This window comes from Streptomyces sp. MAI_2237, assembly GCF_054189285.1.
The window spans coordinates 2,804,276-2,860,949 of sequence record NZ_JAJPGQ010000003.1 but is presented as its reverse complement, the minus strand read 5'-3'; the positions used below and the strand labels follow the sequence as shown (position 1 = coordinate 2,860,949).

Annotated in this window: 50 protein-coding genes, 2 pseudogenes and 1 riboswitch (2 of these 53 cut by a window edge); of the genes and pseudogenes, 15 read left to right on the top strand and 37 right to left on the bottom strand. The window is 71.9% G+C overall.

Features of this window, described 5'->3' with window-relative positions:
• The 6 genes from LN251_RS23580 to LN251_RS23555 form a co-directional block, all read right to left on the bottom strand.
• Nucleotides 1-377, bottom strand: the beginning of a protein-coding gene (locus LN251_RS23580) for a 3' terminal RNA ribose 2'-O-methyltransferase Hen1 (RefSeq protein WP_458246116.1). It extends 1,093 nt beyond the left edge of the window; 377 of the gene's 1,470 nt are visible here — the first part of the coding sequence; its start codon is at nt 375-377; its stop codon lies beyond the left edge, outside the window.
• A 144-nt stretch (nt 378-521) separates the two neighbouring features.
• Nucleotides 522-1,445: an LLM class F420-dependent oxidoreductase gene (locus LN251_RS23575; protein ID WP_458246115.1), complete on the bottom strand. Its 924-nt coding sequence runs from the start codon at nt 1,443-1,445 to the stop codon at nt 522-524.
• Nucleotides 1,446-1,975: 530 nt separating this feature from the next.
• Entirely contained in the window at nt 1,976-2,446 is a 471-nt protein-coding gene (locus tag LN251_RS23570; RefSeq protein ID WP_383673715.1) for a DUF6099 family protein, read from the bottom strand.
• Nucleotides 2,447-2,627: 181 nt separating this feature from the next.
• Complete coding sequence (locus LN251_RS23565; RefSeq protein WP_458246114.1) at nt 2,628-3,011, bottom strand: nucleotide pyrophosphohydrolase; 384 nt, start codon at nt 3,009-3,011, stop codon at nt 2,628-2,630.
• Nucleotides 2,963-4,141, bottom strand: a complete 1,179-nt coding sequence (locus LN251_RS23560; RefSeq protein WP_458246113.1) for an ATP-binding protein — start codon at nt 4,139-4,141, stop codon at nt 2,963-2,965. Before LN251_RS23560 ends, LN251_RS23565 begins: the two co-directional genes overlap by 49 nt.
• A gap of 207 nt (nt 4,142-4,348) precedes the next feature.
• Entirely contained in the window at nt 4,349-4,738 is a 390-nt protein-coding gene (locus LN251_RS23555) for a cell division protein SepF (RefSeq protein ID WP_058922476.1), read from the bottom strand.
• 245 nt (nt 4,739-4,983) lie between these two features.
• Here LN251_RS23555 and LN251_RS23550 point away from each other — a divergent pair.
• Nucleotides 4,984-6,715: pseudogene (locus LN251_RS23550) on the top strand (hypothetical protein).
• 38 nt (nt 6,716-6,753) lie between these two features.
• On the opposite strand, the gene LN251_RS23545 reads toward LN251_RS23550, so the two are convergent.
• Complete coding sequence (locus LN251_RS23545; protein ID WP_458246112.1) at nt 6,754-7,269, bottom strand: YceI family protein; 516 nt, start codon at nt 7,267-7,269, stop codon at nt 6,754-6,756.
• Between the two features lie 125 nt (nt 7,270-7,394).
• Here LN251_RS23545 and LN251_RS23540 point away from each other — a divergent pair, with 125 nt between their 5' ends.
• Nucleotides 7,395-7,898 carry a MarR family winged helix-turn-helix transcriptional regulator gene (locus LN251_RS23540; RefSeq protein WP_458246111.1) on the top strand — a complete coding sequence of 168 codons (504 nt, stop codon included), beginning with the start codon at nt 7,395-7,397 and terminating at the stop codon, nt 7,896-7,898.
• Between the two features lie 323 nt (nt 7,899-8,221).
• Entirely contained in the window at nt 8,222-11,344 is a 3,123-nt protein-coding gene (locus LN251_RS23535) for an FAD-binding and (Fe-S)-binding domain-containing protein (protein ID WP_458246110.1), read from the top strand.
• 17 nt (nt 11,345-11,361) lie between these two features.
• On the opposite strand, the gene LN251_RS23530 is transcribed toward LN251_RS23535, so the two are convergent.
• From LN251_RS23530 to LN251_RS23510, 5 genes are all read right to left on the bottom strand, one after another.
• On the bottom strand, nt 11,362-11,964 hold the full coding sequence (locus LN251_RS23530; protein WP_458246109.1) for a sigma-70 family RNA polymerase sigma factor: 603 nt from the start codon (nt 11,962-11,964) through the stop codon (nt 11,362-11,364).
• A 53-nt stretch (nt 11,965-12,017) separates the two neighbouring features.
• On the bottom strand, nt 12,018-12,686 hold the full coding sequence (locus tag LN251_RS23525; protein WP_458246108.1) for a hypothetical protein: 669 nt from the start codon (nt 12,684-12,686) through the stop codon (nt 12,018-12,020).
• Between the two features lie 115 nt (nt 12,687-12,801).
• The gene (locus LN251_RS23520) at nt 12,802-13,557 is read right to left on the bottom strand and encodes a YcnI family protein (protein WP_458246107.1); all 756 of its coding nucleotides are present in this window, start codon (nt 13,555-13,557) and stop codon (nt 12,802-12,804) included.
• A gap of 38 nt (nt 13,558-13,595) precedes the next feature.
• Entirely contained in the window at nt 13,596-14,189 is a 594-nt protein-coding gene (locus LN251_RS23515) for a hypothetical protein (RefSeq protein ID WP_458246106.1), read from the bottom strand.
• 290 nt (nt 14,190-14,479) lie between these two features.
• Nucleotides 14,480-15,433, bottom strand: coding sequence for an XdhC family protein (locus LN251_RS23510; RefSeq protein WP_458246105.1), 954 nt, complete (start codon nt 15,431-15,433; stop codon nt 14,480-14,482).
• A 307-nt stretch (nt 15,434-15,740) separates the two neighbouring features.
• Between LN251_RS23510 and LN251_RS23505 the strand changes: the two genes are divergently transcribed.
• From LN251_RS23505 to LN251_RS23495, 3 genes and pseudogenes are all read left to right on the top strand, one after another.
• Nucleotides 15,741-16,178 carry a Fur family transcriptional regulator gene (locus LN251_RS23505; RefSeq protein ID WP_458246104.1) on the top strand — a complete coding sequence of 146 codons (438 nt, stop codon included), beginning with the start codon at nt 15,741-15,743 and terminating at the stop codon, nt 16,176-16,178.
• 23 nt (nt 16,179-16,201) lie between these two features.
• Entirely contained in the window at nt 16,202-18,391 is a 2,190-nt protein-coding gene (gene katG / locus LN251_RS23500; protein WP_458246103.1) for a catalase/peroxidase HPI, read from the top strand.
• A 450-nt stretch (nt 18,392-18,841) separates the two neighbouring features.
• Nucleotides 18,842-20,279, top strand: a pseudogene (locus tag LN251_RS23495) (endo-1,4-beta-xylanase).
• 76 nt (nt 20,280-20,355) lie between these two features.
• On the opposite strand, the gene LN251_RS23490 reads toward LN251_RS23495, so the two are convergent.
• Nucleotides 20,356-21,684, bottom strand: coding sequence for a class I SAM-dependent RNA methyltransferase (locus LN251_RS23490; RefSeq protein ID WP_458246102.1), 1,329 nt, complete (start codon nt 21,682-21,684; stop codon nt 20,356-20,358).
• Between the two features lie 93 nt (nt 21,685-21,777).
• The gene (locus tag LN251_RS23485) at nt 21,778-23,841 is read right to left on the bottom strand and encodes an APC family permease (protein WP_458246101.1); all 2,064 of its coding nucleotides are present in this window, start codon (nt 23,839-23,841) and stop codon (nt 21,778-21,780) included.
• A 392-nt stretch (nt 23,842-24,233) separates the two neighbouring features.
• Here LN251_RS23485 and LN251_RS23480 point away from each other — a divergent pair, with 392 nt between their 5' ends.
• Together LN251_RS23480 and LN251_RS23475 are read left to right on the top strand one after the other, a co-directional pair.
• Nucleotides 24,234-24,905: a potassium channel family protein gene (locus LN251_RS23480; protein ID WP_058922490.1), complete on the top strand. Its 672-nt coding sequence runs from the start codon at nt 24,234-24,236 to the stop codon at nt 24,903-24,905.
• A complete protein-coding gene (locus tag LN251_RS23475) occupies nt 24,905-25,582 on the top strand; it encodes a potassium channel family protein (protein ID WP_058922491.1) in 678 nt (225 codons plus the stop codon). Before LN251_RS23480 ends, LN251_RS23475 begins: the two co-directional genes overlap by 1 nt.
• 178 nt (nt 25,583-25,760) lie before the next feature.
• Here the strand turns inward: LN251_RS23475 and LN251_RS23470 are convergent, their stop codons facing one another.
• The 9 genes from LN251_RS23470 to LN251_RS23430 all read right to left on the bottom strand — a co-directional run bounded on the left by LN251_RS23470 (nt 25,761) and on the right by LN251_RS23430 (nt 34,349).
• Nucleotides 25,761-26,501 (bottom strand): DUF3159 domain-containing protein, encoded by a 741-nt coding sequence (locus LN251_RS23470; protein ID WP_200699746.1) that lies wholly within the window; start codon nt 26,499-26,501, stop codon nt 25,761-25,763.
• Between the two features lie 3 nt (nt 26,502-26,504).
• Entirely contained in the window at nt 26,505-26,903 is a 399-nt protein-coding gene (locus tag LN251_RS23465) for an OB-fold nucleic acid binding domain-containing protein (protein ID WP_356188189.1), read from the bottom strand.
• A 93-nt stretch (nt 26,904-26,996) separates the two neighbouring features.
• Nucleotides 26,997-27,683 (bottom strand): response regulator, encoded by a 687-nt coding sequence (locus LN251_RS23460; RefSeq protein WP_458246100.1) that lies wholly within the window; start codon nt 27,681-27,683, stop codon nt 26,997-26,999.
• A complete protein-coding gene (locus LN251_RS23455) occupies nt 27,680-30,232 on the bottom strand; it encodes an ATP-binding protein (protein WP_458246099.1) in 2,553 nt (850 codons plus the stop codon). The genes LN251_RS23460 and LN251_RS23455 overlap by 4 nt, the downstream gene beginning before the upstream one ends.
• 122 nt (nt 30,233-30,354) lie before the next feature.
• The gene (locus LN251_RS23450; RefSeq protein WP_458246098.1) at nt 30,355-31,050 is read right to left on the bottom strand and encodes an ABC transporter ATP-binding protein; all 696 of its coding nucleotides are present in this window, start codon (nt 31,048-31,050) and stop codon (nt 30,355-30,357) included.
• A 60-nt stretch (nt 31,051-31,110) separates the two neighbouring features.
• A complete protein-coding gene (locus tag LN251_RS23445) occupies nt 31,111-32,289 on the bottom strand; it encodes an alginate lyase family protein (RefSeq protein ID WP_458246097.1) in 1,179 nt (392 codons plus the stop codon).
• 158 nt (nt 32,290-32,447) lie between these two features.
• Entirely contained in the window at nt 32,448-33,215 is a 768-nt protein-coding gene (locus tag LN251_RS23440) for a DUF3710 domain-containing protein (protein ID WP_058922498.1), read from the bottom strand.
• 1 nt (nt 33,216) lies between these two features.
• Nucleotides 33,217-33,768 carry a dUTP diphosphatase gene (gene dut / locus LN251_RS23435; RefSeq protein ID WP_458246096.1) on the bottom strand — a complete coding sequence of 184 codons (552 nt, stop codon included), beginning with the start codon at nt 33,766-33,768 and terminating at the stop codon, nt 33,217-33,219.
• Nucleotides 33,765-34,349, bottom strand: a complete 585-nt coding sequence (locus LN251_RS23430) for a PaaI family thioesterase (RefSeq protein WP_058922500.1) — start codon at nt 34,347-34,349, stop codon at nt 33,765-33,767. Before LN251_RS23430 ends, dut begins: the two co-directional genes overlap by 4 nt.
• 58 nt (nt 34,350-34,407) lie before the next feature.
• Here LN251_RS23430 and LN251_RS23425 point away from each other — a divergent pair, with 58 nt between their 5' ends.
• Nucleotides 34,408-34,881, top strand: coding sequence for a DUF3093 domain-containing protein (locus tag LN251_RS23425; protein WP_458246095.1), 474 nt, complete (start codon nt 34,408-34,410; stop codon nt 34,879-34,881).
• A 16-nt stretch (nt 34,882-34,897) separates the two neighbouring features.
• Here LN251_RS23425 and LN251_RS23420 read toward each other — a convergent pair whose 3' ends face one another.
• From LN251_RS23420 to LN251_RS23405, 4 genes are all read right to left on the bottom strand, one after another.
• The gene (locus LN251_RS23420; protein ID WP_458246094.1) at nt 34,898-35,857 is read right to left on the bottom strand and encodes a hypothetical protein; all 960 of its coding nucleotides are present in this window, start codon (nt 35,855-35,857) and stop codon (nt 34,898-34,900) included.
• Nucleotides 35,858-35,870: 13 nt separating this feature from the next.
• The gene (locus LN251_RS23415; RefSeq protein ID WP_005481602.1) at nt 35,871-36,167 is read right to left on the bottom strand and encodes a DUF4193 domain-containing protein; all 297 of its coding nucleotides are present in this window, start codon (nt 36,165-36,167) and stop codon (nt 35,871-35,873) included.
• A 405-nt stretch (nt 36,168-36,572) separates the two neighbouring features.
• The gene (locus LN251_RS23410) at nt 36,573-37,811 is read right to left on the bottom strand and encodes a sensor histidine kinase (protein WP_458246093.1); all 1,239 of its coding nucleotides are present in this window, start codon (nt 37,809-37,811) and stop codon (nt 36,573-36,575) included.
• Between the two features lie 6 nt (nt 37,812-37,817).
• Complete coding sequence (locus LN251_RS23405; protein ID WP_003993508.1) at nt 37,818-38,471, bottom strand: response regulator transcription factor; 654 nt, start codon at nt 38,469-38,471, stop codon at nt 37,818-37,820.
• A gap of 447 nt (nt 38,472-38,918) precedes the next feature.
• On the opposite strand from LN251_RS23405, the gene LN251_RS23400 reads away from it, so the two are divergent.
• A complete protein-coding gene (locus tag LN251_RS23400; RefSeq protein ID WP_174267099.1) occupies nt 38,919-39,083 on the top strand; it encodes a hypothetical protein in 165 nt (54 codons plus the stop codon).
• Between the two features lie 140 nt (nt 39,084-39,223).
• Here the strand turns inward: LN251_RS23400 and LN251_RS23395 are convergent, their stop codons facing one another.
• Nucleotides 39,224-40,039, bottom strand: coding sequence for an inositol monophosphatase family protein (locus LN251_RS23395; protein ID WP_458246092.1), 816 nt, complete (start codon nt 40,037-40,039; stop codon nt 39,224-39,226).
• Nucleotides 40,040-40,047: 8 nt separating this feature from the next.
• Nucleotides 40,048-41,178: a ferrochelatase gene (locus LN251_RS23390; RefSeq protein WP_458246091.1), complete on the bottom strand. Its 1,131-nt coding sequence runs from the start codon at nt 41,176-41,178 to the stop codon at nt 40,048-40,050.
• 181 nt (nt 41,179-41,359) lie between these two features.
• Between LN251_RS23390 and LN251_RS23385 the strand changes: the two genes are divergently transcribed.
• The 3 genes from LN251_RS23385 to sepH all read left to right on the top strand — a co-directional run bounded on the left by LN251_RS23385 (nt 41,360) and on the right by sepH (nt 45,329).
• Nucleotides 41,360-42,598 carry an MFS transporter gene (locus LN251_RS23385; RefSeq protein WP_458246090.1) on the top strand — a complete coding sequence of 413 codons (1,239 nt, stop codon included), beginning with the start codon at nt 41,360-41,362 and terminating at the stop codon, nt 42,596-42,598.
• Entirely contained in the window at nt 42,558-43,877 is a 1,320-nt protein-coding gene (locus LN251_RS23380; protein WP_458246089.1) for a D-arabinono-1,4-lactone oxidase, read from the top strand. Before LN251_RS23385 ends, LN251_RS23380 begins: the two co-directional genes overlap by 41 nt.
• 411 nt (nt 43,878-44,288) lie before the next feature.
• Complete coding sequence (gene sepH, locus LN251_RS23375) at nt 44,289-45,329, top strand: septation protein SepH (RefSeq protein ID WP_458246088.1); 1,041 nt, start codon at nt 44,289-44,291, stop codon at nt 45,327-45,329.
• A gap of 243 nt (nt 45,330-45,572) precedes the next feature.
• On the opposite strand, the gene LN251_RS23370 is transcribed toward sepH, so the two are convergent.
• Entirely contained in the window at nt 45,573-46,412 is an 840-nt protein-coding gene (locus LN251_RS23370; RefSeq protein WP_458246087.1) for a sulfurtransferase, read from the bottom strand.
• 297 nt (nt 46,413-46,709) lie between these two features.
• Between LN251_RS23370 and LN251_RS23365 the strand changes: the two genes are divergently transcribed.
• Nucleotides 46,710-47,513: a VOC family protein gene (locus LN251_RS23365; protein ID WP_458246086.1), complete on the top strand. Its 804-nt coding sequence runs from the start codon at nt 46,710-46,712 to the stop codon at nt 47,511-47,513.
• Nucleotides 47,514-47,541: 28 nt separating this feature from the next.
• Here the strand turns inward: LN251_RS23365 and LN251_RS23360 are convergent, their stop codons facing one another.
• The 4 genes from LN251_RS23360 to LN251_RS23345 form a co-directional block, all read right to left on the bottom strand.
• Complete coding sequence (locus LN251_RS23360) at nt 47,542-48,189, bottom strand: thymidine kinase (RefSeq protein ID WP_458246085.1); 648 nt, start codon at nt 48,187-48,189, stop codon at nt 47,542-47,544.
• A 53-nt stretch (nt 48,190-48,242) separates the two neighbouring features.
• On the bottom strand, nt 48,243-49,487 hold the full coding sequence (locus LN251_RS23355; protein WP_458246084.1) for an alkaline phosphatase family protein: 1,245 nt from the start codon (nt 49,485-49,487) through the stop codon (nt 48,243-48,245).
• Entirely contained in the window at nt 49,487-50,074 is a 588-nt protein-coding gene (locus tag LN251_RS23350) for a DUF5998 family protein (protein WP_458246083.1), read from the bottom strand. Before LN251_RS23350 ends, LN251_RS23355 begins: the two co-directional genes overlap by 1 nt.
• A gap of 63 nt (nt 50,075-50,137) precedes the next feature.
• Nucleotides 50,138-52,966 (bottom strand): bifunctional acetate--CoA ligase family protein/GNAT family N-acetyltransferase, encoded by a 2,829-nt coding sequence (locus LN251_RS23345; RefSeq protein ID WP_458246082.1) that lies wholly within the window; start codon nt 52,964-52,966, stop codon nt 50,138-50,140.
• Nucleotides 52,967-53,156: 190 nt separating this feature from the next.
• On the opposite strand from LN251_RS23345, the gene LN251_RS23340 reads away from it, so the two are divergent.
• Complete coding sequence (locus LN251_RS23340; protein WP_016432192.1) at nt 53,157-53,438, top strand: HPr family phosphocarrier protein; 282 nt, start codon at nt 53,157-53,159, stop codon at nt 53,436-53,438.
• Between the two features lie 138 nt (nt 53,439-53,576).
• Here the strand turns inward: LN251_RS23340 and LN251_RS23335 are convergent, their stop codons facing one another.
• From LN251_RS23335 to LN251_RS23325, 3 genes are all read right to left on the bottom strand, one after another.
• Nucleotides 53,577-54,260, bottom strand: coding sequence for a GntR family transcriptional regulator (locus tag LN251_RS23335; RefSeq protein WP_458246081.1), 684 nt, complete (start codon nt 54,258-54,260; stop codon nt 53,577-53,579).
• Between the two features lie 190 nt (nt 54,261-54,450).
• On the bottom strand, nt 54,451-55,224 hold the full coding sequence (locus LN251_RS23330; protein ID WP_362992780.1) for a M23 family metallopeptidase: 774 nt from the start codon (nt 55,222-55,224) through the stop codon (nt 54,451-54,453).
• A 12-nt stretch (nt 55,225-55,236) separates the two neighbouring features.
• Nucleotides 55,237-55,401, bottom strand: a riboswitch (cyclic di-AMP (ydaO/yuaA leader).
• Nucleotides 55,402-55,604: 203 nt separating this feature from the next.
• On the bottom strand, nt 55,605-56,674 hold the 3' portion of the coding sequence (locus LN251_RS23325; protein WP_458246080.1) for a M16 family metallopeptidase. It continues 319 nt past the right edge of the window; the window shows 1,070 of its 1,389 coding nt (coding positions 320-1,389); its start codon lies off the right edge, out of view; its stop codon occupies nt 55,605-55,607.

The following is a 56,674-nucleotide window of genomic DNA, read 5'->3' as shown; positions in this document are numbered from 1 at the left end:
CGCAACGGGCGCGCCTGGCCGGGCAGTTCGGGCCGGGCCCGGCACACGCCCTTCATCGCGCTGGAGAACACGCCGCTCAGCGCCACCGCGAGCAGCGAGGAGGCCGCGTAGGGGCGGTCGTTGACGTACTGGGCGAGCGCCGCGTCGGGCGCCCCGCCGCGTCCCTTGCCCTTGCCCCGCCGCACCAGCGCCACCGCGTCGACCTCCAGCAGCAGCGCCGCCGTGCAGCGCTGGTCGTCCGCCTCCGGGTAGAGGACGTGCGCCGTGCCGTAGGAGGTGGAGAACGCCTGCGCCTTGTCGGGATGCTTGTGCAGCAGGAAGCCGAGATCGGTGGCGGGGCGTTCCGGGGTGCCGGTGGTGGTGAGGGTCAGGAACATGGGCAGGGCCTCTCAGGCCGGTCGACGGGTTCGGGTGCCGTACGCGCGAAAGCCCCCAGGAAGGGTGATCCTGGGGGCTCGGCAGGACGACGCTCCCACCTTCGCACACGGCGCCGGGCCGGCGCCCGGGTTTATTTCCTCAGGTCACGACAGCTGCGACTGGACCCGGGCGGAGATCAGCTCCAGGTGGTCGAGGTCGTCGAGGTCGAGGACCTGGAGGTACAGGCGGCTCGCGCCGACGGCGGCGTAGCGGCCGATCCTGTCGACGACCTCGGCCGGGGTGCCGGCCAGGCCGTTGGCCTTGAGTTCGTCGACCTCGCGGCCGATGGCGGCGGCCCGCCGGGCGACCTCCTGGTCGTCCTTGCCGACGCAGACGACGAGGGCGTTGGAGTAGACGAGGTCGTCGCCCTTGCGCCCGGCTTCCTCGGCGGCGGCGCGGACGCGGGCGAACTGGCGCTCGCTGTCCTCGACGGAGGCGAACGGCAGGTTGAACTCGTCGGCGTACCGGGCGGCGAGGCGCGGGGTGCGGGTGGGTCCCTGGCCGCCGATGAGGACGGGGATCTTCGCCTGGGCGGGTTTGGGCAGCGCGGGCGAGTCGGTGAGGTCGTAGTGGGCGCCGTGGAAGTCGAAGGTGTCGCCGGGCTTCGTCTGCCACAGGCCGGTGACGACGGCCAGCTGCTCCTCCAGGCGGGAGAACTTCTCCTTGGGGAACGGGATGCCGTAGGCCGTGTGCTCCTGCTCGAACCAGCCCGCGCCGATGCCGAGTTCGACGCGGCCGCCGGACATCTGGTCGACCTGCGCGACCTGGATGGCGAGGACGCCGGGCAGGCGGAAGGTGGCGGCGGTCATCAGGGTGCCCAGGCGGATGCGCTTGGTCTCGCGGGCCAGGCCGGCGAGGGTGATCCAGGCGTCGGTGGGGCCGGGCAGGCCGTCCACGTCGCCCATCTTCAGGTAGTGGTCGGAACGGAAGAAGGCGTCGAATCCGAGGTCCTCGGTCGCCTTCGCCACGGTGAGCAGGGTGTCGTAGGTGGCCCCTTGCTGGGGCTCGGTGAAGATGCGCAGGTCCATACATCCATCCTGCACACCTCCGTGCCGGTCCACCGCACCGGTACCCGCCGTCACCCCGTCCCTGATCGGGTGACAACGCGTCTACGCGGTGCGCCGGGGTGCCGGCGCCAGTGACCGGGCCCGGGGGTGATCGTTGCTCGTGCGGAGCGGGACCGCCCGGCGCCGGATCCGGGCGGTCCTCGCCTGGGCGTCACCCGTGTCGGCCTCTGTTGTCGCGGGGCCGGGGGCCGGGGAGGCGGTCCGTGTCCGAAGAGTCAACGGTGCCGTCGCAGGGCGGGAGCACCGGCCGGCCCAAGGGGCTGCTGCAGCAGATGGAGGAGCTGCTGGCGGCCCTGAACGCGGATCTGTCCGCCCCGGACGCCGACCTGCGGTCGACGGGCCGCAGCGCCGAGAACGTCGAGGTCCGGGTCCGCCCGGGCGGTCCGGGGTCCGGCTTCCAGAGCCGCCGAACGCTCCGCCCGCTCCGCGAGGTCCAGGGCGGCCGCGACTTCCAGGGCGGGTCTCGAACGTCCCGTCTGCCCCGCGATGTCTCAGCCCGCCTCCCTCTCGGGCAGCCGCTGCTCCGCCTCCGCCAGCTTGCGCAGCATGTCCCGCACCCGGTCCCGGGACTCGTCGGCCGCGTCGATGGCCTCCATGCACTGCCAGTAGGTGGCCTCGTCGTCCGCGGCGCAGGCGAGGCCCACCAGGGCGATGCCGACCTCGCCGAGGAGGCCGCCGAGGCAGAGCAGGGCCTGGCGGGCGTCGCCCAGTTCGGTGAGCTGGGCCGCGCGCAGGTCGCCCGCGGCGAGCTGAGGGGTGTCCAGGACGCCGCAGCCACGCCCCGCCAGCTCCGTCAACCCCAGTGCCTCGCCGCGCAGTTCGGGCGGCCCGGCGACCGCGAGGCGGCTGCCTATCGCCTGGGCCAGGGCCTGCGCCTGCCACACCTCCCTCAGGGTCTCCGGCGCGCCGCCGCCCATCGCCAGGGCGCGCCTGCTGGTCACGATGAGCCGAACAGCGTCCATACGCTGCCCCCGTCCGTCTTGACGCGCTGCCCACGCGTCCGTCCGCCCGAACTCCGTTGTCCACTACCCAGAGTGAAGGGCTACGGGACGAAAAGCCAGAGGTGGGCGGAAATCTGTGGACAACAAATCGGTTTCGGACAGGATTTTGACTGCGGAGAGTGAAAACGGACGGAACGGCTCCTTACGGCGCCGGGAACCGCCGCTCGTTGCGGTCGATCTTGGCGTCGAGTGCGGCGAGGGGGTCGATGCCCAGGACGTGGCAGAACTGGAGCAAGTAGGCGAGGACGTCGGCCACTTCGTCCGTCACCCGGTGCGCGGTACCGGGGTCGTCCATCACCCGGGCCGACTCCTCCGGCGTCAGCCACTGGAAGATCTCGACGAGTTCGGAGGCCTCGACGCTGAGCGCGGCCACCAGGTTCTTGGGGGTGTGGTACGGCTGCCAGTTGCGGGCGGCGGCGAAATCGGCGAGCCTGCGCTGCAGTTTCGCCACGTCGAGGGGTTCGCGCGAGGGATCGTTCACGGCTCCAGGTGTACCACCGTGACCCCGTCGGTCCCGGCGGCCCATGACGCGTCGCCGACCCCGGCGACCACGCGGATGTGGCCCCGTTGTCCCATGCGCGAGGCCAGCCGCAGCAGTTCGCGGCGCTGGCAGGGGTCCAGGGACCGGTCGAAGGCGTCGGCGAGGACGGTGAGCGTCTGCATCGCGGCGGGCACCTCGCCGGCCGCGTCCACCTCCAGCACGCCCGGTCCGGTCAGCAGGACCAGGGCGAGGGCGACGTAGCGCAGTTCGCCGTCGCCCAGCCGCTCGAAGGCCGTCCGGAAGCCGTCGCCCCGGTCGAGCAGGCCGCGGACCGTGCCGTCGCCGAGCGGTTCGGCGAGGATGTCGGTCACCGTCCCCGCGCATCCGGCGCGCACCGCGGCGACGAGTTGCGCGTGCCGGCGTCCGCACTCGGCGCGGGTGCGCCACAGGACGTCGGCAAGGTTGTCGCAGCCGGGCAGGAGCCGGCCGGAGGCCGCCGGCACCGGCAGGCGCATGCGGCCGGGGCGGGGGTCGCAGGCGAAGACGGAGCGCAGGGCGACGACCATCTGCTCGGCGGCGGCGAGCACCTGGCGCTGCCCGTCGGTCTTGCCCGCCACGCGCAGTGGCAGCAGCGCCGTGCCGAGCCGGTCGTCGGGCAGCGGGGCACGGGTCACCGGCGTCGTGCCGGCCGTGTGCCAGGCGGCCTGGACGACACGGCGGGCGGGGTCGCGCAGGGCGGTCTCCAGCAGGACCAGGCCGCTGCGGGTCAGGCGCTCGCCCACGATGCGCAGTTCGGGCTCGGCCTGTACGGCGACGTCGAGCCGCACCGGTCCTTCGGGGCCGTCGGCCGTGCAGCCGATGCGGAAGCCCCGGCGGTGCTGGGCGTCGGGCCGGGCCCGGTCGGGCACGCAGGCCCCCGGGTCGGGGAACACCTCGGCGACCGGGGCGCCGCCGCCGAGCCGGGCGAGGGCCTCGTAGGCCCGTAACGCGGTGGTCTTCCCGCAGCCGCTGGGCCCGGCGAAGAGCGTGACGGGCCCGATCGCGAACCGCGCGCCGCGGTGACCGGCGAAGGCGGACAGCCGCAGTTCGGTCAGGCAGGGGCGGGCCACCGCGGGCCGGTCGGACAGCGGCGGCGGAGGGGCGCCGGGTTCCGGTGACACAGATGACACGCTCATGCCCGGACCGTACGGCTCCGCATCCAGGGGAACCGTTCCACCTCCGCCCGCTTCCCACGAAAGGGCGACGGACCCGCCCCGGGCCTGACGACGCCGGTGGTACGGCGGAAGCGTGCGACCGGCACCCGGCCGCCGCAGCATCGGACCGGAAGACCACACGCCCACCGGCACGCGACCGACGACGACAGCCGCCCGGACGCCCCCGGGTCAGCCGCCCGAGACTCCCGCGCTTTCCATCAGGCCCGTCACCTCTGTGCCGGCCGGGGTGAGGAGGAACACGTTGCGGTCGACGCGGTGCATGCCGCTCGCGAGACCGAAGACGACTCCGGTGCTGAAGTCGAGGACGCGCTTGGCGACCTCCGTCTCCGCGCCGCTGAGGTCGAGGAGCACCGGTACTCCGGCCATCAGGGTCTCGGCGACCTCGCGGGCGTCGCCGAAGACGTTGACCCGCAGGACGACGAAGCGGCGGCGCGGCTCGGTGACCGCTTCCGGGTGCGAGCGATGGTCCACCGCGGACGGCCAGGCGTCCCGGCCCCGCAACGGCACGACCTGGGCGAGCCCTTCCCACTGCTCGTCGGTGACGTCGTACCTGTTCACCGGATCCCCCCGAACTGACTCGCCTTCATTTCCTGCACCACCCAATTCTTACGCCAAGTCACCCGTTCGGCCCAACAGCGACACGGTCCGCGACTGCCCCACGAGATGCAACCAGCCACACATTCCAGGTCTTACCGGGCTCACACCGGACTCTTCACCTCCGGCCACACCCCGCTCACCGGGCGGGTCTAGCGTCCGATGACGTGCACTTGGCAGAAATGAAGCAGGTGACACCCGGTCGGCGGATGCAGTCGGCGGTGTCCGCCCTCCCGGAACAGCCCGCGCAGTGGCACCGCGTGCTGACGCTGCTCGCCGACATCAGCCTCTTCATCGGCACCCGCGCGATCTGGACGCAGGCGGAGAGCCATCGCCCGGCCGTCGCCGCGGCCATATCGGTGTGCTACGCCGCGATCCTGGTGACCGGCGTGCTGACGCTCGTCGTGCGCCGGGCCAGGTCGCTCATGCGCCTCGACGCCGTCGTGCTGGTGACCGCCGTGGCACTCGCCCTGTGCGCCTGGGCGATGAACCACGGCGGCTCGGACGAGGCCGTGCTGACCACGCAGGCCCGCGAAGGAACTGGCCGCCGGCCATCCCGTCTACGGGCAGCCGTGGCCGTGGCTGTTCACCAAGGGCATCGCCCTGACCACGACGTTCAACGGCGGCTACGACTTCACCTACGGCTACCCCCCGCTCGCCCCGCTGCTCACCGCGCCCCTGCTGTGGATCGGGCACGGTGGCGCGCCGGCGACGGCCGTGAGCACGGGCGCGCTGATCGCCGGCACGGTCGTGCTGTGGCGGATGCTGCCCGCGCAGTGGCGGTCGGCGGCCACCATGGCGTGCCTGGGCTTCGGCTTCCTGCCCACCTACGCCCGTGAGGGCTACCCGGCGATCACCGCGCTGGCCCTGCTGATCCCGGTGGTGGTGCGCTGGCCGCGGATCGGGCTGGGCGGGCGACTGGGAGCGTCCGGCGTGGCCCGGGCCGCGTGCCTGGGTGCCGCGTGCGCGGCGCAGCAGCTGCCCTGGTTCCTGGCGCCGTTCCTGCTGGCCGGGATCTACGCGGTGCGCCGGGGCGATCTCGGCGGGCGGGCCGCGGCGCTGGTGGTGGCGCGGATCGTGGGCATCGCCGCGACCGTGTGGCTGCTGATCAACACGTACTTCATCGTGAGCGAGCCGGGCACCTGGGCCACCGGTATCGCGCTGCCGCTGATCCAGGGGGCGACGCTGCACGGGCAGGGCCTTGTCGGGATGTCCCTGTACTACACGCACGGCAGCGACCGGCTCGACTGGTACGGGCACGCGAGCATGCTGCTGGCCGTGGCCCTGCTGGGGCTGCTGGTGCTGTTCATGCGCCGGCTGGGACCGGCGGCGACCGTGCTGCCCTGGTGCGCCTTCTATCTGGCGACCCGGTCCCAGGACGGCTACTACCTGATGATGACCCCGCTGTGGCTGGCGACCGCCGTCACCGCGCCCCCGGCGGAGTTCGTCCGGGCCTGGCAGCCGCGCCCGCGGATGCTGACCGGCCGCCGGCGGCGCCCGGCGCTGGCCGCGGCGGCCGTCCTGCTGGTGGTCCCGGCGCTGGTGAGCGCCGTCGTGGCCGTGACGGGGAAGCCGCCGCTCAGGACGGAGATCGCCGACGTGCGCCGGACGGCGACGGACGCGAACGTCCTCACCCGGCTGACCCTGCGGGTCACCAACAGGGACGACAGCGCCCTCGAACCGCACTTCATGCTCACCGTGGGGCAGGGGCTGCGGCAGTACTGGACGACCCTGCGGGGACCGGCCAGCCTGCCGGGGCACACCTCGGCCGACTATGTGATCCGGCCGGCGCACGGGAAGTTCGCGCTGCCGGGGCCGCACGCCCTGCTCCGGCTGCGGGTGTTCACCGCCGACCCGCAGACGCTGTCCAGCAGCGATGTGCACCTGCACGTGGACGGACACCACGGCCGCGGAACCGGGCGGTCCGGCCGGTCCCGCTGAGCGGCGTACGACGGCCGGGCCGGTACCGCTGAGCGGCGTCAGGCGGCCGAGCGCACGAAGCGGAGCGTGGCGGTGACGGTCGCGGGGCCGCGCATCATGCCCAGCTGGTTCCAGCCGAGGCCGAACTCGGCGCGGTCCACGGTGAACTCGGTCTCCAGGGTCAGCGCGTCGGCGCCGGCGTTCAGCAGGCGGGCGGTGACGGACTGCGGGCGGCTGATGCCGCGCACGGTGAGCTGACCGGAGACCTCGACGGTGTCGCCGGAGCCCAGCTGGGCCTCGCGGACGGCGAAGGTGATCTCGGGGTGGTTCGCCACGTCGAAGAAGTCGGCCGAGCGCAGGTGCTCGTCGCGCTTCTTGTGCCCGGTGTCGAGGGAGGCGGCGTCGAGCGTGATCGTCCCGGTGGCGGTCCCGTCGGCGCTCACCTCGCCCCGGCCGCCGACGACACCGAAGGCGCCCTTCACGGTGACCAGGTTCCACATGGTCTTGTGGCGCAGGGCGACGGTGGAAGCGGCGGCGTCGAGCTGCCAGACACCGGTTTCGACGGCGACGGTCATGGTCTTCTCCTGGGAGCTGGGGTGGGCGAACGGTTGGTTCAAATTTGGATGACTGGCACGCTAGCCCATTATCCAAATCTGGACAACACCCTCGTCCAAAAATGGACCATAGGTACACTCGACGCATGGCCGATCCCGACGAGCACCTCACCGACCTGCCCGAATGCCCCTCCATGCGGGGTGGCGGGCTGCTGCCCGAGGAGCTGCGGGCCTGGATGGTGATGCTCGCGGCCATGGGCGCGGTGGAGCAGGAGCTGCGGTCGGTCGTCAAGGACCGGCTGGACGTCTCCCACGACGAGTTCCTGATCCTGTGCCTGCTCGCCGAACAGCCCGCGTCGGGCCTGCGCATGACGCGCGTCGCGGAGCTCCTCGGCCGCCCCAAGACCCGGCTCACCTACCAGATCGCCTGCCTTCAGCACGCCGGGCTCATCACCCGCAAGTCGGTCTGCGGCGACAAGCGGGGCATCGAGGTCGCCCTCACCGACAAGGCCCGCCGGCTGCTGCGCGACGCCTCCGGCACCCTCGCCACGACCGTCACCCGGGCCCTGACCCATGTGATGGGCCCCGATCAGCGCGAGGCGATGCGCGGCCTGATGCCGGAGCTCGCCGGGGAGACCGAGGAGACGTAGGGCCTGTCGTTCGGACCAGCTCGGCGTCGCGGGCCCTGGCACACACTCCCCCAGAGGGGGCACCCCCAGCGGCGTTGTCGTCACTCGCCGACTCCCCACTCTCGGCTTCGCTCGAGCGGGGGGACCCCCATCGCGTCGACTCCCTCCTCCGCCTTGCAGCTGCACGCACCAGACCCCGCTCGGGTCGCCCACGACGCACCGTCCCCTCCAGCCGACCCGATCCGAACGACAGGCCCTGGCCGCGGGACGGATGGCCCTCCGCAGCCGGGGTACTCGGCGCTCCCGTGCCGTTGCGGCCGTGTCCGTGATCGAAGGAGGGCTCCATGGGCGCGCTGGATCTGCCCGAACCCGTCGTGCGTCGCGAGGGCGCGGCGCCGCCCGTCGACTCCTCGAAGCTGGAGGCCGCGCTGCGCGACAGGGTCGACGGCGAGGTCCGCTTCGACGCCGGGAGCCGGGCCGCGTACGCCACCGACGCCTCGAACTTCCGGCAGACCCCGATCGGCGTGGTCGTGCCCCGTACGCCCGAGGCCGCCGCCGAGGCGGTGGCCGTCGCGCGCGAGCACGACGCGCCGGTGCTGTCGCGGGGCGGCGGGACCAGTCTGGCCGGGCAGTGCACCAACACGGCCGTGGTGATCGACTGGTCCAAGTACTGCAACGAGCTGGAGTCCGTGGACCCGGACGCGCGCACCTGTGTCGTGCAGCCCGGCATCGTCCTGGACGACCTCAACCGTCAACTCGCCCCGTACGGCCTTCGCTTCGGTCCCGAGCCGGCGACCCACGCCAACTGCTGCATCGGCGGCATGATCGGCAACAACTCCTGCGGCGCCACCGCGCAGGCGTACGGCAAGGTCGTCGACAACATCGCCCGCCTGGAGGTGCTGCTCTACGACGGCACCCGCTTCTGGTGCGGGGAGACGAGCGACGAGGAGTACGCCGAGATCGAGCGGCAGGGCGATCTGCGGGCCGCCCTCTACCGGCGGCTGCGCGCCCTGCGGGACCGGTACGGCGACGAGGTGCGCCGCCGCTACCCCGACATCCCGCGCCGGGTCTCCGGCTACAACCTGGACTCGCTGCTTCCCGAGTACGGCTTCGACATCGCCGGACTGCTCGTCGGCAGCGAGTCGACGCTGGTGACCGTGGTGCGGGCGGAGCTGGAGCTGGTGCCCGTGGTGAAGGAACGGACGCTGGTGGTGCTCGGGTTCCCGGAGATCTCCGTGGCCGCCGACGCCGTGCCGACGATCCTGCCGTACGAGCCGATCGCCCTGGAGGGCGTCGACGCGCTGCTGCTGAAGGACGAGCGGATCAAGGGCCTCAACCCGAAGGCGCGCGCCGAACTGCCCCAGGGGAACGCCTTCTTGATGGTGCAGTTCGGCGGGGACACGGCCGAGGAGGCCGACGAGGCGGCGCAGCGGATGCTGGACGGGCTGCACGAGTCCGAGCACGACGCCGAGGTCGCCTTCCTCGACGAACCCGCCCACGAGGACGAGTTGTGGCAGGTCCGGGAGGCCGGACTCGGCGCCACCGCGCACGTCCCCGGGAAGCCGGACACCTTCGAGGGCTGGGAGGACTCGGCGGTGCCGCCGGACCGGCTCGGCGACTACCTGCGCCGACTGCGCCGTCTCTACGACGAGTTCGGCTACCTCAGCGACACCGGGCCCAGCCTGTACGGCCACTTCGGGCAGGGCTGCGTGCACACCCGTATCCCCTTCGACCTGTACACCGCGGACGGCGTGGCCACCTACCGGCGGTTCATGGAGCGGGCGGCGGACCTGGTCGTGGAGTTCGGCGGGTCCTTCTCCGGGGAGCACGGGGACGGACAGAGCCGGGGCGAGCTGCTGGGGCGGATGTTCGGCGACGACCTGGTCGAGGCGTTCGGGCGGCTCAAGGCCGTCTTCGACCCGCTGAACCGGATGAACCCCGGCAAGGTCGTGGCCCCTTACCGGCTCGACGAGAACCTGCGCCTGGGCGGCGACTGGGCCCCGTCCATCGAACGCGACCTGCACTTCCGCTTCCCCGACGACGGCGGGACGTTCGCGGAGGCCGCCAACCGGTGCGTGGGCGTGGGCAAGTGCCGGCAGCTGACCACCTCGGGCGGCTCCGTGATGTGCCCCTCCTACCAGGTCACCCGGGAGGAGGAGCACTCGACGCGGGGCCGGGCCCGGCTGCTGTTCGAGATGCTCGACGGGCACGGGGACAGCGCGATCCGGGACGGCTGGCGGTCGCAGGCGGTACGGGACGCGCTCGACCTCTGCCTGGCCTGCAAGGGTTGCAAGAAGGACTGCCCGGCCGACGTCGACATGGCCACCTACAAGGCGGAGTTCCTCTCCCACCACTACGAGGGGCGGCCCTGGCGCAGGCCGCGCTCCGACTGGTCGATGGGCTGGCTGCCGGCCGTGGCCCAGGCCGTCGGCCGCGCCCGGCTCGGGCCGGCCGTCAACGCGCTCACCCACACGCCGGGGCTGTCCAGGGCCGCCGTGGCCGTCGCCGGGGTCGAGGACCGGGAGGTGCCGCTGTTCGCGCGCCGGACGCTGCAGCAGTGGTTCGCGGAACGGCGGGAGACGTACGGCGACGGGTCGCGCGGGACCGTGCTGCTGTGGCCGGACACCTTCACCAACTTCTTCCACCCGCACATCGGCCAGGCCGCGGTGGAGCTGATGGAGCGGGCCGGGTGGCGGGTGGTGCTGCCGCAGGAACCGCTGTGCTGCGGCCTGACGTGGATCTCGACCGGCCAACTGGGCGTTGCCGAGCGGGTGTTGAAGCGGACCGTGCGGGCGCTCGCCGGGCATGTGCGCTCCGGCGGGCTCGTGGTCGGGATGGAACCGAGCTGCACCACCGTCTTCCGGTCGGACATGGGCGAGATGTTCCCCGGCGATCGGGACGTGCGCAGGCTCAGCGAGCAGACGGTGACGCTCGCGGAACTGCTCGTCGACCACAGCCCCGGCTACGAGCCGCCCCAGGTGCCGGACAGGTCGGCGCGGGCGGTGGCCCAGGTGCACTGCCATCAGCACGCGGTGCTCGGCTGGGACTCCGACCAGGAGTTGCTGCGGCGGGCCGGGGTGGACGTCGAACGTCTGGACTCCGGGTGCTGCGGGCTCGCGGGCAACTTCGGCTTCGAACAGGGTCACTTGGAGGTCAGCGAGGCATGCGCCGAGCGGGTGCTGCTGCCGCGGCTGCGGGAGGAGGACCCCTCGACCGTGGTCCTGGCGGACGGGTTCAGCTGCCGCACCCAGGTGCACGAGTTCGACAGCGGGGGCCACGAGGCGGTGCACGTGGCGGAACTGCTCGCCGCGGCACTGCCCGACGGCCGGTACGGCAGCGCGTACGGCGTCGGCCCACAGGCGCGGCCCGCCCCGCCGGGACGCCTGGGCAAGGCCCTGGCGCTCGGCGGGGTCGGGGCGGGAGCCGCCGGCGTCGCCGCGGGACTGATCCGAGGACTGCGCCGGTGACGTGACCGGGGCGGCGGCTAGGCGAACTCCAGCTCCCCCGCGAGGGTGGCCCGTGCCCTCGCCACCCGGGAGCGGACCGTCCCTTCCGGGCAGCCGCTCAGCGCCGCCGCCTCCGCGTACGGCAGCCCCAGCAGCTGGGTCAGGACGAAGGCCTGCCGGCGCTCGGCGGGCAGCGCGGCGAGCAGGTCCAGCAGGGCGATGCCGTCGTCGAAGCCCGGAAGACCCCGGGGCTGCGCGTGCTCGGCCGCCAGCTGCCAGTCCGGGCGGTCCGCCAGGCGGGGCCTGGCCGAGGCGCGGCGGTAGCCGTCGACGACCGCGCGGCGGGCGATGGACAGCAGCCAGGCGCGGGCCGAGCAGCGGCCCTCGAAGCGGTGGAGGCTGCCGAGGGCGCGCAGGAAGGTCTCCTGGGCCAGGTCGTCGACGGCCTGCGGGTCGGCGCACAGGTGGGCGACGTAACGCAGGACGTCGCGGTGCAGCGCGCGGACGAAGTGCTCCACGGCGTCCCGGTCGCCGGCCCGCGCGGCCAGCGCCCAGGCGGTCGCCGCCTCGTCGCGCGCGGCCGACTCGCCGGGTGTGCCGTCCGTTTTCGGGCATGCCGCGGTCAGGGCAGGGGTGATCATCCGATGTCCTTCTCGGGTGAGCGGGTGAGGTGGGTGGGAGGTTCCGGCTGTCGTCAGGCGACAGCGGTGCCCACCGGCGGACCCCGAGAGGTGATCGTGTGGACGAGCGGAAGCAGGCGCGGCGCCCGGTCCGAGCGCGGGCGGCCGAAGCGCGGACGGGGGTGGTGCGGGCTCGGCGGCGGGGCGAGCAGCAGGCGCAGCGGTGCCGCCAGCCGGGCGCCGACGGCGCGCAGGATGCGGAAGGCGGCCCGTTCGCCGTGCGCCAGCCACAGACCGCACAGCAGGGCGGCGAGCAGGTGCGCGCCGAGCATGCCGAGGGACGGGGAACCGCCCGCAACGTGGCCCATGTGCATCCCGCCCATGGTGCCGTGGCCGCTCATGTCCATCTCGTCCATGGAGGCGACGGAGTTCCCGCCGCCCAGGTCCGTCCCGGGCATGGAGTCCGGCGAGCCGCCGCCGCTCTCCGCCGCCGATCGCGCGTACGAGAAAGCCGCGTGCAGGACCGCCTGGGCGCCGACCACGACGGGCACGATCAGCGCGGGGCCGCGCTCCCTGCCCGCCAGGCACCAGCCGGCGGCGCCGGTCGCGGCCGCGCCGGCGGCCAGGGCCCACCCGGGCACCCGGCCGCCGGACATCACCTCGTGCGCCAGGGCGGCGAGCAGCACGCAGACGGCCGCGAACACCGCGGCCCGCACCGTCCGTGAAGACCACCCTGCTGTCATGGCGCCTCATCCTCACACCGGGAATCCGGCCGTCGGCGGAAGGTACGGAAACCCACAGGCACCGCGCTCACCTCACAGCCAGGACCCCGGCCACGAGGAAGAGGCGCCGCGGTCGCTATTCCGGACGGGCCCCGCCCTTACGGCCGCGGGCGAGCGCGAAGCCCGCCGCCGCCAGCCCCAGGACGCCGACGACGAGGCCGCCGACGCCGAGCCCGCGCGCGGTGGAGTCACTGGCGGACGCCGTGGACCCGGTGCTCGCGGCGCTCTTCGAGCTCTCCGGCAGCGGAGTCGTGCCACTGGCGCCGGTGTCGGCACCCGTGCCGGCGCCCTTGGCGGTCAGCTTCAGCACCGGCGCCGGGCTCTCCGGCTCCTCGGCCCCCTGCGCGGGCTGCTCGATCCAGCGGGCGGTCTTGCCGTCGGAGTAGGTCTGCAGCGTCTTGAAGACCAACTGGTCGGCGTCATCGGGCAGTTGACCGAAGGCCACGTTGAAGTCCGCGTAGTGACCGGGGTCGATCCTGCCGCCGGTCCAGGTGATCTCGGAGACCGCGTCGGTGATGGTGCCGTCGTCGGTCTTGACCGGCTTCTTGAGCTTGGTGTTCGTGACCTTGGCCGTCCAGCCGTCCTGCGGTGAGACGAGCACGCCGAGCAGCGGGTGGTCGGTGGGCAGGAAGACCTGCACCTTGATGGTGCCGGCGCCGTCCTCCTCGTTGGGGACGCGGAAGGTCAGGACGCCGTCCGTGGCCCCCTTGGCATAGCTCTCGGGGTGGACCGTGACGTGCGCGGAGGCGATGCCCGCCGCGGCGAGCAGCCCGGTGGCGGCCAGCGCGGTGACGACTCCGGCGCGGCGCAGGGTGGCGCGTACTGAGGACATGGGTGAGTGAATCTCCGTACGGAAAAGGTGTGTTGAGGTCAGATCGGGTACGGAGCCCCCGGTGGCGGCCCGCGCCGCTGCACCGCGTGCCGCAGCAGCGTCCGCCGCGGCGGCCGGGAGTCACACGGGTACGGGCGTACGGCATCCCGCGCGTCCGGCACGAGACCGGCCCCGCCGCGCACCCGCCACCAGGCCCGCAGGCCCGGCACCAGCGCGGTGGCCCGGCGCAGCAGCGACCACACCGCGGCCTCGCCCCGCCGGAGCCACCAGGTGAGCACCAGCGCGGCGACGACGTGCGCGGCGCCGGCGTGCGGTGTCACCTGCGGCGTCACGGCGTGCGCGTGGGACATGCTCATGCCGTGCATGACCATCGCCGGGTGCGGTGCCACGGCGTCGAAGGCGAGGTGCAGTCCGCCCTGGGCGACGAGCGTCGCCGCCCCGATGGCGCCCAGGGATCGCTCACTGCCGGCCAGCAGGCACCCGGTGGCGAAGACCGGCACGAATCCGGTGGCCTGCACCCACACGGGCGGTGTCGTCCCGGTCGCCAGCGCGTGCCCTCCGGCGGCGAGCAGCACGCACAGCGCGGCGAACACCGCCGCGCGCAGCCCGCGGACCGGAGCAGACGCCGTCATGGCGCCCGATCCTGTCACGCGGCCCGCCGGGCCCACCGGGCGCCTCCCCGAACCCACGGCCGCGGGCCGGGAATCGGCAGGCGGGTGCCCCGCGCGGGGACCACGGCGGCGGTCGGCGGGGTCGAACGGCCTGAGGGGCAAGGGAAGTTCCGGAGGGTCGGTCTGCTGTCCGTCGTAGGGATACGGCCGGGAACACCGGCGCGTTCATCCCGCGGAGCCGTTCCGGCCGGTGGCGGGCGGCGGCCCCCGCAGGCGGCAGCCCCCTTCCCCCGCGCCCCTCGTGTCCCTCGTCAGCTCCCGAGCGCCGCCAGGACCTCGGCGCAGATCGCCAGTGCCGTCTCCGGCGGGGTGCGGGCGCCGATGTCCAGGCCGATGGGCCCGTGCACGCGGGCCAGGTCGGCCTCGGTGAGGCCGGTGCGGAGCAGGTCGTCGGCGCGACGGGCCTGGGTGTGGCGCGACCCCAGGGCGCCTACGTACGGGACGCCGGTGGTCAGGGCGGTGCGCAGGGTGGGCACGTCCACGTCGGGCTCATGACTGAGCATGATCAGGCAGGCGGCCGCGGGATGCTCGGCGAGCAGTTCCTCGGCGTCCCGCCCGACGCGCGTCACGGTGGCCTGCCAGCCGAGCAGGCCGGCCTGGGCGACGAGGAGTTCGGCGAGCTCGCCGCCGCCCACGACGACGAGGTGCGGGACGGCCGGGCAGGTCTCGACGAGGACGAGCCCGGCGTCGGCCGCGTGCACCTCGCGTCCGGCGCGGTGACGCGCGAGCAGGGAACGCGCCTGCACGGCCGCCTGCGGCGGCACGTCCGGCCCGTCCACCGCCTCGTCCGGGGTCACGACGGCACTGACCGCGTGCGTGCGGTCCTCGTCCAGCCAGGTCACCAGCGCCGCGTCGGCCCCGGCCGCGAGCAGCTGCCACCAGCGGGGCGGGACGGCGCCGAGCGGCTGGAGCAGGATCTCGGCCTGTCCCCCGCAGGTCAGACCGGCCTGCGCGACGCCCTCCTGGTGCACGGTCACCTCGCACACGCGGGCCGTGTGGCCGGGCGGCACCGCGCAGGCCTCGGCGACGAGCTGCTCGTCGAAGGCGCCCCGGTACAGCCGCCCGGTGCACTGCCCGTCCGAGTCGATCAGCATCGCGTCGGCCGGTCGTCGCGCGCCGAACCCGCGCTCGGTGAGGGGCCGCGCGAGCACCGCCGCCCGGCCCTCGGCCGCCCACCGCCGTGCTGTCTCCGCCAGGTCACGCATGCACCCAGCGTAGTCAGTGGACGCCCCGGACGTACCTCTTCTCGGCCGCGAGCGGCTTGACGCACGCCGCCGCCCCCGCACACGAAGAGGCGGGCGCCGTCCCGCAGTCGGGCTCGCGGTGACAGGTCTTCGTCCGGGGCGGCCGCGGAGCCGTCATCCCGGATTCACCCGCAGGCGTGAACCGTGGCTTGAACCCCCTGAACTGCGGGGATCCCGCGGGCAGCCACCGGGGGAAACCGGCACGCCACCAAACTTGTACGGTTCGTTTTCTTGAATCGTTCGTGTTTAAGCCTGTAGGTTGGTCCCCATGACTTCACCCCAGCCTCCGACCACCGCCGAGGAGCTCCGCGGTGCCGGCCTGCGGGTGACAGCCGCCCGCGTCGCACTGCTCGAGACCGTCCGCGAGGGTGACCACCTCGACGCCGAGACGGTCGCCTCGGGCGTGCGCGAGAGGGTCGGCCACATATCCCTTCAAGCGGTGTACGAGGCACTCCACGCACTGACCGGCGCGGGCCTCGTACGGCGCATCGAGCCGCCCGGCAGCCCGGCCCGGTTCGAGGGAAGGGTCGGTGACAACCACCACCACCTCGTCTGCCGGACCTGCGGCGCCGTCTTCGACGTCGACTGCGCGGTCGGCCACGCACCTTGTCTCACCCCGTCCGACGACCGCGGCTTCGCGCTCGACGAGGCCGAGGTCATCTACTGGGGCCTGTGCCCCGACTGTTCCTCCGCACGCACGGCCTGAGCACCAACCCCGGAAGGATTCCCATGTCTGAGAACAACGCCGCAGAGGCCAAGTGCCCGGTGGCGCACGACCGCGCCCTGCACCCGACCCAGGGCGGGGGCAACCAGCAGTGGTGGCCGGAGCGGCTCAACCTGAAGATCCTTGCCAAGAACCCCGCCGTGGCCAATCCGCTCGGTGAGGACTTCGACTACGCCGCGGCGTTTCAGAGCCTGGACCTCCCGGCGGTCAAACGCGACATCGCCGAGGTGCTGACGGACTCCAAGGACTGGTGGCCGGCCGACTTCGGCAACTACGGCCCCCTGATGATCCGTATGGCCTGGCACAGCGCGGGCACCTACCGCATCAGCGACGGCCGCGGCGGCGCCGGCGCCGGCCAGCAGCGCTTCGCCCCGCTCAACAGCTGGCCCGACAACGGCAACCTGGACAAGGCCCGCCGTCTGCTGTGGCCGGTGAAGAAGAAGTACGGTAAGAGCCTGTCCTGGGCCGACCTGATGATCCTCGCCGGCAACGTCGCCCTGGAGACCATGGGCTTCGAGACGTTCGGCTTCGGCGGTGGCCGTGAGGACGTCTGGGAGTCGGAGGAGGACGTCTACTGGGGCCCCGAGAAGGTCTGGCTCGACGACCAGCGCTACACGGGCGACCGTGACCTGGAGAGCCCCCTCGGCGCGGTCCAGATGGGCCTCATCTACGTCAACCCCGAGGGCCCGAACGGCAACCCGGACCCGATCGCCGCGGCCCGCGACATCCGCGAGACGTTCCGCCGCATGGCGATGAACGACGAGGAGACCGTCGCCCTCATCGCCGGTGGCCACACCTTCGGCAAGACCCACGGCGCCGGCCCGGCGGACAACGTCGGCCCCGAGCCCGAGGCCGCCCCGATCGAGCAGCAGGGCCTGGGCTGGAAGAGCACCTACGGCACCGGCAAGGCCGGCGACGCGATCACCTCCGGCCTGGAGGTCACCTGGACCGCCACGCCGACCCAGTGGAGCAACGGCTTCTTCAAGAACCTCTTCGAGTACGAGTACGAGCTCACCGAGAGCCCGGCCGGCGCGAAGCAGTGGGTCGCCAAGGACGCCGAGGCGATCGTCCCCGACGCGCACGACGCGACGAAGAAGCACCTCCCGACGATGCTCACGACCGACCTGTCGCTGCGCTTCGACCCGATCTACGAGCAGATCTCGCGCCGCTTCTACGAGAACCCGGACGAGTTCGCGAAGGCCTTCGCCCGCGCCTGGTACAAGCTGACCCACCGTGACATGGGCCCGAAGGCGCTGTACCTCGGCCCGGAGGTCCCGGAGGAGACCCTGGTCTGGCAGGACCCGCTGCCGGAGGCCGAGGGCGAGCTCATCGACGCCGCCGACATCGCCTCGCTCAAGGCCAAGCTGCTCGACTCGGGCCTGACCGTCTCCCAACTGGTGACCACCGCCTGGGCGTCCGCCTCCACCTACCGCAACAGCGACAAGCGCGGCGGTGCCAACGGCGCCCGCATCCGTCTGCAGCCGCAGGCCGGCTGGGAGGTCAACGAGCCCGACAAGCTGGCTCAGGTGCTGCGCGTCCTGGAGGGCATCCAGGCCGGGTTCAACACCGGCGCCAAGAAGGTCTCCCTGGCCGACCTGATCGTCCTCGGCGGTGCCGCCGCCGTGGAGAAGGCAGCCAAGGACGCCGGCTTCGACATCGAGGTGCCCTTCACGCCGGGCCGCGTGGATGCCCAGGACGAGCACACCGACGCGGAGTCCTTCGCCGCGCTCGAGCCGCCGGCCGACGGCTTCCGCAACTACCAGGGCAAGGCCAACCGCCTGCCGGCCGAGTTCCTGCTGCTGGACAAGGCGAACCTGCTGGGCCTGAGCGCCCCGGAGATGACCGTCCTGGTCGGCGGCATGCGCGTGCTCGGCGCCAACTACCAGGGCACCGCCCACGGCGTCCTCACCGAGACCCCGGGCAAGCTCACCAACGACTTCTTCGTCAACCTGCTCGACCTGGGCACGACCTGGAAGTCGACCTCGGAGGACCAGACGACCTTCGAGGGCCGCGACGACGCGACCGGCGAGGTGAAGTGGACCGGCACCCGTGCCGACCTCGTCTTCGGCTCGCACTCCGAGCTGCGCGCCCTCGCAGAGGTCTACGCGGCCGACGACGCGAAGGAGAAGTTCGTCAAGGACTTCGTCGCGGCGTGGGTCAAGGTGTCGAACGCGGACCGCTTCGACCTCGCCTGATCCACCCGGCCACACGGCCACACGGCACAGCCACCGACGTCCGGGCCGCCCCTCACGGGGCGGCCCGGACGTCGCCGTTTTCCCGGCCCCGCTCCCCCCCGCATGTATCGCCGTCGGCTCCGAAATGTTTCGCCCTCCCGAGTGCGGCACAGCGTGCTCCATGCGGTCGAACGGCTGGCTTGTATACCACTTGACCCCGAAGCAGAGCACTAAACAGAAGGTGCACACACTTCGGCCGAGCTGGACGGGTTTTCGAATGTTTCGGAAGGCAATCGGAAACTTCTTCCGGCCGAAAGGGTTGACGCTGCACCGTCAACCCTCAATCATCCCTGTCTGAGGAACCGGCTCCCGTTCGAGATTCCGAGCCGCGAAGACCTGGGCAGTCCGTCACAGCCCCGCGCGTCCCCTGCACTTCGGTCCATCCGTGATCTCTACCCCGGAGGAACAGTCATGGGCTCGTACGCCCTTCCAAGATCCGATGTCCACCGCAGGCCCCGCACCCTGCGCCTGGCACTGGTCGCCGGCGTCCTCGGTGTGGTCACCGCACTGGCCGCGCCGCCGCACGCACACGCCGCCGAGAGCACGCTCGGCGCCGCGGCGGCCCAGAGCGGCCGCTACTTCGGCACCGCCATCGCCTCGGGCAGGCTGGGCGACTCGGCGTACACGTCGATCGCAAGCCGTGAGTTCAACATGGTGACGGCCGAGAACGAGATGAAGATCGACGCCACCGAACCGCAGCGGGGCCAGTTCAACTTCAGCGCCGGCGACCGTGTCTACAACTGGGCGGTGCAGAACGGCAAGCAGGTGCGGGGCCACACCCTGGCCTGGCACTCCCAGCAGCCCGGCTGGATGCAGAGCCTCAGTGGCAGCTCGCTGCGCCAGGCGATGATCGACCACATCAACGGCGTGATGGGCCACTACAAGGGCAAGATCGCCCAGTGGGACGTCGTCAACGAGGCCTTCTCCGACGACGGTTCGGGCGGCCGGCGGGACTCCAACCTGCAACGCACGGGCAACGACTGGATCGAGGTCGCCTTCCGCACCGCGCGCGCCGCCGACCCGGCGGCCAAGCTCTGCTACAACGACTACAACATCGAGAACTGGACCTGGGCCAAGACCCAGGGCGTGTACAACATGGTCCGGGACTTCAAGCAGCGCGGCGTGCCGATCGACTGCGTCGGGTTCCAGTCGCACTTCAACAGCGGCAGTCCCTACAACAGCAACTTCCGCACCACCCTGCAGAATTTCGCGGCCCTCGGCGTCGACGTGGCGATCACCGAACTCGACATCCAGGGCGCCTCACCCACGACGTACGCCAACGTGACCAACGATTGCCTGGCCGTCCCGCGCTGCCTGGGCATCACCGTCTGGGGTGTGCGCGACACCGACTCCTGGCGCTCGGGGGACACGCCCCTGCTGTTCAACGGCGACGGCAGCAAGAAGGGCCGCCTACTCCGCCGTCCTCGACGCACTCAACGGCGGCGGCTCCACGACGCCGCCTCCCACGAGCGGCGGACAGATCAAGGGGGTCGGTTCGGGCCGTTGCCTGGACGTGCCCAACTCCAGCACCACCGACGGCACCCAGCTGCAGCTCTGGGACTGCCACAGCGGCACCAACCAGCAGTGGACGCCGACCGACGCCGGTGAGCTCAAGGTCTACGGCAACAAGTGCCTGGACGCCGCCGGCACGGGCAACGGCGCCAAGGTGCAGATCTACAGCTGCTGGGGCGGCGACAATCAGAAGTGGCGCCTCAACTCCGACGGTTCCATCGTCGGCGTCCAGTCCGGACTCTGCCTCGACGCCGTCGGAGCCGGCACCGCCAACGGCACGCTGATCCAGCTCTACTCCTGCTCGAACGGCAGCAACCAGCACTGGACCCGCTCCTGAACGAGCCTGCCACGCCCGGGTCGCCGCCACAGGGGCGGCGACCCTCGCGTCATGCGAAACCGAAGAGGCGGTGGGTCTAGGCGCCCTTCGCGACCGGCTCCAGGATCGCCACGCACTCCACGTGGTGCGTCATCGGGAACAGGTCGAACGCCCGCAGGGTCCGCACCCGGTAGCCCCCGTCGCGGAAGTACGCGAGGTCCCGGGCCAGCGCCGCCGGGTCGCAGGCGACGTAGGCGATCCTGCGGGCGCCCAGGGAGGCCAGGTGCCGCACGGTGCCGCGGCCCGCGCCCGCCCTCGGCGGGTCCAGGACGATCAGGTCGACCTCGGTGATGCCCGTACGGGGCAGTACGGTCTCCACCTTGCCCTGCTCGATGCGGACCCGGTCGAAGTCGGCGAGGTTGTGCCGGGCGTCCTCGACGGCCCGCTTGCCGGACTCGATCCCGAGGACCGCGCCCTTGTCGCCGAGGCGGTCGGCGAGTGCGCCGGCGAACAGGCCCACACCGCAGTACAGGTCCAGCGCCATGTCGCCCTTGCGCGGCAACAGGCCCTGCATGACCGCCTTGACGAGGGTGTCGGCGGCCATCGGATGGACCTGCCAGAAGCCGCCACTGCCCACCCGGTGGGTCCGGCCGTCGGCCCGCTCACGGACGAAGGCGCGGCCGTGGACGCGGTGGATGCCGCCGTCCTTCTCCTCGACGCGCATCACGGAGACGGGCCTGTCCAGCTCGACCAGGGGCAGCCGCGCACCCGGCCGGGGCTCCAGGATCACCATGCGGTCCTGGGAGCCGGTGGCCGCGATCGCCTCGACGGAGGCCATCCCGGACCAGTCGCGGTCCTCGATGCCCAGCTCGCTCACGCCGGGCGCCGCGATCATGCAGTGCTCGATCGGCTCGACCTCGTGCGAGCGGTGCCGGCGCAGACCGGCGTGCCCGGAGGCGTCCACCGCGTACTGGACCCGCGTGCGCCACTGCGGGACCTCGCCGGCGGGCAGCTTGTCACCCTCGGCCGGCATCACCGTGCCGTCCCAGCCGACCTCCTCGGGCGTCAGCCCGGCGAGCCGCTGGAGCTGTTCGGCGATGACCTCGCCCTTGAGCCGGCGCTGGGCGCCGGGTTTGGCGTGCTGCCAGTCGCAGCCTCCGCAGCGGCCGGGACCGGCGTAGGGGCAGGGCGCCTCGATGCGGTCCTTGGACGCCTCCAGCACCTCGACGGCGTCCGCGCGCAGGAAGCGCGCGCCCTCCTCGCCCTCGGTCACCCGGGCGACGACCCGCTCGCCGGGCAGCGCGTGCCGGACGAACAGCACCTGGCCGTCGTCGGTGCGCGCGACGCAGTGCCCGCCGTGGGCGACGGGGCCGATCTCGACCTCGTACTCCTCCCCCACCAGCGACTTCTTCTCTTGTGCCTGCATGGTGGGGTGACTCCAGAAATGAGAGAGAACGACGGCCGGACAACAGCCCACCAGTCTACGTGGGTGTCGCCCGGCCGCTGACCGGCGAGGGGGTCAGCCCTTGCCGCCCGGGGTGCCCGAGTGCTCCTTGTGCCGTCCCTGCTCGGCGGGACCGCGCCGCACCGAACCGGGGGCGTTCCACTCCTGGCGCCTGCGGGCCCGCTTCTTCGCCGCCTCGGAGGACTGCAGCTGGTAGGGCACCGAGGTGACCATGATGCCCGGCGTGAACAGCAGCCGGCCCTTGAGCCGCAGCGCGCTCTGGTTGTGCAGCAGGTGCTCGTACCAGTGGCCGACCACGTACTCGGGGATGATCACCGAGACCGCGTCGCGCGGCGACTCCCGGCGCAGGCCCTTGACGTACTCGATGATCGGACGCGTGATCTCGCGGTACGGCGAGTCGAGCACCTTCAGCGGGACCTCGATGCCGCGCCGCTCCCACTCCTCCCTGAGCAGCTTCGTCTCCGCCGGGTCGACGTTGACGGTGAGCGCCTCCAGGGTGTCGGAGCGCATCAGCTTGGCGTAGGCCAGGGCGCGCAGCGCGGGGCGGTGGATCTTGGAGATCAGCACGACCGAGTGGACGCGCGAGGGGCGCAGGCTGTCGTCGCTCGGGCCCTCGGGCGCGGCGAGCTCCGCGGCCACTCCGTCGTAGTGCTTACGGATGGCCGTCATCGTCGCGTAGAAGATGCACATGCCCAGCAGCGCCACCCAGGCGCCGTGGGTGAACTTGGTGACGAGGACGACGACCAGGACCAGGCCGGTGAAGAAGGCGCCGAAGGTGTTGATGGCCCGCGAGCGGATCATGTGGCTGCGCTTGGCGGGGTCCTTCTCGACCGCGAGGTGGCGGTTCCAGTGCCGGACCATGCCGGTCTGGCTGAGGGTGAAGGACACGAACACGCCGACGATGTAGAGCTGGATCAGCCGGGTGGAGTCGGCGCCGTAGATCACGACCAGGAAGGTCGCCGCGCCGGCCAGCAGCACGATGCCGTTGGAGAAGGCGAGGCGGTCGCCGCGGGTGTGCAGCTGACGGGGCAGGTAGCGGTCCTGGGCGAGGATCGAGCCGAGCACCGGGAAGCCGTTGTAGGCCGTGTTGGCGGCCAGGAACAGCACCAGCGCGGTGGCCGCCGCGAGGATCACGAAGAAGAAGCTGCCCTTGCCGAAGACGGCCTCGGCGACCTGGGTGATCACCGGGTTCTGGACATATCCGGCGCCGACCGCGACACCGTGGTGAAGCAGGTCGGTGGCCGGGTTCTCGGCCATGCGGACCTTGGTGGTCAGGGCGAGGACGATGATGCCGCAGAACATCGTGACGGCGAGCAGGCCCATCGCGGCGAGCGTGGTCGCCGCGTTCTTCGACTTCGGCTTGCGGAAGGCCGGGACGCCGTTGGAGATCGCCTCGACACCGGTGAGCGCGGCACAGCCGGAGGAGAAGGCGCGCAGCATCAGGAAGACCAGGGCGAAGCCGGCCAGCCCCTGGTGCTCGGCCTTGATCGTGTACTGGGCGGTCGGCGCGTGCATCGTGTCGCCCAGCACCAGCCCGCGGAAGGCGCCCCACGCGATCATCACGAAGACGCCGCCGACGAACACGTACGTCGGGATCGCGAAGAGTTTGCCGGACTCCTTCACGCCGCGCAGGTTCATCAGGGTGAGCAGCAGGATCACCCCGACCGCGCACAGCACCTTGTGCTGGACCACGAACGGCACCGCCGAGCCGAGGTTCTCGATGCCGGAGGCGATCGAGACGGCCACGGTGAGGACGTAGTCGACGAGCAGGGCGCTGGCGACGGTGAGTCCCGCCTTGGCGCCGAGGTTGGTGGTCGCCACCTCGTAGTCGCCGCCGCCGCTGGGGTACGCGTGCACGTTCTGCCGGTAGGAGGCGACCACGGTGAACATCAGCACGACGACCGCGAGCGCGATCCAGGGGCTGAAGTGGTACGCCGACACACCCGCGATGGACAGGACCAGCAGGACCTCTCCGGGGGCGTAGGCCACGGAGGACAGCGGGTCGGAGGCGAAGACGGGGAGGGCGATGCGCTTCGGCAGGAGCGTTTCCCCCAGCCGGTCACTGCGCAGTGCGCGCCCGATCAAGATCCGTTTGGGCACGTCGGTCAGTTTGGACACAACTGAACATCGTAGGCGTTCGAACGGGTGCGCAACCACCCGCCACCCCAGATCTGCCCACCGGGTGAAATCGCGGACGGCTCCGGCTGCGGATTCCGCAGCTCAGCGCATGCGCGTGCCTATATGACAAACACCGCCCACTTTTCCGGCCGTCGCCGCTTCCTGGAGGTTCCATGCACGCCCCCGCAGAACTGATCGGTGCCGCTGCGACCCTCGTGGGCCTCGGATTCCTGACACTTGCGAGCGTCCGCAGCATCGGCCGTCGCTGAGGTCGCGGACATGACGGCAACCGTGCACGGGGCTCCCGGCGTCGTACCGCGCGTGTGTAGCTTGGTCGTCGGTCTGAGACCCTGATGCCGAGCAGTAGTTTTTTGGACACCGGAAGGACGGTCGTGCACATCGTCATCATGGGCTGCGGAAGAGTGGGTTCCGCTCTGGCCCAGACATTGGAGCAACAGGGGCACACGGTCGCCGTGATCGACCAGGACCCCACCGCCTTCCGCCGCCTCGGCCCGGGCTTCGGTGGCCGCCGGGTCACCGGCGTCGGCTTCGACCAGGACACCCTGCGCGAGGCCGGCATCGAGGAGGCCGGCGCCTTCGCCGCCGTCTCCAGCGGTGACAACTCCAACATCATCGCGGCGCGCGTCGCCCGCGAGATGTTCGGCGTGGACAACGTCGCGGCCCGGATCTACGACCCCCGCCGCGCGGAGGTCTACCAGCGCCTGGGCATCCCGACCGTGGCCACCGTCCGCTGGACGGCCGACCAGATGCTGCGCCGGCTGCTCCCCTCGGGCGCCGAGCCGCTGTGGCGCGACCCCACCGGCGGTGTGCAGCTCGCCGAGGTGCACGCCTCCGCCGCCTGGGTCGGCCACAAGGTCAGCAAGCTCCAGGAGGAGACGGGCATCCGCGTGGCGTTCCTGACCCGCCTCGGCGAGGCGATCCTGCCCACCTCGCAGACGGTGCTGCAGGAGGGCGACCTGGTGCACGTCATGATGCGCACCGACGAGGTCGACAAGGTCGAGGCGTCCTTCGCCAAGGGTCCCGAAGAGGAGGGCGGTCACTGATGAGGGTCGCCATTGCCGGTGCCGGCGCGGTGGGCCGCTCGATCGCGGGCGAGCTGCTGGAGAACGGTCACGAGGTCCTCCTCGTCGACAAGGCGCCGACCGCCATCTCGGTCGAGCGCGTCCCCCAGGCGGAGTGGCTGCTGGCCGACGCCTGCGAGATCACGTCTCTGGACGAGGCGGCGCTGCAGCGCTGCAACGTCGTCATCGCGGCGACGGGCGACGACAAGGTCAACCTGGTCGTGTCCCTGCTGGCGAAGACGGAGTACGGCGTCCCGCGGGTCGTGGCCCGGGTGAACAACCCGAAGAACGAGTGGCTCTTCAACGAGTCCTGGGGTGTGGACGTCGCCGTCTCCACCCCCCGCCTGATGTCGGCCCTGGTCGAGGAGGCGGTGAGCGTCGGCGACCTGGTCCGCCTGCTGCGCTTCAGCCACGGCGACGCCAACCTCGTCGAACTGACCCTCCCGGAGGAGTCGGCCCTGGCCGGCACGCAGGTGGGCGACGTCGAGTGGCCGGAGGACACCTCCCTGGTCACGATCATCCGAGGCACCCGCGTCCTCACCCCCTCCCGCGACGACTCCCTGGAACCGGGCGACGAACTCCTGTTCGTCGCCGCCCAGGCCCGCGAGGAGCAACTGGAGGACCTGCTGTCGGTCCGCCGGGAGGACGTGACGGACTAGCGGCGCCGCGATACGACGGTGAGGGCGCCCCTGGAATCGGATTCCAGGGGCGCCCTTCGCGTTCAAAGCCCGGCTGGGCGAATCTCAGCCCGTCCGGCGCTTGAGGACGAGGCCCGAAGGGCCGAGAGCGGGGGCCTGGGGGCGACAGCCCCCAGCAACGCCCACCGAGACGCAGAGCTCAGACCTCGCGACGGTGCCGTCCCCCCGCGGCCTCGGCCTTCTCCGCCTCCGCCGCGGCCTTCTCCTCCGCCTCCATCTCCGCGAACACATCGATCGGCGCGGGCGCCTTCGCCAGGAAGACCCAGGTCAGCCAGACCGCCAGCAGGAACGGCGGGATCTTCAACGCGACGAGCACCCAGCCCAGTTGCGCGGTGTTGGCCCACCAGTACAGCGGGAAGAGGATGGCGCACTTGGCCAGCAGGATCAGGCCCCAGGCCCAACTGGCCTTCGCGTACGCCTTCTTGCGGCCGGGGTTGCGGGTGCGCCAGGAGAGGTTCTCCTTGAAGACCGGGCCGAGGATCAGGCCGATCAGCGGCACGCCGCACAGGGTCGTGACGATGTACGCCAGCGCCAGGCCCAGCGTGTAGAGCATGCCGGGGAGGTAGAAGTCCTTGGCGTTGCCCGTCATCATCGCGAACACGACACCGAACGCGACGCCGAAGACGCCGCTGAAGGCGTGCTTGACGGTGTCCCGCATGACCAGCCGGACGACCACGAGCAGCAGGGACACGGCGAGGGCGGCGATGGCCGACCAGTGCAGGTCCTTGTTGATCGTGAAGATGGTGACGAAGAGGAGGCCGGGCAGCACCGTCTCGACCATGCCCCGCACTCCGCCGAACGCCTCGAACAGGGCGGCCTCGGTGACCGCCCGCGCGTCGTCGGCTTGAGTGTCTTCGGTCGGCTTGTCGAGCGACGTCACCGGCTACTCCCGTCCGAGGGGTCTCAGTTCGTATTTCGGATTGAACAGCACCCGGCGGCCCCGGCTCATCGAGATCCGGCCCGATGCGATCAGTTTGCGCCCGGGCTCTATCCCGACGATGGAACGCCGCCCGAGCCACACCACGTCCAGCGCGGCGGAGCCGTCGAAGAGCTCTGCCTCCAGGGCCGGGACGCCCGCGCGCGGCCGTAGGGTGACCGTGCGCAAGGTACCAGTAACCGTGACGATCTGTCGGTCGTGGCAGTCACCGATCCGCGTACATCCCGCCGTCGCGGCATCCTCCCGCAGCTCCTCGGACTCCAGGTCCTCCTGCGAGGAGGAGAGCCGGTCGAGCATGCGCCGGAACCGGCCCACCGGCTTTTCGGAACGAGGAACAGCACTCATATCTGAAGCGTACCGGGGTGCACTGCCACCTTCGTACCCGCGGGGCACCGCGCCGAACCGGCCCGCTCACCGCCGCTCCCGGGCCCGCAGCAGCTACTTCTCGAACCGGTACCCCATGCCCGGTTCGGTGATGAAATGCCGGGGATGTGATGGATCAGACTCCAGCTTCCGGCGGAGCTGCGCCATGTACACCCGCAGGTAGTTGGTCTCCGTCCCGTACGACGGCCCCCACACCTCCTGCAACAGCTGCCGCTGGCCCACCAGCCGGCCCGTGTTGCGCACCAGCACCTCCAGCAGATGCCATTCGGTGGGTGTCAGCCGGACGTCCCTGCCCCCGCGGTTGACCTTCTTCGCGGCCAGGTCGACGGTGAACTCCTCGGTCTCCACGGTCGTCACCTCGTCCTCGCCGGCCCCGACGGGCTCGGCGCGGCGGACGGCGGCGCGCAGCCGGGCAAGGAGCTCGTCCATGCCGAAGGGCTTGGTGACGTAGTCGTCGGCGCCCGCGTCGAGGGCCTCCACCTTCTCGTCGGAGGTGTGCCGGGCGGAGAGCACCAGGATCGGCACCCGGGTCCAGCCGCGCAGGCCGCGGATGACGTCGACGCCGTCCATGTCGGGCAGGCCGAGGTCCAGGACGACCACGTCGGGGTGGCGGGCGGCGGCCAGCCGGAGGGCGGTGGCGCCGTCGTGCGCCGCGTCGACCTCGTACTTGCGCGCTTTGAGGTTGATCACGAGGGCGCGCACGATCTGCGGCTCGTCGTCGATCACGAGCACCCGGGTCATGTGGCCTGCCTTTCCGGCTGTTCCTTCGGCGACAGTACGGCTTCCGTCGCGTGCGGTGCCTGCGCACGCAGGGTGAGGACCATGGTGAGTCCGCCGCCGGGGGTGTCCTCGGCTTCGAGGGTGCCGCCCATGGCCTCGGCGAAGCCGCGGGCGACCGCGAGGCCGAGGCCCACGCCGGCGCCGCGCGGGGCGTCGCCGTAGCGCTGGAAGGGCGCGAAGATGCGTTCCTTCGCCTCGTCGGGGACGCCGGGGCCGCGGTCGACGACCCGGACCTCGACCCGGTCGGCGAGAGCGCTCGCGGCGACCAGCACCGGCTTGCCCGGCGGGCTGTACTTGACGGCGTTCTCCACCAGGTTGGCCATCGACCGCTCCAGGAGCCCGGCGTCGACGGCGACCATGGGGAGGGTCTCGGGGACGTCCAGCCGGACGCTGTCCTCGTCCACCCCGACCAGCGCCATCGGCACCACCTCGTCGAGGTCTACCTCGCGGATCAGCGGGGTGACCGTGCCGGTCTGCAGGCGGGACATGTCGAGGAGGTTGCCGACGAGGTGGTCGAGGCGGTCGGAGCCCTCCTCGATGCCCTCCAGCAGTTCCGCCCGGTCCTCCTCGGACCAGGCCACGTCGTCCGAGCGCAGGGACGACACGGCGGCCTTGATGCCGGCGAGCGGGGTGCGCAGGTCATGGCTGACGGCGGCGAGCAGGGCCGTGCGGATCCGGTTGCCCTCGGCCAGCGCGCGGGCCCGGTCGGCCTCCTCCCGCAGGCGCCGGCGGTCCAGCACGACGGCGGCCTGCGCGGCGAACGCGGCCAGGACCCGGCGGTCCTCGGCGGGCAGCACCCGGCCGGTCAGGGCCAGCGCCATGTGGTCGCCGACCGCCACGTCCACGTCGGCCTCCTCCGGCCGCCCGACCGGCGGTCCGGTGCCGGCCCGGCCCGCACAGGTCCAGGGGTCGTGGTCGCCGGAACGTTCCAGCAGGGCCGCCGAGTCCATCCCGAAGGTCTCGCGCACCCGCTCCAGCAGTTCCTCAAGGCCGGTCTCGCCGCGCAGCACGTTGCCCGCGAGGAAGGACAGGATCTCCGACTCGGCGCGCAGCCGGGCCGCCTGGTGGGTGCGGCGGGCGGCGAGGTCGACGACCGAGGCGACGGAGGCCCCGACGGCCACGAAGATGACGATGGCGACGATGTTCTTCGGGTCGGCGATGGTCCAGCGGTGCAGGGGCGGTGTGTAGAAGTAGTTCAGCAGCAGCGAGCCCACCGCCGCCGAGGCCAGCGCGGGCAGCAGACCGCCGAGCAGCGCCGCCGCGACCGTCACCGACAGGAACAGCAGCATGTCGTTGGCGAGGCCGAGGTGGACGGTGGAGAGCAGCACGGCCATGATCGCGGGGCCGGCCATCCCGACCACCCAGCCCCAGATGATCCGGGACCGCCCCAGCCGGGCGCCGCGTGCCACGGGCAGCCCGCGCCCCTTGCCGGCCTCGTCGTGCGTGATGAGGTGGACGTCGAGGTCGGTGCCGGAGTCCCGGGCCACGGTGGCGCCGACGCCGGGCCCGAGCACGTACTGCCAGCTCTTGCGGCGCGAGACGCCGAGCACGATCTGGGTGGCGTTGACCCCGCGGGCGAAGGCGAGCAGGGCGGCCGGGATGTCGTCGCCCACGACGTGGTGGAAGGTGCCGCCCAGGTCCTCGACGAGGGTGCGCTGCACGGCCAGTTCGTCGGGCGAGGCGGACGTCAGGCCGTCGCTGCTGGCTATGTAGACCGCCAGCACCTCGCCGCCCGCGCCCTTCTCGGCCAGCCGTGCGGCCCTGCGGATCAGCGTGCGTCCCTCCGGGCCGCCGGTCAGCCCGACCACGATCCGCTCCCGCGAACCCCAGATCTTCGACACCCGGTGCTCGCTGCGGTAGCGCTGGAGGTACTCGTCGACCCGGTCGGCCACCCACAGCAGCGCCAGTTCGCGCAGGGCGGTGAGGTTGCCGGGGCGGAAGTAGTTGGACAGGGCCGCGTCGACCTTGTCGGGGGTGTAGATGTTGCCGTGCGCCATACGGCGGCGCAGGGCCTCCGGTGACATGTCGACCAGCTCGATCTGGTCGGCCCTGCGCACCACCTCGTCCGGCACGGTCTCCCGCTGCCGTACCCCGGTGATGGACTCGACGACGTCGCCGAGTGACTCCAGGTGCTGGATGTTGACGGTCGAGACGACGTCGATGCCGGCCGCGAGGAGTTCCTCCACGTCCTGCCAGCGCTTGGCGTTGCGGGAGCCGGGGACGTTGGTGTGGGCGAGTTCGTCGACCAGGGCCACGGCGGGTGCGCGGCGCAGTACGGCGTCGACGTCCATCTCGGTGAAGAGGGCCCCGCGGTGCTCCAGGGCGCGGCGCTCGACCTGCTCCAGGCCGTGCAGCAGCACCTCGGTGCGCGGCCGGCCGTGGTGTTCGACGAAGGCCACCGCGCAGTCGGTGCCGCGTTCGACGCGCCGGTGCGCCTCGGCGAGCATGGCGTACGTCTTGCCTACGCCCGGTGCCGCACCGAGGTAGATCCGAAGCTTGCCGCGTCCCATGGCCTCATTGTCTTCCGGTCACTGTCGCCCACGCAGCGTCGACCTTACGGCCAACAATCGCGGCATATCGTCCCGTGACCGGCCAGGAGGCCGTCTTTGACGCGACTCTGACGCGCGGCGCCTCAGTGCTCGACGATCTCGCCGTCGCTCAGCTCCAGCACCCGGTCGGCGAGGTCGAGCAGGGTCGCGTCGTGCGTGGCGACCAGCGCGGTGACGTTCTCGCTGTGGACGACGGCGCGCAGCAGCTGCATGACGGCGTGCCCGGTCTCGGCGTCCAACTGGCCGGTGGGCTCGTCGGCGATGAGCAGCGCGGGGCTGTTGGCGAGGGCGCGGGCGATGGCGACCCGCTGCTGCTGGCCGCCGGAGAGCTCGCCGGGCCGCTGCCCGGCGTGGTCGGCGAGGCCCACCAGGGCGAGGAGCAGTTCGACCCGCTCCTCGCGCTCGCGGACCTCGGCGCGACGCAGCCGCAGGGGGACGCCGACGTTCTCGGCGGCGGTGAGGATGGGGATGAGCCCGAAGGACTGGAAGACGAAGCCGATGCGGTCCCGGCGCAGAGCCAGCAGGCCGTCCTCGCCGAGCTGCGCCAGGTCCAGGCCGTCGACGACGATCCTGCCCTCGTCGGGTGCGTCGAGGCCGCCGACGATGTTGAGGAGCGTGGTCTTGCCCGAGCCCGAGCGGCCCTTGAGGGCGACGAGCTCGCCGCGCGGGATGTCTAGGCAGACGCCGCGCAGCGCGTGGACGGCGGCGGCTCCGCGCCCGTAGGTCTTGTGGACGTTCTCGACGCGCACCATGGTCTCGGTGACCACCTGGCTGCCCATGTCTTCTCCCCCGTCGGCCGGGCGCCAGTATCGCCGCCGGCGCCCGGCCGATCAACGGGTTCAGGCGGGGTTGTCGCCGTGGGTGAGGGTCTCCCAGGCGAGGAAGAGGTTGTTGCTGCCGGCCGGGCGCTGCTGCTGGGTCAGCGTCTGGGTGTTCGTCATGGCGATGCCCAGCCGGTTGTGGAGGGCGTTGTAGCCGACCTCCGTGACGGGGCCGAGGCCGAGGTTCAGCGATCCGCCGCACAGCCGGCTGGGGACGGCCGCGCCGAGCTGGTACGTGGACTGGAAGCCGAGGGCCTGGCGCAGCCGTTCGCCGACGTCGGTGCCGTAGAGGTCCTGGCCCTGGATGCGGCTGGTCTCGGCGATGTGCGAGATCGCGGAGATGCCGTACCCGGTGTGGGTGAAGTCGCGGCAGGTCTCCTGGGTGAGGCCGGTGACGAAGGTGGACTGGCCCTGCCAGTAGTTGACGATCTTCGCCTTGGTGTCGAGGTTCTGGCTGGGGACCGTCTTGGGCAGGTCGCCGTCGGAGGAGAGGTAGACGTAGGCGGCGGTGCGGGTGCGGAACTTCGCCATGGCCTTGTCGTACGACGTCTTGTCCTCCAGGAAGACCGAGATGCCGACGGCGGCCTCCATCATCGACAGCTCCCAGTTGCCGTTGGAGTTCGAGCCGTTGATCACCTCGGGGAGGTAGACGTCGCGGAGCATGGTCGCGAAGCGGCCGGAGTTCGCCCAGCCCCCGGTGTAGGTGTACTTGATGATCTCGGCGGCCTTCGGCCAGGAGGAGCCGGCCCAGCCGGTCTGCAGGGGCGCGTTGCTGTTGGTGTGCTCCTTGATCACGGCGGACCAGGCGTCCATGAGCTGGATCGACTTCTTGGCGTACCGGTCGTCGCGGGTGATGTACCAGGCGAGGGCGTCGGTGTAGGCCGCGATCGCGTCCTGGCGTTCGTCCGTGCACCCGTGGTCGGGGTTGGAGTAGGAGCCGCACTCGACCGTGGCCCGCGGTTTCGGCGTCCGGTTCAGGTCGGCGTACTTGCTCGCCATCATCTGGTCGAAGGCGCCCTTCCAGGGCTGGGCGCCGGAGTTCACCTTGCCGCGGGCTAAGTCCAGCTGGGCGGCGGAGACGGTGACGCCGGGGTGGACGAAGGCGGTGGGGGCGGCCTCGGCGGGACGGGCGGCGGGCCAGGTAATCATGCCCACGACAAGGGCGGAGACGGATGCGAGGAGAGCGGTTCTGCGCATAGGGTGAGGGCTCCCTTTCTCGTATGTGAACGCCAAGCGCCTTTATGAACAAGCGCGTTGGATCGAGACGGTAGGTACAGACCAAGGGAGCGTCAAGAGGTCACGCATATGAAAGAGCCGCACCCCTCGGGGTGCGGCTCCCAGGAAACTCTCGTCGGCTAGCGGACCTCGGTGATCTCCGGACCGCGCTGCAGCTGGCCCATGCCGCCGGAGAAGCGCGAGGACTCCTCCTGCTGGACACCCTCGGGGACCATCTGCGCGTCGTTCGGCAGCTTCAGGACGATCGGGTCGCGCGGCGCCATCGGACCCTCGCCGCGGACGACGACCGTGTCCCGGAAGATCTGCTCGAGCAGCCCGGCCGCCTGCGGCTGCACCGCGCCCTGGCCCGAGATCACGCCCCGGAGGAACCAGCGGGGACCGTCCACGCCGACGAACCGGACGACCTGGAAGCCGCCCGTGCCGTCCGGCAGCTGCACCGGCACCTGGGCGCGCAGTTCCCACCCGAGGGGGCCCTCGACCTCGTCGACGATGCCACCCTGCTGGGTGATGCCGGTGCCGATCTCCTCGCGCACCTCGCCCCAGATGCCCTCGCGCTTGGGGGCGGCGAAGGCCTGCAGCTGGATGGCGCTGTCGCGCAGCACCACGGTCGCGGCGACGATCGCGTCCCCTGCCACCTCTACGCGCAGCTCCATGCCGTCGACACCGGGCACGAAGAGTCCGCCCAGGTCCACGCGGCCCTCGGCGGGGTCGCGCACCTCGGTGCTGTCCCAGGGTCCGTCGGGCCGCGGCTCGGGCTCCAGCCGCACGCGCTCGCGCTCGGCCTCCTCCGCCACGTCGTCCGCCTCAGTGTCGACACTGTCGACGACCTGCTCGGCCTCGCCGGCCGCGTCGTCGGCGGCACCCTTCTTCTTGCGACGTCCGAACACGTCACTGTCCTTCCCGGTCGGATACGACCGAAGCGTATCGATTCCCACCCGTAGTGCCGCCCACGGCGGCCTGACCGCTTGTGCTGTTCTCACCGGTCACCGCCGCATGTCCTCCGGTGGACCCGAAGCCCCCTTCGGCCCGCGCCGAGCCGGGAAGCTCCGCCACCTCCTGGAAGCGGACCTTCTCGACCTGCTGGACGACCAGTTGGGCGATCCGGTCGAAGCGCTCGAACCGTACGCTCTCGCGCGGGTCGAGGTTCACCACGATCACCTTGATCTCCCCACGGTACCCGGCATCAACCGTCCCCGGGGCATTCACGAGAGCGACACCGCAGCGGGCGGCGAGACCGGATCGGGGGTGCACGAAGGCCGCGTACCCCTCCGGGAGGGCGATCGACACCCCGGTGGGCAGCACGGTCCGCTCGCCGGGCGCCAGTTCGCACGCCTCGGTGGTGCGCAGATCGGCTCCCGCGTCGCCGGGGTGCGCATACGACGGAAGCGGTACGTCCGCATCGACGCGCCGGATCAGCACGTTCACGGGGTCACGGCTCACGGGTTCACCTCGAAGGCGCGGGCACGCCTTTGCTGATCGGGGTCGCTCATGGCGGCCTGGATCTCCTCGGGACGGCCGTTGTCGATGAAGTGATCGACCTTGACCTCGATGAAGAGGGCGTCGGCGCGGACCGCGACCGGGCCCTCGGGGCCGTCCAGCCGCCCGACGGCGGTCGAGTAGATCTTGCGGCCCGCCACCGCCGTGACCTCCGCCGTCAGGTGCAGGGTGGTGCCGACCGGCACCGGCCGCACGAAGTCCGTCTCCAGCCGGCCCGTCACGGCGATGGTCCGCAGCAGCCAGTTCAGGGAGCCGAGCGTCTCGTCCAGCGCGGTCGCGAGCACCCCGCCGTGCGCGAGGCCGGGGGCGCCCTGGTGAGCGGGCTGCACGGTGAACTCGGCGGTGATCGTGACGCCTTCGCCGGCCCGGGCCTCCAGGTGGAGGCCGTGGGGCTGCTCGCCGCCGCACCCGAAACACTGTCCGTAGTGCGCGCCGAGGAGCTCGCCGGGGGCGGGAGCATCGGGGTGCCGTACGGGTCGGACCGCGTCGGCGGGAGGCTGGAGAGCTGCGGAAGTACCACTCACAGCCGCAGACCTTACCCGCGCGTCGGCCATATCCGGACACCGTGCCAAGCTTGGCTCCATGCAGCTCTCCACCGCCCCTTACGAAGAACGCCTCACCGCCCCCCGCTCCTGGTGGGTCGTCTCGTTCCTGATCGGTGTCTCCTTCGCCCTGATCCTGCTGCCCTTCGGCACGCTGCCCCTGCTCGGCGGCCTGGTCGGCGGTACGGCGGCCGCGGCGGTCGTGGCGAGCTCCTACGGGTCGGTCCGCATCCGTGTGGTGGGCGGCTCGCTCATCGCGGGCGAGGCGAAGGTCCCGGTCACGGCGCTGGGCGAGGCGGAGATGCTGGAGCCGGAGGAGGCGCGGGCCTGGCGCACCTACAAGGCGGACACGCGCGCGTTCCTGCTGCTGCGCGCGTACATCCCGCGGGCGCTGAAGGTGGAGGTCACGGACCCCGAGGACCCGACGCCCTACCTGTACCTGTCGACGCGGGAGCCCGAGCGGCTCGCCGAGGCCATCAAGACGGCCCGGGAAGCGGCCGCACAGGGCCTGTGAGGCAGCCGGCGGGGCGCTAGCCCAGAGCGCCGTCCTCCAGCTCCAGCGGGTGCCTCGGCGCCTCCAGGGGCGGTTGCTCGGGCAGCGCGTCCCAGGGCACCTGGATGGTGCGCAGGTCCTTGCGGATGCGCTCGGCGAGCCTTCTGGTGTCCCTGCGGTTCATGACCGCGCCCACGGCGGCGCCGACCATGAAGGGCATCAGGTTGGGCAGGTCGCGCACCACACGCTTCATGATCTGCTGGCGCATCTGCTGCTTCATGCGGGTGTTGACCGCGCCGCCGAAGCTCGACGGCTTCATCACGTCGACCCCGCGCTCCCCCGACCAGGAGTTCAGGTAGGCGGTGGTGCGCTCCTTGAGGTTGCCGGGCGGGCGTACGCCGTAGACCTCGTGGAGTTCGGCGATCAGCTTCAGCTCGATCGCGGCCACGCCGGTGATCTCGGCGGCCAGTTCGGTCGGCATGGCGGGTGGCACCGGCAGCATGGCGGCGGCTCCGACGCCCGCTCCCACCGTCGCGGTGGCGCTCGCCGCGCCCGCGACGAGCTTGTCGGCGAGCTGCTCGGGTCCCAGCCCCGGGAACTGCCTGCGGAGCGTCGCGAGGTCGCGTACGGGGATCCGCGGGGCGTTGTCGATGATCCGGTCGGCGAGGTACGCCAGGCCCGCCCGGGCCCGGCTGCCGCTCTTGCGGACGCCTTCGCGCGCCATGTCACGCAAGGCCGCGGCCTTCCCCCGGCCACGGCTGCGCTGGGCCGGGGGGACTCCCGTCCGTGCGACGGGCGCGGGCTCGTTCTGGTACGGCTCCGGGAGGTCAGCCCGGTCGGCCGATGCGAGCGAGGCAGATCCGGCGATCCCGGTGTTCCCGGGTGTCGTACCGGATGAGCCCCGCTCGTCGTCACGCGCGTGGGGACCCTCCATCGGTCCCTTGTCCGCTCCCGGCAGGAGGAAGCGGCGCTTCCGAGGTGGGGTCGAGCCAGTCACGGCCGACCCGGCCTCAGTCGCAGTCGCGGCAGATCGGCTGACCGTTCTTCTCCCGGGCCAGCTGGCTGCGGTGGTGCACCAGGAAGCAGCTCATGCATGTGAACTCGTCCTGCTGCTTGGGCAGCACCCGGACGGCCAGCTCCTCGTTGGAGAGGTCGGCTCCGGGCAGTTCGAGGCCCTCTGCGGCCTCGAACTCGTCGACGTCGACCGCCGAGGTCGACTTGTCGTTCCTCCTGGCCTTCAGCTCTTCAAGGCTGTCGGAGTCCACGTCGTCGTCGGTCTTGCGTGGGGTGTCGTAATCCGTTGCCATTTCGCTCTCCCCCTCTGGGTGTCTGCGGGTGTCTCCAGCGCACGTAACGCGTGAGAGGCCGGACTTGTGCCCGCCTCGAGGCGGAGATTTTGCCTCACATCAAGGTCTGTTACTCAATCGACACCCAATCGGACCCCTCAAGAGTGATCGGCTTGGATGGCGAACCGGACCGTACACGGTCCTTGTGCCGCACTTCAAAGGCGTCTCCACCTGTACTTCCCGTGATCAAGACACCCGAAAACCCGGATTTTCCCGGCTTTCCGGCAGCCTCCATGATCACGGGGAGTAGATGGCCGGAAAATCGCCCTTGTGATCGATCACACACGGGACCCCCTCTTCCACGGTCTTTTCCAGGTCGGAAAATTCCGCGCAAAGCGAACAGGCCCGTATGTCGGCGACATGGTCTCAGATGGGGAGCGCGACCCGCATCACCAGTCCACCCCCCTCACGAGGCTGTGCCGAGATGTGCCCACCGTGCGCGCGGGCCACCGACCGGGCGATGGAGAGGCCGAGGCCCACGCCCTTGTCGCTGCCCGTGCGCTCGGTGCGCAGCCGCCGGAAGGGTTCGAAAAGATTGTCGATCTCGTACGCGGGTACCACCGGCCCGGTGTTCGACACCACCAGAACCGCCTGGCCGTGCTGGACCTCGGTGGTGACCTCCACCCAGCCGTCCTCGGGGACGTTGTACCGCACGGCGTTCTGCACCAGGTTCAGCGCGATCCGCTCCAGCAGCACGCCATTGCCCTGGACGACGGCCGACTTCTGCTCCCCGCGGATCACCACGCCCTTGGCCTCCGCCTCCGCGTGCACCTGGTCGACCGCCTGGGCGGCCACCTCGGCGAGGTCGACGGGCTTGCGCTCGACGATCTGGTTGTCGCTGCGGGCGAGCAGCAGCAGTCCCTCCACGAGCTGCTCACTGCGCTCGTTGGTGGCCAGCAGCGTCTTGCCCAGCTGCTGCAGCTCCACCGGCGCGTGCGGGTCGGAGAGGTGGACCTCCAGCAGCGTGCGGTTGATCGCCAGGGGGGTGCGCAGCTCGTGCGAGGCGTTGCCGACGAACCGCTGCTGGGCGGTGAAGGCGCGCTGCAGCCGCTCCAGCATGTCGTCGAAGGTGTCGGCCAGCTCCTTGAGCTCGTCGTCCGGGCCGTCCAGCTCGATCCGCCGCGACAGGTCCGAACCGGCCACCGCGCGCGCGGTCCGGGTGATCCGGCCGAGCGGCGACAGCACACGGCCGGCCATGGCGTATCCGAAGGCGAAGGCGATCACGGCGAGGCCGAGGAGGGCGAGGAGGGAGCGGCTGAGGAGGTCGTCGAGGGCGTGCTGGCGCTGGGCGGCGTTGCACGCCTTCCACACCGACGGGACCTCGTCGTAGCTCGCCGAGTTGAGCTGGGGGCAGGTGGTGCTGCTGATGTTGATGTTGCTGCCGCTCACCTGGAAGGACTGGCCGTTGCCCTCGTGCAGGGCCTGTGCCGCCAGCAGATAGATGATCGACAGCAGCAGGATGCCAGCGATCAGAAACATGCCGCCGTACAGCAGCGTGAGGCGTATACGGATCGTCGGGCGCAGCCAGGGGAACGGCGGTTCGGGCTTCCTGGGGTCCCATGTGGGCTTGGGGGGCGTTGTGGGGAGTGTGGGTGTTGCAGCCATGGGGGATCAGATCCGGTAGCCCGAGCCGGGCACGGTGACGATGACGGGCGGCTCGCCCAGCTTGCGGCGCAGGGTCATCACCGTGACGCGCACGACGTTCGTGAACGGGTCCGTGTTCTCGTCCCAGGCCTTCTCCAGCAGCTGCTCGGCGGAGACGACGGCGCCCTCGCTGCGCATCAGCACCTCCAGGACGGCGAACTCCTTGGGCGCGAGCTGGACCTCCTTGCCGTCCCGGAAGACCTCGCGGCGGTTGGGGTCGAGCTTGATGCCTGCGCGCTCCAGGACCGGCGGCAGGGGGACGCTGGTGCGCCGGCCGAGGGCACGCACGCGTGCGATCAGCTCGCTGAAGGCGAAGGGCTTGGGGAGGTAGTCGTCGGCGCCGATCTCCAGGCCCTCGACCCGGTCGCTGACGTCGCCGGACGCCGTGAGCATCAGCACGCGCGTGGGCATGCCGAGTTCGACGATCTTGCGGCAGACGTCGTCGCCGTGCACCAGCGGGAGGTCGCGGTCGAGGACGACCACGTCGTAGTCGTTGACGCCGATGCGCTCCAGGGCGGCCGCGCCGTCGTACACGACGTCGACGGCCATGGCCTCCCGGCGCAGTCCGGTGGCCACCGCATCGGCGAGCAGCTGCTCGTCCTCGACGACGAGTACGCGCACGTCGTTTTCCTTCCTGTGTCCACCCGCGCAGGCCGAACCGGCGCACGACGGGCAGGGGTCTTCCGGGGTGTGTGCCTCCATCCTGCCTTTTTCGCCCGTAAGTCGGCTGTAAGGCGGGGGCGGGGTGCGCGGGGCGGTGGTGGAACGCGGGTTGTCCCCGGATGAATGACAGGTGTGGGGCACGGGAATGCGGGAGATTTTCGTCCGGTTGAGGTTTCCGTGGAAGGGACCGGGGGGAGGACGGTTCATACCCCGCGATCACGCTCTGCTTGTGCCGCAACACCATGCGGCACGGCGCAATCCGCTTTCCGCAGAGTGGGCGTGGGTGTTCGGCACGGTCGCCGCCCAGCGGGACTGTGCCGGGCACCTGATGGAGACGTGATCGCCCCTTCCGAACGGCACACCCCCGTGCCACCGACCCACCGACCCAGGACGAGGGGGCGCAGCATGGACGCATTCACCACGGGACTTCTGCAGCGCATAAAGGCGACCGAGTCCGACCTGACGCGGGCTCGTGACGAGGGCGACGACTTCCTCGTCGAGGTCGAGCAGGGCGAACTCGACGACCTGCGCCGCCTCGCCGCCGAGCACGGCGTGGAAGTCGGCGCATAGCGTCCGACCGGCCCGTGAGCGAGCGAAGGGACCCCGGCGAATCCAGCGCCGGGGTCCCTTCGCGTGCGTAAGCGCTCGGCGACCGTACGCGTGCGTGCGCACTCCGCGGGTCGTACGCGTGCTTACGCCCTCTGCGGCCCTCAGTCGTGCCAGGCGCCGAAGTCCTCCAGGAGCCGCTGGAGGGGCTCGAAGACGCCGGGGGTGCCGGCGACCGTCAGGGCGGTCGAGGGGCGTTCTCCGGGGCGTCCACCGGTCAGGGCGCCCGCTTCCCTGGCGATGAGGTCCCCCGCGCCGTAGTCCCAGGCATGCAGGCCACGCTCGTAGTAGCCGTCCAGGCGGCCCGCCGCCAGGTCGCACAGGTCGACCGCGGCCGAGCCGCCGCGGCGGATGTCGCGGAGCAGGGGGATGAGCCGGGCGGCCACCTCGGCCTGGTGGGTGCGGACCTCGGCGACGTAGTTGAAGCCGGTGGAGACCAGGGCCTGGTCCAGGGGCGGGGCGGGGCGGCAGGTCAGGGCGCGTTCGCCCGCCCATGCGCCCGTGGCCCACGCGCCGCCGCCGCGCACCGCGTGGAAGGTCTCGCCGCGCATGGGGACCGCCACGACCCCGACGACCGTCTCGCCGTCCCGTTCGGCGGCGATGGACACCGACCAGGTCGGCAGCCCGTAGAGGTAGTTGACGGTGCCGTCCAGGGGGTCGATCACCCAGCGCACGCCGCTGGTGCCCGGGGTGTCGGCGCCCTCCTCGCCGAAGAAGCCGTCGTCGGGGCGACGGGCGGAGATCAGGTCGGTGATCAGCTTCTCCGCCGCGATGTCCATCTCGGTGACGACGTCGATCGGGCTCGACTTGGTCCGCGCGACCGCCAGGTCGGCCGGACGGCCGTCCCGCAGGAGGTCGCCCGCCCGGCGGGCCGCCTCCCGGGCCAGGTCGAGGAGTTCCTGGTGCAGGGCGTCGCTCACGGGGCTCCTCACGCGTAGGGGCTGTCGACGCCGGCGGCGGCCGGCTTGGGGGCACGGGCGGGGCAGCAGCCGACCGGGCACAGGTCGTGGCTCGCGCCCAGGCGGCCGAGCGCGCAGGGGGTGGGCTGCTCGCCGCGCTCCGTGGCCGCGCGCTCCAGGATCAGGTCGCGGACGGCGGCGGCGAAGCGCGGGTCGGCGCCGACCGTGGCCGAGCGGCGCATGGGCAGGCCGAGTTCCTCGGCCTTGGCCCTGGCCTCCGTGTCGAGGTCGTAGAGGACCTCCATGTGGTCCGAGACGAAACCGATGGGGGCGATGACGACGGCCGGTGCGCCCGATGCGTGCAGGGTCTGCAGGTGGTCGCAGATGTCCGGCTCCAGCCACGGGATGTGCGGGGCCCCGGAACGCGACTGGTAGACGAGCTTCCACGGGTGCTCGACGCCGGTGCGCTCGCGGACGGCGTCGGCGATCAGGGACGCCACCTCCAAATGCTGCGCCACGTACGCGCCGCCCTCGCCGTGGCCCTCGACCGGGCCGGAGGTGTCCGCGGAGGCCGTGGGGATCGAGTGGGTCGAGAACGCGATGTGGGAGCCCTCGCGGACGGCCTGCGGCAGCTCGTCCAGCGCGCGGAGGACGCCCTCGATCATGGGCTGCACGAAGCCCTCGTGGTTGAAGTAGTGGCGCAGCTTGTCGACCCGGGGCAGCTCGTCGAGCCCCTCGGCCTCGAGGGTGGCCAGGGCGTCGGCCAGGTTCTCGCGGTACTGGCGGCAGCCCGAGTACGACGCGTAGGCGCTGGTGGCCAGGACCAGGATGCGGCGGTGGCCGTCGGCGGTCATCTCGCGCAGGGTGTCGGTCAGGTACGGGGCCCAGTTGCGGTTGCCCCAGTAGATCGGCAGGTCCAGGCCGTGGTCCGCGAAGTCCTTGCGCAGGGCGTCCAGCAGCGCACGGTTCTGGTCGTTGATGGGACTGACCCCGCCGAACAGGAAGTAGTGTTCGCCGACCTCCTTCAGCCGTTCCCTGGGGATGCCCCGGCCGCGGGTGACGTTCTCCAGGAACGGGATCACGTCGTCCGGGCCTTCGGGACCACCGAAGGACAGCAGGAGCAGGGCGTCGTAAGGGGTGGCGTCGAGCACGTCTCGCATGGGTCGAATCCTGTCATCCGGTACTGACAGCCGGGAAACGGCGGGGTGTCGGGCCGGGTTCCCGATCTGCCGGGAGGGGTGCGAACGGGCGTACGACTTGTAAGCTGTATCGGCTGTGTACGCGCCTTACGCCGTTCCGCCTCTCCTCCCGCACTCCCCTTCCGCCCGACCGGAGCCCGCCGTGCCGAGTCCCTACCGCGCCCTGTTCGCCGCACCCGGTACCAGACGCTTCTCCGCCGCGGGCTTCCTCGGCCGGATGCCGCTGTCCATGATGGGCATCGGTGTCGTCACGATGATCTCGCAGATCAGCGGGCGGTACGGCCTCGCGGGCGCCCTGTCGGCCACCATCGCGCTGGCCGCCGCGGCCATCGGGCCGCAGATATCGCGCCTGGTGGACCAGTTCGGGCAGCGGCGGGTGCTGCGGCCGGCCACGCTGGTCGCCCTCGCGGCGGCCGCCGGGCTGCTGCTGGCCGTCTCGTTCGGCGGACGGGACTGGGTGCTGTTCGTGTGCGCCGCCGGGATCGGCTCCGTACCGAGCCTCGGGGCGATGGTCCGGGCCCGGTGGGCGACCCTGTACCGCGGCACCCCGCTGCTGCACACCGCGTACTCGTTCGAGTCGGTGGTCGACGAGATGTGCTTCATCCTCGGGCCGATCATCTCCATCGGGCTGTCGACCGCGTGGTTCCCGGAGGCCGGGCCCCTGCTGGCGGCCTGTTTCCTGGCGGTCGGCGTCTTCTGGCTGACCGCGCAGCGGAGCACCGAGCCGGAGCCGCACCCCCGGGCCAGGCACGGTGGCGGGTCGGCGCTGCGCTCGCGTGGGCTGCAGGTTCTCGTCGCCACGTTCGTGGCGACCGGGGCGATCTTCGGAGCGGTGGACGTGGTGACCGTGGCCTTCGCCGACGAGCGGGGCCACAAGGGGGCCGCGAGTGTCGTGCTCGCCCTGTACGCGGCCGGATCCTGCGTCGCGGGAATCGTGTTCGGGCTGCTGCGTTTCGCAGGAGCCCCACAGCGTCGCTGGCTGCTGGGCATATGCGCGATGGCCGTGAGTATGATCCCCCTCCTACTGGTCGGAAACTTGCCGTTTCTGGCCGTGGCGCTCTTCGTCGCGGGCCTGTCCATCGCTCCCACGATGATCACGACGATGTCCCTGATCGAAGAGCACGTACCACGCGCGCAGTCGACCGAGGGCATGACCTGGATCAGCACCGGGCTCGCGGTCGGCGTCGCGCTCGGCTCCTCCGTGGCAGGCTGGGTCATCGACGCGGCCGGCGCGCGGGCCGGGTACGGGGTTCCGGCGGTGTCCGGGGCCGTCGCGGTCGCGGTCGGTTTCCTGGGGTACCGCCGGCTCAGCAGGCCGGCTCCGCGTCGGGGAGGCACCGTTGAGCAGCACAGCGAGCGGGAAGAACGGCACGTGGCGTAACTGGGGCGGCAATGTCGCCTCCCGCCCCGCGCGGGAGGTCACGCCCGCCTCCGTCGAGGAGCTGGTGGCGGCCGTGCGGCAGGCCGCGGAGGACGGGCTGACCGTGAAGCCGGTCGGTACCGGGCACTCCTTCACGTCCATCGCGGCCACCGACGGTGTGTTGATCCGCCCTCAACTGTTGACCGGTATCCGCAAGATCGATCGCGATGCCATGACCGTCACGGTGGAGGCCGGCACCCCGCTCAAGAGACTCAATATGGCGCTCGCGCGCGAGGGGCTCTCCCTCACGAACATGGGCGACATCATGGAGCAGACCGTCTCCGGCGCCACCAGCACCGGCACCCACGGCACGGGACGCGACTCGGCCTCCATCGCCGCGCAGATCAAGGGACTGGAGCTGGTCACCGCCGACGGATCGGTGCTCACCTGCTCCGAGAAGGAGAACCCGGAGGTCTTCTCGGCCGCCCGGATCGGCCTGGGCGCCCTCGGCATCGTCACGGCGATCACCTTCGCCGTGGAGCCGGTCTTCCTGCTCACGGCGCGCGAGGAACCGATGCCCTTCGACCGGGTCCTCGCCGACTTCGACGCCCTGTGGGCCGAGAACGAGCACTTCGAGTTCTACTGGTTCCCGCACACCGGCAGCACCAACACCAAGCGCAACAACCGCAGCGCGGGTCCCGAGAAGCCGGTCGGCCGGATGGCGGGCTGGTTCGAGGACGAGTTCCTCTCCAACGGCGTCTTCCAGGCGGCCCAGTGGGTCGGCCGGGCGGTGCCGGCCACCGTCGCGACGATCGCCCGGGTCTCCAGCAAGGCCCTGTCCGCGCGCACGTACACCGACATTCCCTACAAGGTCTACACATCGCCGCGCCGGGTGCGGTTCGTGGAGATGGAGTACGCCGTTCCGCGCGCGGCCCTGACCGAGACGCTGCGCGAGCTGAAGGCGATGCTCGACCGCTCCGACCTGAGGGTCAGCTTCCCGGTCGAGGTGCGCACCGCGCCCGCCGACGACATCACCCTGTCCACCGCGTCGGGCCGCGACAGCGCCTACGTCGCCGTCCACATGTTCAAGGGCACGCCCTATCAGGCGTACTTCACGGCCGCCGAGCGCATCTTCACCGCGCACGAGGGACGCCCGCACTGGGGCAAGGTGCACACGCGGGACGCCGAGTACTTCGCCGGCGTCTACCCCCGCTTCGGCGAGTTCACCGCACTGCGGGACCGGCTCGACCCGGACCGGCGGTTCCAGAACGACTACCTGCGAAGGGTGTTGGGCGCGTAGGACGGCCGAAGCCATTGGTTCCGTTTCCGGCGGTTACGTGAAGTACGCCACGTTCAAGATCTCGAAAACGGGCAACGGGCGGTCAACTCCGGTCCGTTGCCAGAAGTTGGGTGGCGCGCCAATCCACGCACGTGGTCCGGATGGAGTACTGTTGCGAGCCCTGGGTCCGGTCTCCCGCCAGGGCGTCCGGGGCTTGAAGGACCGCCGGGAGGGGGCTAGTTGCACAGGGTGACGGAGTTGGTCACTTAGCGTTGCGAATAGGTAACCGTGCCATAACGGCGATCCAGGGCCCGTGCCCGACACGCCGGGCAACTCGGCAAGGTTGTGGCAGGCTGCACCCGGGCAGGCCACACTCGACTAGCGGAAGCAGCGACGCACGTGACGTCGGCAGGCACCACCCGGGAGGTCCCCATGCCCGAACTGCGTGTCGTGGCCGTCTCCAATGACGGCACACGGCTGGTGCTGAAGGCTGCCGACTCAACGGAGTACACGCTGCCGATCGACGAGCGGCTGCGCGCCGCCGTCCGCGGTGACCGGCCCCGCCTCGGACAGATCGAGATCGAGGTCGAAAGCCATCTCCGCCCCCGCGACATCCAGGCGCGTATACGCGCCGGTGCCACCGCGGAAGAGGTCGCCCAGCTCGCAGGCATCCCCGTCGACCGGGTACGGCGCTTCGAGGGCCCGGTCCTCGCCGAGCGCGCGTTCATGGCCGAGCGGGCCAGGAAGACACCCGTCCGCCGCCCCGGTGAGAACGCCGGACCTCAGCTCGGCGAGGCCGTGCAGGAGCGGCTGCTGCTGCGCGGCGCGGAGAAGGACACCGTGCAGTGGGACTCCTGGCGCCGCGACGACGGCACCTGGGAGGTCCTGCTGGTCTACCGGGTCGCGGGTGAACCGCACTCGGCGAGCTGGACGTACGACCCGCCCCGGCGGCTCGTCCAGGCCGTCGACGAGGAGGCGCGCTCGCTGATCGGCGAGTCCGACGACCTCGCCGCGCCGGAGCCCAGCTTTCCCTTCGTCCCGCGCATCGCACGGCTGCCGCGCGACCGTCCGCTGGACCGTGCCCTGGACCGGCCGAGTCTGCCGGCCCAGGCGTCCGAGCCCGCCGAGGAGGTCACGGCGGGCGAACGGGACTCTCTGACCAGCCTGTTGGAGGCGGTGCCGAGCTTCCGCGGCGACCTGGTGGTCCCGGAGCGCCCGTCGGACACCTCGCCTCCGGAGGAGGAGCCGCCCGCCGTCGAGCCCGAGGCGGAGGAGCCGCCGGCCCCCGCGGCCTCGGCCGGTTCCGCCTACGCGGACGTTCTCATGCCCCGCTCCGTCGGCAGCCACCGCGACCGCCTGATCGGCGCGACGGACCGGCAGGCGGAGGCCGACGGCGTCCGCCCCGGCCGCCGGGCCGCGGTCCCGAGCTGGGACGAGATCGTGTTCGGGACGCGGCGCAAGAAGCAGGAGTAACCGGCTGTACGGCGGTTGACGCCGACTCAGCACGCGAAGAGGCCCGCACCGCCACCGGCGCGGGCCTCTCGGGGTTCCGCACGGCGATCGCCAGGACCAGCCCGGCCGGCCACGCCGGCGACCGGAGATCAGGGCTCACCGCGGCGCGACCGGCTGTCGAGAGCCGCTGCGCCAGGGGCCGACGGCGCCCGGCCGCCGGAAGCGACCGGGTTTTGTGGCCCCACCGCGGCCAGCCGTCAACGGCTACTGCGGATCCGGCCCCACCGCCACCGGCCGGTTCGGATTCGACGACCACTCCGACCAGGAACCGACGTACAGCGCCGCCGGAATCCCCGCCACCGCCAGGGCGAGTACCTCGTGCGCCGCCGAGACACCCGAGCCGCAGTACACGCCGACGTCCGAACCACCGCCCGCGCCGAGGGACTTGAACCGCTCGGCCAGCCGCTCGGCGGGCAGGAAGCGACCGTCCGTACCGACGTTGTCGTTCGTCGGCGCCGACACCGCCCCCGGGATGTGCCCGCCGATCCGGTCGATCGGCTCCACCTCGCCCCGGTACCGCTCCCCCGCCCGCGCGTCGAACAGCACCCCGGAGCGCGCCAGCGCCGCCGCGCCGTCGGCGTCCAGCAGCCCCGCCTCACCCGGCACCGGCTCGAAGTCGCCTTCCGCGGGCGCCGGAGTGGTCGTCTGGAGTTCGCCCTCCCATGTCGGCAACCCGCCGTCGAGGACCCGCACGTCCGGGTGACCCGTCCAGCGCAGCAACCACCATGCGCGGGCCGCAGCCCAGCCGAGTCCGCCGTCGTACACGACCACCGGCGTCCCCGCCGAGACACCGGCCCGGCGCATGGCGGCGCCGAAGACGTCGAGGTCGGGCAGCGGGTGCCGGCCGCGCTCGTCGGGCGCGGCGGCCAGCTCCGCGTCCAGGTCGACGTACACGGCACCGGGGATGTGCCCGGCCGCGTACTCGGCCCGGCCGTCGAAGGGCGCCTGGGCGAGGCTGAGCTGCCAGCGGACGTCGAGCAGGACCGGCGGGTGGTCGCCCTTGAGATCGCTCGCGAGTTCGGAGGCGGAGATGATGGCGTTCATGGCCCCCATCCTCGCGCACGGGGTGGCCGCGTCGTCCATGTCCGGCTACTCTGCTCCGCCGGGCAGGCCCGATCACGAGGCGTACGGGTTCGGGCACATGCTGTACAGCGGATCGACATCGGTCGGCACAGCGCGCGAACCGGCGGGAAGCCGTACACCCGGCATGCTCCGGACACGGGGCCCGGCGTGGCGAGCGCGCCCGCGGCGCGCGGCACCGCGGGTGGTGCGAGCATCGGCACGGGGATCCGGGAAACGGACGCGACACGGCCACCGCGAGGGGTCGAGGAGAGAGTGACGATGACGGAGGCACGGGAGTCGGCCGGTCCGAACGACGGGACGCGGGCCGGGCACAGACCGGGTACGCCCTGCTGGGTGAGTCTGATGGTGCACGGGCTGGCGGCGACCGAGGAGTTCTACGGTGCGCTGTTCGGCTGGGAGTTCGAACCGGGCCCGCATCAGCTCGGCCCCTACGTGCGGGCCCTGCTGGACGGCTACGAGGTCGCCGGCATGGGCCAGCTGCCCGCGGACCGTCACCTCCCCATCGCCTGGACGCCGTATCTCGCCTCGGACGACGTGGACCTGACCGCGGAGACGGTACGGCTGTGCGGCGGCACGGTCGGGGTGGGCCCGCTGGACGCGGCCGAGGCGGGCCGGATGGCGATCGGCTCCGACCCCTCCGGCGCGGTCTTCGGGATCTGGCAGGGCGCCGCCCATGGCGGCACGGCCCTCACCGGCGTGCCCGGCACGCCCGCGTGGAACGAACTGGTCACCTACGAGACGGCCGGCGTGGCCAAGTTCTACGAGACGGTCTTCGGCTACGAGGAGGTACCGGTCGTCTCCGCGGACTTCGACTACGTCACCCTGCACATCGACGGCCGCCCGGTCGCCGGCCTGCACGGCGTCGGGAACGCCCTCCCCCGGGACCGGGGTCCGCACTGGATGACGTACTTCGAGGTGGCCGACGCGGACGAGGCGGCGGCCCGGGTGACCGCACTCGGCGGGCACGTCCTCAAGCCGCCCAAGGACAGCGTCCACGGCCGGGTGGCGACGGTGGCGGACCCGGAGGGGGCGCTGTTCTCCCTGCTCCAGAGCCCCAGCTGACCGATCGCGAGGGCGGACCGCGCCCGGGTCAGGCCGGGGAGACCGGCAGTACGTCCGGGGACAGGGCCGCCGCTCGTGCCGTGGCCGCCGTCATGCGGCGGCGGTGGTGACGGCGGCACAGGACCTCGTAGCCGACGGCATCGGCCTGGTTGACGTCGCCGACGACCACCTGGGCGCCCTCGACGACCATCTCGCCGCCTATCGTGCGGGCGTTGTGGGTGGCGCGGGCGCCGCACCAGCACAGCGCCTCGACCTGCAACACCTCGACACGGTCGGCGAGTTCGACCAGCCGCTGGGAGCCGGGGAAGAGCTTGGAGCGGAAGTCGGTCGTGATGCCGAAGGCGTAGACGTCCAGGCCCAGGTCGTCGACGACGCGGGCGAGCTGGTCGATCTGCTCCGGGGCGAGGAACTGGGCCTCGTCGGCGATGATGTAGTCCGCGCGGCCGCCCTGCGAGAGGTGGTCGACGAGATGGGCGTAGAGGTCCTGGCCGTCCTCGACCTCCACCGCGTCCGTGACCAGGCCGAGCCGCGAGGAGAGCTTGCCCTCTCCGGCGCGGTCGTCACGCGTGAAGATCATGCCCGCCAGGCCGCGCGCGGAGCGGTTGTGCTCTATCTGCAGAGCCAGCGTGGACTTCCCGCAGTCCATCGTTCCGGAGAAGAACACCAGCTCGGGCATGGGAGGTCGAGCACCTTTCGGCGGGCGGGTCGGCGGGAGGGTGGGGCGCGGCTTCAGGAGCGTACTTCGAGCAGGGGGATCAGCTGTTCGGCAGGCGTCATCGAGCCGTGGTTGCCGACCATCGCCGACTCCTTCGGCTCCCGCTCGGAGGCGATGATCAGGACGTCGTCGCGGGCGGCAGCCACGACGTCGCCGATGCGGGCGCGGACGCGGTCGTCGATGTGCGGGCCGAACCAGCCCGCCGCGATCGCCTCCTCCCGCGAGGCCACCCAGAACTGCTCGCCGAGCACCTCGCGCCAGCACGTCAGCACGTCGTTCTCGGCGCCGGGGACGGCGTAGACGTGACGGGCGCGGCCCTCGCCGCCCAACAAGGCGACTCCGGCGCGCAGTTCCCAGTCCTCGTCGAAGTCGATGCGGTGCTCTTCGTCGAAGGGCACGTCGATCATGCCGTGGTCGGCGGTGACGTACAGCGCGGTGCGCGGCGGGAGTTGCTCGGCCAGCCGCTGCACGAGCCGGTCGACGTGCATGAGCTGGCCGCGCCAGGTGTCGGAGTCGACGCCGTAGCGGTGGCCCGCGCCGTCGAGTTCGGCGTAGTACGTGTAGACCAGGGAGCGGTCGCCGGCGGCGAGCTGTTCGGCGGCGAGGTCCATGCGGTCCTCACCGGACAGCCGCCCGTGGAACGTGCCGCCGCTGAGCGCGACCTTGGTCAGCGGCGTGTTCTCGAAGGTCGGGGAGGACACCTGGGCCGCGTGCACGCCCGCCCGGTGGGCGAGCTGGAAGATCGTCGGGTACGGCTGCCAGGCCTGTGGTGGCGTCCACGGCTGCCAGCGCAGCTGGTTCATCAGCTCGCCGGTCTCGGGGTTGCGGGCGGTGTAGCCGGGCAGACCGTGCGCGCCCGGGGGCAGGCCGGTGCCGACGGAGGCGAGGGATGTCGCGGTGGTCGCCGGGTAGCCGGTGGTCAGGGGACGGCCGGTGCCGCCGCGCGAGCTCCCGAGCAGCGAGGTCATGAAGGGCGCCTCGTCCGGGTGCGCCTTCAGCTGCTCCCAGCCCAGGCCGTCGACCAGGAACACGCAGTTGCGGTCGGCGGGGGCCAGCTCGGTGATCGCGGCCGTCGTGTCCGGTACGCCCATGCCGGCGGCCAGGGTGGGCAGCAGGTCGGCGAGGGAGCCGCTGCCGTACTCAGGCAGGGGCGCGGAGGCGACGGAGAGGGGTTCGGGGTGGGCGTCCCAGGGAGCGTGAGGAGGTGTGGGCGCGGAGCGCCCTCGGTCATGGGCGGCGGGGGGCGGCGGGTGGGCCATCAGCCGGCGGTGTCCGCGGTCGCCTCGGAGAGCGACTGGGCGAAGACCAGCGCCTGGCGCACCGTCTCCGGGCCGTCGCCGGCCTCGCTGACGCGCAGGCTGAGGTCGTCTGCCGTGGAGTTGCCCGTGTAACCGTGGTCGGCCTCGCAGTTGGGGTCGCCGCAGGCGGCCGGTTCGAGGTCGATTCGGGAGACGGCGCCCCAGCCGATGGTGAGGACGACCTCGCGGGGCAGGGTGCCCGGCGTGTACTGCTCCGGGTTGGCGACCACCCGGCTGACCACGACGGAGGAGATCCGGCCGAGCTTCACGGACTCGGTGGAGGTCGTGGCGTAGGGCGTCGGGGAGGTGCTGTCGGCGGCCTGCTCGTCGGTGTGGCTGACGATGAAGCGGTTGCCGGTGAGGACGAGCACGGTGACGTGCCGGCGCACCTCGTTCTGGTCGAACGTCGTCTCCTGGTGGACCAGGTACGACCGGATGGGCTCGCCGCCCACGGCGGCCTCCACCGCCTCGGCCACGAGGGCCGGGTAGTAGCCGCTGCGCTCGATCGCCGCTCGCAGCCCCTGGGTCGTCGTACTGGTCTTGGCCATGACGTCCATCCTACGGTGGCGCGTCGCCTGCGAGGCACCGCTCAGGCCGTCCGGGTGTGCGTCTCAGTAGACGGGGAGCGTGCGCGGGCCGAGGTCGTCACGGGCGGGCGGGGGCGCCAGGCGGACGGAGGCGCCGAGAACGCTCAGGCCGTGGGGGGCGACGACGACGGGCTCCAGGGTGACCGCGACGACCTCCGGGTGGTCGTCGACCAGCCGGGACAGCCGCAGCAGCAGTTCCTCCAGCGCAGGCGTGTCGACGGGGGTGGAGCCGCGCCAGCCGAACAGCAGGGGTGCCGTCCGGATCGACCGGACCAGGGAGGCGGCCTCCCGGTCGGTGACCGGGACCAGCCGGTGCGCCATGTCGCCGAGCAGCTGGGAGGCCGGTCCGGCCAGGCCGAACGAGACGACGGCCCCGGCCGCCGGGTCGATGACGGCCCGAACGACGGTGTCCACACCGCGGGGCGCCATCGCCTGCACCACCGGGCGCAGCTCCTCGGGCTCGCCGAACAGCTCCGTCAACTCGGCGTACGCCCGCCGCAGTTGCTCCTCGTCCGCGAGGTCGAGGCGGACGCCGCCCAGGTCGGCCCGGTGGCGCAGGTGCGGGGCGGTGGCCTTGAGGGCGACGGGGTAGCCGATGCCGTCGGCGGCCCGGACGGCGTCGTCCGGGGTGAAGGCGGGCACGGCCCTGCGTACGTCGATGCCGTACCGGCCGAGGAGCTGGTGCGTCTCCCCGGTGCCGAGGGTGAGGCCCTGCCCGCGCGCGAGCAGGCCGTCGATCTGCTCGGCGGCGCCCTTCTCGTCGATGTCGTCGTACTCGGGCACCCTGCCGGGCTCGGTGGCCTCGCGCCGCCACTGGGCGTAGTGCACGGCTTCGGCCAGGGCCCGTACGGCCCGCTCGGCGGCGGGGTAGGCGGGGATGAGGCGGGATTCCGCCGGGGCGCCGGTGGCGGGGGCCGGCTGGGTGGTGGGGGGCAGCATCTGGGAGGGGCGCAGCCGGGCGCCGGAGGGGGTGCTCGAACCGGTCTGGGGTGCGGTGCTCGTCGCGGCGGACAGGGCTTGGGCGAGTCCGCCGAGCTCCACGTGGACCACCAGCACGGGCTTGCCGGGGACGGCCTGGGCGGCCGAGCGCAGTGCTTCGGCCAGCTCCGCGTCGCCCGGGGAGGCCTCCCCGATGGCGGGGATCGCCGTCACCACGACCGCGTCGCAGGAGTCGTCCTCCAGCGCGTGCAGCAGCGCCGTGTGGAAGTCGGCGGCGGAGGCCTCGGTGGTCAGATCCAGGGGGCGCTGGGGCCTGAGGCCCTCGGCGAGGCAGGCGTCGTAGGTGAGCAGGCCGAGCGACTCGGAGTTGCCGAGGATCGCCACCCGGGGTCCGGCGGGCAGCGGCTGGCGGGCGAGCAGCAGTCCGGCGTCGACGAGTTCGGTGATGGTGTCGACGCGGATGACGCCGGCCTGCCTGAGCAGCGCGGAGACCGTGGCGTGCGGCAGCCGGGTGGCGCGTACGGCGTGGCCCTGCGGCGCCGAACCGGCGCCCTGGACGACGACCAGCGGTTTGGCGGCCGCCGTGCGCCGCGCGAGGCGGGTGAACTTGCGGGGGTTGCCGATGGACTCCAGGTACATGAGGACGACGTCGGTGTCCGGGTCGTCGTACCAGTACTGGATGAGGTCGTTGCCGGAGACGTCGGCACGGTTGCCGGAGGAGACGAAGGTGGACACGCCGGTCACGCCGGTGACGCCGCCGCCGCGCCGGTGCAGCCGGGACAGCAGGGCGATGCCGATGGCGCCGGACTGGGCGAACAGGCCGATGCGGCCGGGGCGGGGCATCTGGGGGGCGAGGGAGGCGTTGAGCCGTACCTGCTCGGAGGTGTTGATGACGCCGAAGGCGTTCGGGCCGATGAGCCGCATGCCGTACGTGCGCGCGTGCCGGACGAGTTCGCGCTGGCGCTCGCGTCCCTCGGGGCCGCTCTCGGCGTACCCGGCGGAGATCACGACGAGCCCCTGCACGCCGTGTTCGCCGCACTCGGTGACGACCTGGGGGACGTGCTCGGCGGGCACGGCGACCACGGCGAGGTCGACGGGGCCGTCGATGTCGCGCACCGAGCGGTGGGCGGGGACGCCGTCGAGGTCCTTGAGGTCCTCGGGGAAGGCGGCGTTGACGGCGTGGAGGCGCCCGGCGTAACCGGCGTCTTGGATGTTGTCGAGAAGGCTGCGCCCCACTCCCCCTGGCGCGCGGCCGGTGCCGACGACGGCGACGGAGCCGGGTGCCAGCAGGCGCCGTACGGAACGGCCTTCGGCGCGCTGCTCACGCGCGCGTTGCACGGCGACGGAGCGGTCGGTGGGTTCGAGGTCGAACTCCAGGCGGACGACGCCGTCCTCGAAGTGGCGCTTCTGGGTGTACCCGGCGTCCGTGAACACCTTGATCATCTTGGTGTTGGCGGGCAGCACCTCGGCGGCGAAGCGGCGGATGCCCCGCTCGCGGGCGACGGCGGCGATGTGCTCGAGGAGGGCGGAGGCCACACCGCGGCCCTGATGGGCGTCCTGGACGAGGAAGGCGACCTCGGCCTCGTCGGCGGGCGCGGACGCGGGCGTTCCGTCGGCGCCGATGCGGTCGTAGCGTACGGTGGCGATGAACTCGCCGCCGACCGTGGCCGCGAGTCCCACCCGGTCCACAAAGTCGTGGTGCGTGAAGCGGTGGACGTCCTTGGCGGACAGGCGAGGGTAGGGCGCGAAGAAGCGGTAGTACTTCGACTCGTCCGAGACCTGCTCATAGAAGCTGACGAGGCGATCTGCGTCATCGACGGTGATGGGGCGGATGCGCGCGGTGCCGCCGTCGCGCAGCACCACGTCGGCCTCCCAGTGGGCGGGGTACTCGTGCCGGTCCGGCGTGGTCTGCATGGGCCCCAGAGTACGGCTCGCGTCCGACAGCGGCGCGAGGCAGTCTGTGTCAGAACCGAAGAGGACGTGCGTCGGGCCGAGGCCGCGGCCCGACCGCCCATCCCGGAACGGAACGTGAGGACCGCTCCGGAGACACTTCACGTGTGGGAAACTGGTCTAGACAACCCTGAACACCGAAGGGCAGCATCACATGGCTGAGCGCCGCGTCAACGTCGGCTGGGCCGAGGGCCTCCACGCCCGCCCCGCTTCCATCTTCGTCCGGGCCGCCACGGCCGCAGGTATCCCGGTGACGATCGCCAAGGCCGACGGCAACCCCGTCAACGCGGCCTCCATGCTGGCGGTCCTGGGCCTGGGCGCCCAGGGCGGCGAGGAGATCGTCCTCGCCTCCGACGCCGAGGGCGCGGACGCCGCCCTCGACCGGCTGGCCAAGCTGGTCTCCGAGGGACTCGAGGAGCTTCCCGAGACCGTCTGATCGCGGCACCGCCGAAGGGCTCGTCCGAATTACCGGGCGGGCCCTTCGCATTTCCGGTGCCGGTGTCGGTAATTCTCGACGACGGGCAGCATGAAATAGCCCCCCGGAATTCTCTGCTCTTTGTATACGGCGTTCGTGTTAATGCCGCAGGCCCGACATGTTTACGGCATGTTGCGAGTTCCTCACACCGTTCGCGCCGCCGTACCGCAGCCGGTGCGCGGCGGTCGAGCGCTCGGCGTGCAGGGTCGTGATCGCCCGCGCGCGCTCGGCGTCGCCCCGGGCCACGGCGTCGACGATCGCGCCGTGCTCCGCCCAGGACTCCACGGGGTTGGCCGGCGCGTCCACCACGTACATCCAGGCGATCTTGTGGCGCAGCTGGGTCAGCATCGACGTCAGGGCGGGGCTGCCGCAGGCCTGGGCGAGCGTCTCGTGGAACCAGCTCCCCAGGGAGCGCAGGTCCTCGCTGCCGCCCCTCCTGGCCCGCTCCTGGCCCAGTCTGACCAGGCCGCGCAGGACCTTGAGGTGGGCCTCGGTGCGCCGCTGGGCGGCCCGGGACGCGCCCAGCGGCTCCAGCAGCATGCGCATCTCCAGCAGGTCGGCGGCCTCCTGCTCGGTCGGCTCCGCCACGCACGCGCCCGCGTGCCGGCGGGTCACCACGAAGCCCTCGGCCTCCAGGGTGCGCAGGGCCTCGCGGACGGGGACGCGTGAGACGCCGTAGCGACGGGCGAGGAGTTCCTCGGTGAGACGGCCGCCACGCTCGTGGACACCCGCGACGATGTCGTCCCGGATGGCCGTGCACACCGAGTGCGCCGGAATACGCATGACCGACCTCCGTCTTAATCCCCGTGAAACGTCGACGATTGACGTTGTGTCCAGCGACTCTATTGCAGTGAGCCGGAATTTCCGACGGCGGGCCGGAATCCATGGATATTTTTTGGACACGGGGGCGACAGAAACGACGAAAACCCCGGCTCGGGGGAGCCGGGGTCCTCTCAGTCCGTGGGGGACGTCGTCAGACGTTCACGCCGTGCGAGCGCAGGTACGCGACGGGGTCGATGTCCGAGCCGTAGTCGGGGGTCGTACGGGCCTCGAAGTGCAGGTGCGGTCCGGTGGTGTTGCCGGTGGAGCCCGAGAGCCCGATCTGCTGGCCGGTGACGACCTTCTGGCCGACGGAGACGCCGATGGACGACAGGTGGCCGTACTGGGTGTACGTCCCGTCGTTCATCCGGATCACGATCTGGTTGCCGTAGGCCCCGCCCCAGCCGGTCTGGACGACCGTGCCGTAGCCCACGGCGTGGACCGACGTGCCGCTCGCGGCGTGGAAGTCGATGCCGGTGTGGCTGCCGGAGGACCACAGGGAGCTGCTGGCCTTGTAGCCCGTGGAGACGTAGGAGCCGGAGATCGGCGCGACGAAGGAGTTCAGGCGCTTGCGCTCGGCCTCCCGGGCGGCGCGCTCCTTGGCCTCGCGCTCCTTCTTGGCGAGCGCCTCGGCCTTCTTGCGCGCGGCTTCCTCGGCGGCCTTCTTTCGGGCGGCCTCCTCGGCGGCCTGCTTCTGGGCCTCGGCCTGCGCGTCGATCTTCTCGGCGATCGAGTCGCCGATGGTGATGACGGGGGTGAAGCCGGTCTGCTCGACGGCGTCGACGGAGTTGTCGGCGGCGAGCGCGGGGGCCGCGAGGGCGCCGATGACACCGGTGGTGGCGAGGGCCGCGACGCCGGCGACCTGGGCGGTGGAACGCTTGATGCGGCTGGGACGACGGTGCTTCCCGGTGGCGCACATGAACGCCATGTACAGGCTGGTCCTTTCCTTCCCTCTCGCCTACCGGGTTAGCTGACGGGTTCGGAGCAGGAAGGTCTCCTACGGACCCCCTCGCGGCTCGCGCGGGCGTCCGATTCACCCCAGGGACTACGGTGGGTCCCCGGCTCCCCTGGCTCGCGCCGTACGGGGACTCGGCGATGACTGCCCGGTGCCGCGGATGCGGCGCGGTGCCTGACGGACAGCCCGGATGAAGCTAAGCGGGGCGCCTTTCAATTCCCAAACGGAACGCGGCTTTTGTAGCGCATCCCACAGGGCACATGGGCATCTCTCCTTCAATTCCGCGCCAATTCGGACATAGAAGGGCCCTGGTGACAGGTCGGTCACCAGGGCCCGTCCACGCGCGCGTGCCGCTACTCGGCGGAAACCACGGTCACTTCACCGATGCCGAGCGCCTCCACCGGCTCCTTGATCTGCGCCGCGTCGCCGACGAGGACGGTCACCAGACGGTCCACCGGGAACGCGCTCACCACCGCCGCGGTGGCCTCCACCGTGCCGGTCGAGGCGAGCTGCTGATACATCGTCGCCTGGTAGTCGTCGGGCAGGTGCTGCTCGACCTGGTCGGCCAGCGTGCTCGCGACCGCCGCGGCCGTCTCGTACTTCAGCGGCGCCACGCCCACGAGGTTCTGCACGGCGACGTCGACCTCGGCGTCGGTGAGGCCGCCCTCGGCGAGCGTGCGCAGCACCTTCCAGAGGTCGTCGAGCGCCGGGCCGGTGTTCGGGGTGTCGACGGAGCCGCTGATGGCGAGCATCGACGCGCCCGTGCCGTCCGGCGCGGACCGGAGGACCTGCCCGAACGCGCGCACACCGTAGGTGTAGCCCTTCTCCTCGCGCAGGACGCGGTCCAGGCGGGAGGTGAGGGTGCCGCCGAGGCAGTACGTGCCGAGCACCTGCGCCGGCCACACCCGGTCGTGCCGGTCAGGGCCGACGCGGCCGATGAGCAGCTGCGTCTGGACGGCGCCGGGACGGTCCACGATGATCACGCGCCCGGTGTCGTCGGCGGTGACCGGCGGCACGGGACGCGACTCGGCCCGGGAGCCCGTCCAGGCGCCCAGGGTCTCCCCGAGCAGGGCGTCGAGGTCGATGCCGGTGAGGTCGCCGACGACGACCGCGGTGGCCGTCGCGGGCCGCACATGGCGGTCGTAGAAGGCGCGTACGGCGGCCGCGTCGATCTTCTCGACGGTCTCCTCGGTGCCCTGGCGCGGGCGGGACATGCGCGAGGCCGCCGGGAACAGCTCCTTGGAGAGCTCCTTCGCGGCGCGGCGGGAGGGGTTGGCCAGCTCGTGCGGGATCTCGTCCAGGCGGTTGCGCACCAGCCGCTCGACCTCGCCGTCGGCGAAGGCGGGCGCCCGGAGGGCGTCGGCGAGCAGGCCGAGCGCCTTGGCCAGACGGGAGACCGGCACTTCGAGGCTGAGGCGGACGC

What these genes read in the sequence shown, in the direction of transcription:
- LN251_RS23560 (WP_458246113.1), bottom strand. Translation starts at nt 4,141, where the DNA reads ATGAGCGTGTCATCTGTGTCACCGGAACCCGGCGCCCCTCCGCCGCCG.
- LN251_RS23415 (WP_005481602.1), bottom strand. Translation starts at nt 36,167, where the DNA reads ATGGCAACGGATTACGACACCCCACGCAAGACCGACGACGACGTGGAC.
- LN251_RS23490 (WP_458246102.1), bottom strand. Translation starts at nt 21,684, where the DNA reads ATGCAGGCACAAGAGAAGAAGTCGCTGGTGGGGGAGGAGTACGAGGTC.
- LN251_RS23400 (WP_174267099.1), top strand. Translation starts at nt 38,919, where the DNA reads ATGGACGCATTCACCACGGGACTTCTGCAGCGCATAAAGGCGACCGAG.
- LN251_RS23475 (WP_058922491.1), top strand. Translation starts at nt 24,905, where the DNA reads ATGAGGGTCGCCATTGCCGGTGCCGGCGCGGTGGGCCGCTCGATCGCG.
- LN251_RS23540 (WP_458246111.1), top strand. Translation starts at nt 7,395, where the DNA reads ATGGCCGATCCCGACGAGCACCTCACCGACCTGCCCGAATGCCCCTCC.
- sepH (WP_458246088.1), top strand. Translation starts at nt 44,289, where the DNA reads ATGCCCGAACTGCGTGTCGTGGCCGTCTCCAATGACGGCACACGGCTG.
- LN251_RS23355 (WP_458246084.1), bottom strand. Translation starts at nt 49,487, where the DNA reads ATGGCCCACCCGCCGCCCCCCGCCGCCCATGACCGAGGGCGCTCCGCG.
- LN251_RS23345 (WP_458246082.1), bottom strand. Translation starts at nt 52,966, where the DNA reads ATGCAGACCACGCCGGACCGGCACGAGTACCCCGCCCACTGGGAGGCC.
- LN251_RS23575 (WP_458246115.1), bottom strand. Translation starts at nt 1,445, where the DNA reads ATGGACCTGCGCATCTTCACCGAGCCCCAGCAAGGGGCCACCTACGAC.
- LN251_RS23510 (WP_458246105.1), bottom strand. Translation starts at nt 15,433, where the DNA reads ATGCGTGACCTGGCGGAGACAGCACGGCGGTGGGCGGCCGAGGGCCGG.
- LN251_RS23365 (WP_458246086.1), top strand. Translation starts at nt 46,710, where the DNA reads ATGACGGAGGCACGGGAGTCGGCCGGTCCGAACGACGGGACGCGGGCC.
- LN251_RS23445 (WP_458246097.1), bottom strand. Translation starts at nt 32,289, where the DNA reads ATGCGCAGAACCGCTCTCCTCGCATCCGTCTCCGCCCTTGTCGTGGGC.
- LN251_RS23330 (WP_362992780.1), bottom strand. Translation starts at nt 55,224, where the DNA reads ATGGCGTTCATGTGCGCCACCGGGAAGCACCGTCGTCCCAGCCGCATC.
- LN251_RS23340 (WP_016432192.1), top strand. Translation starts at nt 53,157, where the DNA reads ATGGCTGAGCGCCGCGTCAACGTCGGCTGGGCCGAGGGCCTCCACGCC.
- LN251_RS23520 (WP_458246107.1), bottom strand. Translation starts at nt 13,557, where the DNA reads ATGTCCTCAGTACGCGCCACCCTGCGCCGCGCCGGAGTCGTCACCGCG.
- LN251_RS23505 (WP_458246104.1), top strand. Translation starts at nt 15,741, where the DNA reads ATGACTTCACCCCAGCCTCCGACCACCGCCGAGGAGCTCCGCGGTGCC.
- LN251_RS23360 (WP_458246085.1), bottom strand. Translation starts at nt 48,189, where the DNA reads ATGCCCGAGCTGGTGTTCTTCTCCGGAACGATGGACTGCGGGAAGTCC.
- LN251_RS23545 (WP_458246112.1), bottom strand. Translation starts at nt 7,269, where the DNA reads ATGACCGTCGCCGTCGAAACCGGTGTCTGGCAGCTCGACGCCGCCGCT.
- LN251_RS23570 (WP_383673715.1), bottom strand. Translation starts at nt 2,446, where the DNA reads ATGGACGCTGTTCGGCTCATCGTGACCAGCAGGCGCGCCCTGGCGATG.
- LN251_RS23460 (WP_458246100.1), bottom strand. Translation starts at nt 27,683, where the DNA reads ATGACCCGGGTGCTCGTGATCGACGACGAGCCGCAGATCGTGCGCGCC.
- LN251_RS23390 (WP_458246091.1), bottom strand. Translation starts at nt 41,178, where the DNA reads ATGCGAGACGTGCTCGACGCCACCCCTTACGACGCCCTGCTCCTGCTG.
- LN251_RS23425 (WP_458246095.1), top strand. Translation starts at nt 34,408, where the DNA reads ATGCAGCTCTCCACCGCCCCTTACGAAGAACGCCTCACCGCCCCCCGC.
- LN251_RS23450 (WP_458246098.1), bottom strand. Translation starts at nt 31,050, where the DNA reads ATGGGCAGCCAGGTGGTCACCGAGACCATGGTGCGCGTCGAGAACGTC.
- LN251_RS23370 (WP_458246087.1), bottom strand. Translation starts at nt 46,412, where the DNA reads ATGAACGCCATCATCTCCGCCTCCGAACTCGCGAGCGATCTCAAGGGC.
- LN251_RS23465 (WP_356188189.1), bottom strand. Translation starts at nt 26,903, where the DNA reads ATGAGTGCTGTTCCTCGTTCCGAAAAGCCGGTGGGCCGGTTCCGGCGC.
- LN251_RS23515 (WP_458246106.1), bottom strand. Translation starts at nt 14,189, where the DNA reads ATGACGGCGTCTGCTCCGGTCCGCGGGCTGCGCGCGGCGGTGTTCGCC.
- LN251_RS23565 (WP_458246114.1), bottom strand. Translation starts at nt 3,011, where the DNA reads ATGGGCCGCCGGGACCGACGGGGTCACGGTGGTACACCTGGAGCCGTG.
- LN251_RS23535 (WP_458246110.1), top strand. Translation starts at nt 8,222, where the DNA reads ATGGGCGCGCTGGATCTGCCCGAACCCGTCGTGCGTCGCGAGGGCGCG.
- LN251_RS23455 (WP_458246099.1), bottom strand. Translation starts at nt 30,232, where the DNA reads ATGGGACGCGGCAAGCTTCGGATCTACCTCGGTGCGGCACCGGGCGTA.
- LN251_RS23530 (WP_458246109.1), bottom strand. Translation starts at nt 11,964, where the DNA reads ATGATCACCCCTGCCCTGACCGCGGCATGCCCGAAAACGGACGGCACA.
- katG (WP_458246103.1), top strand. Translation starts at nt 16,202, where the DNA reads ATGTCTGAGAACAACGCCGCAGAGGCCAAGTGCCCGGTGGCGCACGAC.
- LN251_RS23335 (WP_458246081.1), bottom strand. Translation starts at nt 54,260, where the DNA reads ATGCGTATTCCGGCGCACTCGGTGTGCACGGCCATCCGGGACGACATC.
- LN251_RS23525 (WP_458246108.1), bottom strand. Translation starts at nt 12,686, where the DNA reads ATGACAGCAGGGTGGTCTTCACGGACGGTGCGGGCCGCGGTGTTCGCG.
- LN251_RS23350 (WP_458246083.1), bottom strand. Translation starts at nt 50,074, where the DNA reads ATGGCCAAGACCAGTACGACGACCCAGGGGCTGCGAGCGGCGATCGAG.
- LN251_RS23410 (WP_458246093.1), bottom strand. Translation starts at nt 37,811, where the DNA reads ATGGCTGCAACACCCACACTCCCCACAACGCCCCCCAAGCCCACATGG.